This window comes from Pseudoalteromonas mucoides (genome assembly GCF_049257175.1).
Classification (GTDB): domain Bacteria; phylum Pseudomonadota; class Gammaproteobacteria; order Enterobacterales; family Alteromonadaceae; genus Pseudoalteromonas.
The window spans coordinates 346,029-403,699 of sequence record NZ_JBMMUC010000002.1 but is presented as its reverse complement, the minus strand read 5'-3'; the positions used below and the strand labels follow the sequence as shown (position 1 = coordinate 403,699).

The following is a 57,671-nucleotide window of genomic DNA, read 5'->3' as shown; positions in this document are numbered from 1 at the left end:
AAAGTGGCTTTTGATTGGACGTTTATCAGGTAAACTCCCTTTTAAAGAGAGAGTAGTCTGTTTATAAGTTAATTATCGCCGGATACCAGTTGGCTAATACGACCCCAAATAAACCCACTAGAAAAATAATGGATATCAATGCCATTATACTTGCGGTGGCGATTGTAATAATTTTATTCGTTGTACTTTCAGCATACCTTACCAGCTCAGCAATAAATAAAGGGATAACGTAAGAGCAAATACTTACAGCTAACACAGTTGGGCCGGTAAACGTTGTGGTATCGACCCCTAAAGTGCCAAATGTTAAGAACCATGCAAAAATCATCAAGCGGAAAAACAGTACGCCATTTGCTGCGAGGTATAAGCGTATTGCCCATATTTTATGAAGGCTAATATTACGATTTTTGGCGGCTCTTATTGCTAATAGACTTGATAAAATGACCACGCAACCACCAAATATAGTTAGTCCTTGCATTAAGACGTTGCCAACGGTTCCTCTGGCTAGTATCAGGTAGATACCTGCCATTGAAATGGTGCAGGCTAATAGCACAAAAATACGGCCGTTATAACGGTGAAAGCGAGGGTGCTTTGTTCGTATAGCGGGGATTAACTGTAAGCTGCCGCCTATAATCATTACGATGGCTAATAATACATGTAGCGCATACATAAAGTTTCCAGTTGCGTCGTTAGCAACATAGGCGGTGCTATTTAGCCGACTCCAACCAGACACTCCTGTGGTGACGCCCGTAAGCCCGTACCCCAATGAGAGGTAAATCACAAAGCAGATTTGTGCCATCAGCAGGCACGTAAACCATATTTTTTTACTATTATTAAGTAGTGTACTTGGGTTTAATTTAATTTTATGCATTGATGTTTTCTTTTTCTATATTAAACGAATAACGCAAATATAAAGGGCTTGAAGGGCGGTTTCTTATCAAATTTGAAATTTGAGCAATGATATATGGGTAATTTTGGACATTAATTAATTTATACAGACACATTCCCTCACAAAGTCTTTTTGCTAACTGAAAAGTAACTTTGTACTATGGTGGCTAGGCAAGTTTATACATCAGGTAAAAGCGCACTGTTATGCAAAATACGTCTCCTTATTTTATGCTTATTTTTGTTTGTATGAGCTTAATGCTTTTAATTGCACTTAAAAAAGATAAGCAGCTTGTTCATTATTTATTTGCTATATTTTGTGGCTCGTTATGTATGGTGGGTACGCAAAAGCTCAGCGCGCCAAGTTTGGGGGAGTATCAATACTTTATTGGTTTGTTTACTTGCGCAACGTGTAATGTTTCGTGGTTAATTTCACGGGCCTTATTTCGTGAGCATAACCCTATTTCACGCAGGCATATGGCAGTTGCTAGCACCATCGCGCTTTTGATCATGTTTAATCAAACATGGCACTATTTAGTTAGCCTTGACCCGCAACCACTTTCTAGCAGTCATATAATGTGGCGATTAAAACAAGGCATGAATGAAATAACAGGTTTACTTTCATCGTGCATTTTAGTGCTTTCTTTTTGGGAGTCGCTGAGAGGTTTTAATAGCAAAACACACGCTCAAAAAGTGCAATCAGTGATTTTTGCAAGTGCGTACTTTTTAGCGGTTTTTAATGCCAGTATATTACCTGTATTTATATTTAGCCCAGCGGAGATTGAGCTATATAACCCGCTAATTATCACTTCTTCTGCACTGTTAATTGTATTTGCAATGCACACAGTTATGACCCTACAAGCAAGTATCGCCAACAAGCAAACGCTACCTCAGAATGATGAGGTTGGGTTTGATAGTGATGAAGTAAAACATCTTAGCAAAAGCACTCTTCATCAAGAGCAAGTACCACCTGAGTTGATAGCTGGTATTTCTGAACTCATAAATGAACAGCAATTATTCTTACAAACGAACCTTAAAATTTCAGATTTTGCGCAAGCGCTGATGGTGCCTGAATATAAAATTAGCCGAGCGATTCGATATCATTATAAGGTTGCTAACTTTAATCTGTTTATTAATCAATACCGTGTAAATTATGCGAAAGGGTTATTAGCAAGTGAGCAAGCTAAAGAATGGAGTATTTTGAGCATTGCACTTGAGAGTGGCTTTTCGTCTCTCGCAACGTTTAATCGGGTATTTAAAAGCATTGTGGGCGATATTCCTAATGAGTATAGAAAACAAAGCGACAATTATAATAATGCGAATGTAGGGTCTTGTTGATTATCTAAAATGGTTGGCGGTTGTAACTTTATTTTTCGTACACTTATATTTTGTTGTTTTTTAATTTTCTGTGGCTATTAGCCTGTATAAATAACTTAAGGAATACGTTGAATTATTTAGCTCATCTTTATTTGGCAAAACCTACGGCTGATTCGCATTTTGGTAATTTACTCGGGGATTTTGGTGGTCGTAAATATACTGAAAATCTCCCTTTATCAGTTGTAAATGCGCTAAATAACCATTATTTGGTTGATAAGTTTACCGATGCTCACCCTTTAGTTAAAGGCGCTAAGGTGTATTTTTCACCACAACGAAGGCGCTTTTCGGGCGTGGCGATAGATGTGTTATTTGATCATTTTCTAATTAAGCATTGGCAAACCTTTGAACATCAGCGATTAACTGACTTTAAACATATGAGCTTTGGTTTTTTACATCAGCGTATGCCTGTTATGCCTTGTAAAATGCAGCGCGTTATAACGAGTTTGACTGAAGATGATTGGTTTAAAGAATACGAAACTCTCGAAGGAGTAGGAGTTGCACTTGATAATATAGCAAAGCGCATTCGCTTTATTAATGAGTTTACTGGTGCGGTGGAGGATATCAAGCGTAATTACCGTGAGTTAGATGCGCTATTTTTAGCGTTTTTTCCAGAACTTATTGAGCATGTGAGACTGCAGGGGATTGAAGAGCTCTAAGCTTTCAGTAGTTACGAGAGTAGAGTAACCAGCCGCAAATTTTGAAGCTCGTAATCCGTTTCTCGTTACTTAATAAATCAATCATCAGGCCCTTTAAGGGTGAACACTAAATGCTTGCGCATATCTTTTAAGATAACCCCTTTTTTAAGCATTGCACCACTTAAGCGTTTTTGCCACTTTAAAAGTTCTGGTTCTGCTGCCGCTAGTGCTTGTTCATCCTCAAATTGAAAACACATTAGTAGTGAGCCAGGAAATAAGTGATATTCCACATCAAACCAGCATTGCAACATACCTTTTAGTTCATTGCGACCTTGTTCTTCTATTGTGTCGGCAACATTCAGTACAAGTGCTTGTTGCTTGATTTGCACGGCAGAGAGTTTTTTCATTGTGTAATCCAAATTAGATGGCTGAAAATATAGCCTGAAAAAGTGATTATACCTGAGCTTGTTGGCAGCCAGCAATGTGACGGTAAGGTTTTTATAAAATGAGGTTTAGTTTGACGATAAACTATTTTTAATATTGGCGCTAAAGCTCGGTAATTATTGCAAAATAAACATTGATAGTAAGTTTTTTTACCCTATGCTTTAATGATAAAAAAGTAAGGGGGCGTTATGAGTAGGGATAAATCTGTAGTTAATAAATATGTAGCTGTAATGGCCGTATCAGGAGTACTAATTTCACCAGTACCTGTTTTGGCCAAAGAGACGAAGCAATTAGTTGAACAGTTATGCAGTAGTTGCCATAGCCTTAATAATCTCGAGCGCAGTGCGGGTTACAGTCAAGAGCATTGGAAAACGCTTATTAGCTACATGGTTGATACTGGCTCAGATACGCAATTAACTCAAGATATAAGTGCTCATCTAGCAGAGCATTATCCAGTTAACGCTAAGCGTGAATCAAAGGTGGTTGATGGAAAGCTCAAGTTAAACTTTAAATATTGGCAAGTGCCAACACTTGGCCAACGTGCGCGGGATCCAGTACAGGGTAAAGACGGAATTATTTGGTGGGTTGGCCAATGGGGGAATATCCTTGGTCGGTTAGACCCGCAAACAGGAGAGATGAAAGAGTATACTTTGCCAAGTGGAACGTTTGCTCATAGTGTGTCCCTTGATAAAAACCTGACGCCTTGGTTTTTAGGTAATAAAAATGGCACCGTTGGCTATTTAGATTTGGCAACAGAGCAATTTAAAGTTTATAAAATGCCTGATAAAAAAGCTCGCGACCCGCATACGGGTGTGTTTGATGATGCTGGAACGTTTTGGTTTACCCTGCAACACAGTAATATGATTGGTAAACTTGACCCCCAAAATGGCGATATACAACTGGCAACTTTACCAACCAAAGGTTCTCGCCCCTATGGTATAAAGATTGATTCAAGTGGGACGCCTTGGGTGTCGTGTAATGGCAGCAACTGTTTAATTAAAGTTGATAAAAACTCTATGCAGCTGAGTGAAATCAAACTGCCTGGTGCGAAAACTCATACTCGGCGACTTGCCATAACGCCGAATGATATGATTTTTTATGTGAACTCTGGCATGGGGAAGCTTGGTCGTTATAATCCAAAAACCGGTAAAATTACCCAGTGGGATAACCCCAGTGGCGAAGATAGCCACCCATATGCAATAGAATATGCTGATGATGCAATTTGGTTTAACGAGTCAGCTAAACGCCCTGAAACCTTAGTTAGGTTCGACCTTGCAAGCGAAACCATGCAAAGCTGGCAAATACCCAGTAAAGAGGGCGTTTATTCAGGTTTAATAAGGCATATGCGAATAGGTAATAATGGGCTTATTATTCATCAAACAGCGACCAATCAACTAGCCGAAATTACTTGGTCCATGTAATGTTGGTGTTCCATATTTATTGTTAACCCCATTGGTTATGGACGATAGGTTTAAATTGGCAAACTAGCTACGTTTACCTATCTTTTTAAATATGACTAAACCTAATGAAAAATGATGGATTTAGCCCGTGTATCGGTGAGCTTTTGCTATTGGTTAGCTATTATTAAGTTTGATTTAGTGCAATAATCGTTAAGATTTCTAAAAGCGGCAAATAAAATAACAAGCGTCACGCAGTAACCTGAGGGATTTTAGGGTATGTACAGGATGTTCTTCTTTTTAATTTTTTCAACAAACCTTTTTGCTAATGATGTTAGTGACATGATAAACCGAGTTTATTATGGCCACACCACAATCATTGAATCAAAAACTATATTAAATACACTTGAAGCTGGTATGCCCTATGACAACAGTGTGGATAATGCACGCGTTATGGCTTTTAAATGTTGGTTTTTCGAAACTGATACAGCGCATAAGCGGTATACATTCAAATCTTTTTTTACGCAGGCTACACTGGTGGTCAATAGATCTGGCTCTAAATTACTTCAGTATTCACTTGATGTGTGTGAGAGCTCACAGTTTTATAGTCAAGGGTTATATACACAAACAATAGCAAAGTTAACCCCGATTGCTGAACTAGCTCTCACATCTGAAAACCGTAGCTCCGATATGTACTCTGTTATTGGCTTAGCAAATAAAGTATTAAGTCGTGTATATGTTGCGCAAGGGCGATACGAGCTCGCATTTTCTGCAGCGCAAACATCTTATCAGGCTTATGAACTCACAAATAACCCATACGAACGCGCTTTAAGTCTTCGTGAAGTTGCAGATATACATTTAGCGCTTGCTAACTATGGATTAGCGATTGAACAATTACTGCGGGCTAAGTTAGAGTTAGCTGTATTTAATGTACAAGAACAGTATAAAATCACTGACGAAATTGCTTATGCGTATGAACAAAAAGGGGATATTAATAAAGCCATTCCGCTTTACTTATCGATTTTTGACCCTGTTAGAAAGTTTGAAGATGATGATGGTTTTGCATATTTAGTAATCAAAGTTGCAGAGCTGTACACACAATTAAGTGAATTTGATAAGGCCAAGCATTATTTTAATCAAGCAAAACAACTTTCATTTAGTAGTGAGTGGATCAGGCAGTTGTATGCATTAGCGCATGGCGAGTGGCTTTTAGCTACAGGTGACCTTGCTGCTGCAAAACGAGAAAATGAAATGTTAACTCAATTTGATAGGCTGCAAACATGGCCAATGGGATTCACTAAGCGCTACCTTACATTTTTTTCGCAGCTGAGTGCGCAATTAGGTAACTACAAGCAGCAAGTAGGTGCACAAGACCAATTGCTGCGAATAGTAAATGGCCAAGTCAAAAGTGTAGCCAATAGAGTATTATTATCAGAGCGATTAATGTTTAATTTTAATCAGCAAAATAGAGAAATAGCCAGATTAGAAGAAGTAGCCGAAATTAAAGGAGAACTTTTGGATTTAGCGCTGGATAAATCTTTTTGGCAGCGAACGGCTTTAGCTTTTATGTGTGCACTTTTTATATTTTTAACTGTATACACTTACAAACAAGTTCAACATAAAAAGCATTTCAAACTATTAGCATTAAAAGATGAATTAACGGGCATTGCAAACCGACGTGCTATTTTAGATATGAAAAAAATGGTAATTAGTCGGGGTAAAGAAACCGGTAAAGCAAGTTCGCTCATCTCTATTGATATTGACCACTTTAAAGCGGTTAACGATGAATATGGCCATGATATTGGTGATGAGTTGATAAAGTCAATCGTTAAAACCTTGTCTCATTCGATACGCTCGTCGGATAAAGTAGGCCGTGTAGGCGGAGAAGAGTTTTTAATCGTCCTCGAACACCAATCCCTAAACCACGCACTCGAAGTTGCGCAAAGAATTAGGCATTCAATAGAGCAGCAAATTCACACTACAAAGAATATTCAGGCAACAGTTAGCATGGGAGTGGTCGAAGTTAATGCTAGTGAAACCCCTGAAGAAGCAGCTAAACGTGCTGATCTTAATCTTTATGAAGCCAAAAAAAGCGGCCGAAATACCATTGTTGCGTAAAAAGTTTAAATACAAACTAAATTAACGGGCTTTGAAATACTTTGTAAATGATTAAAAGCCCGATTAACCAGTGTTTTTATCTACTCTAATTTTTTGGTTAACTAATCCTACCCTCATAAGATATGTAAACTTGTCTTTTACTTTGTAATTATGCCCTAGTTGCGGCGTAATTTATTACTATGTAAGTACTGTGTAGTTAATGTTCATGCTTATTAATTATATTTCTTCATTTAATATCAGTGTATTACCGTATTTTTTGTTTCTGAGTTAGAAGTTTGTCCAGCTTGGTATAGAGATTGAAGCTTTGTACAGAGCTATCGCTTAAGTTAGCGGTTGTGTTTTATCAAATTTTTACTAAACGAGGAGATTAAAATGAATAGCTTACCGTTTGATTCAATTATGAAAAAAAGTATGGCACGTATTTTAAAACCTGCTTGTGCCGTATTATTTACTAGTGTCTGCTTACAAAATAGCGCCTTGGCGAGTATTGACGTTGAAATGTATCAGGCAACCAAGTCAGGGCAGGGGCAATCATTGGGTATCATCACGCTGTCAGAAAATGAACACGGTGTTACTTTTACTCCAGATTTAAAAGGGTTAACTCCTGGGCAGCACGGTTTTCATGTTCATCAATTAGCAAGCTGCGAGCCAAAGAAGAAAGAGGATAAAGTTGTTCCAGCTGGAGCAGCTGGTGGACATTTGGATCCAACCTCTAACCATCACCATGATAAACCGTGGGCCGATGGACATTTAGGAGACTTACCAGCGTTGTACGTTAATGAAAATGGCCAAGCTAAATCGCCGGTATTAGCACCACGCTTAACGCTTGAAATTGTAGAACAACATGCTTTGATGATTCATGCAGGTAAAGATAACTATGCTGATAAGCCTAAACCATTGGGTGGTGGCGGTACTCGCATTGCATGTGGTGTGATTGGGCAAAGATAAGGAGATAATATAATGCCATATAAAAGTCGAGACGAATTACCTGAATCAGTAAAAGATAACTTACCAAAACATGCCCAAGAGATATACCAAGAGGCATTTAATAGTGCATGGGATACTTATGAGGATCCAAGCGATAGAAAAGGCAATGATGACCGAGAAACAACGGCACATAAAGTAGCTTGGTCTGCAGTTAAAGGTAGTTATAGTAAAAACGACAATGGCAATTGGGTAAAATCTTAGTAAGCAAAAAGCCGCTACAATTGTAGCGGCTTGTTAATAATAGTAATGCAGTGCTTTAATCCTCTTTATTTTTACGCTTTTTATAAAAGGCGAAACTGCCCACCACAGTGACTAAAATGGCTGACATTATGCCCGTAAACACCCAAGGCCCAAAGTTGGCAATGGTAGGCAGTGCAAGAGCTGTGACTATGCCGCCACCGACAATTGGCTCATACAGTGGTTGCTTATAGCTAAAGGGGCGGATATGTTCGTTTGGATTTGAAGTAGCTTGTTTTAGCATTAATAACCCCACAGCCGTGGTGCCCATTGATTGTCCAAGCTCGCCAATTCCTCTCACCTTCCAATCCTTTTGAAAAAACCAAGAGCCAAAGAAAAAATAAATAGCGGAGCTATACAGCACACCTACGGTGCCTAAAATTAATATACTTTGCCAGTATTTAGCAAGTACAGATAAGTTTAGTGCGCCAAGTGCAGCAATAATTAATAAATCGAGAGCGAGGTTAGAGAGCTGGTTGATTTGGTAGTGACTAATTAAATTACCCATACCTGATTTATTAAGAATTATTTGCACAACTAAGCCAACCATCATTGCGATTGGGAATAAAGGCATATATTCTAAAATTTTGACCGATGAATCCGTAAATAGGCTTTTTTCAGCCACTTGCAAGCCGCTTAAAACAAGCCAGGCAAGTATTATTACAGAGCCTAAAATAGCAAAGTGCAAGGCAAAGGGGCTGTCTTTTACTTTAACTCTTTCACCATGGCTTATCTCTAACTCTTGATCGCCGCCATCAGTGCGATTAGACATCAGTGTACCTAAGACAATGGCGCTTATAAGGCCTATAGTTGCAATTCCAAGCCCTAAGTCCATCCCTTTAGCAAAGTCGATACTTTCAAATGTGGATTGTAACCCAGCAACTGTGCCGTGGCCGCCTTGAAACCCTACTGCAATCAAGGCTCCCGCAACAGCATCAGTGTCAAATAACGGCGCGAGTACTAACAAGGCTGTGATCATTCCAACAACATATTGGCCTATAGCAATACTATAGCCAAAGCATAAGTTTGGTAGACTTTGGTTTAATGATTGCTTAATTGTAGGGATTTCCTTACCTAAGAATAAGCCAGCAAACACTACAACTATTAAGTATCCGGGTAATTCTTTCCATATATCGACAACGGCCTCATCTATCCATAAATTAGTATCTTGCAGTGAAAGATCAATGTGCTGCCCAAGTAATTGAGGCCCTAGCACTAAGGCCAAAACGCCCGCAATTAATGAAGGTGGAACAATCAAACCCTTTAAACAGGTGTATTTAATGAGATTCCCGAGGGTTAAAAATAATGCTAGTAATAGTAACGATTTAAAAAACAGTGCAATATCCATAACTGAATTAACCTGTGCGTTTTTGGCCAGTTATAACTCCTTAATAACAAAAAGCCGGATGTATTTAAAATTACAGATAATGATTTTGCAAAATACATTCCAGAGTTTTACGGTTTAACTTACTGGTATTAAAAGAGTAATTTTTTTACTTTTGATTGAGTGTAAAGGCTTTACAAGGTATTTGAATAATTTTCAAAGGTAAGCACTAATAGAAATAAAATAGACAGATAAAAGTAGACGTTATTAAATAGTTTCCTATTGTATTTATATAGCAAGAGCAAATAAATGCTCCATTGCCAGTGCGACTTTATATAAAATTATTCATTGAGCTGGATCTCAAGTGATCGAATATCTGCCTGGCTTACCTTTTTTGATAAAACATAATAGTTGTCGGTAACAGCTTGTAGCTGATCACAAATTTGTTCGCATAGTGTAGCTAACTCGTGTTGAGGTTTTAATCCTTCACTTTTATAACTGTAAAACCCAAGTTGGAATTTGTTGTTTTTAAAGCTGCGATAGTAAATACCGTCTTTGCTAGGGAATACACGCAGCTTTGCCCCAGGTACTGTAATTAATTTTGTTTTGGTACTGATATTTTCAATTGTATCGTTGGAGGCCGCGATTATCTGCTGCTGTTCATTTTTAAATAATTGGCGAGCATTTAGTTGTTCATGCAATGGCTGCTTTTGTGACGTGGTTAGGTTGTATTTGTAAAGCCAATCTCCCTGAGCCGACTTATCAACATACATAAATGTATCTTTGTTTTCTAGCAGTATGAGCGGGATGCCGAGTAGGTTATCTAACCATTTTATATTTACGTTATTACCTAATATGCTAATAACAAAAGGGCGATTGTTAAGTGCACTTATAAGATGTGTGTTACTTAGCCAAACAGGAGGCGCTAGTGCGAGTTCTTGTGTGTGATTGTCAAAAATAATAGATTCATTATTTGAATCAAGCTCTTTTAAAAGCAGCTGTGGAATACCATTTTTACTGGATATATAGGTAACTATTTTTTCATTTGGCGATACAGCAGCGCTGGTATCTACACTATTTGAGTCTGAAATTTCTTTTATATTTGAAACATCAGTTCTATTTGCAAGGTATAAGTCTTCATCAGTGCGCCTTTGTAGAAAGTACAGTTTAGCTGCAACTGATTGGATATACTGCACAAAATGGTAGTTATTGTATGTTATAGATTGCCAGTCACCGCTAACATGGAGCTCAGACAAGTTTTTTCCATTACTGAGTAAGAGTGATTGTTGGTCTTGCTGCCAAGTTAAAAAGTACCAATTATGATCAAGCGCTTTTATTGTCTCGAACTGTTCAGTTTGAATGTCAAAAGTTTTAACCACAGAGATTGAATCTGTATTAAAGCCAATGACTGCAAGTTTATTTTGTTGTGGTGATAAACTAATTTTATACGGTTTAAACGTATCATTTGGAGTGAGAAGTTTGCGCACCTCACCTGAAATAAGATTATGCTGGTAAAGCGTTACATTGCGGCTATGTTCAGAAGCGTTAGTATTACCAAGATAAAATAGTTGTTGTTTTTTATCTATAAAAAATGGGCTATTCCAACTAATGTCACTGCGCCTAATAAGTTGTGTTTGTTGTGTAGGTTGTAAGTCGTCATCTAATAATATTTGCCCAAACTCAATACCGCTATCGTGTGATGCTGAATAGACTAATGAATTGGCGTTGCGCCATGCTAGGTATGTGTAGTTTTGTGCTTCCTTCGTAATTATCCATGTTTTTTTACGCTTTAAATCTTTAATGTAAATATGCTTATTAGTGCCTTGGCGTGACTCACTTCTTATAATTGCTATGTGATCATGGTTTGGGTTAACACGCATATAGCGTTCAATAGCTTTACTTGCGGTAATAGGCTTTAGGTTATTTAAAGTCTGTTGTGATGCTGGAGTGTTTTGCCAAATAGCGACTAAAAAAATAAAGGTACAAAGAGCGGCGACATAGAGAGCTATTTTATGGCTGTTCACTTTAGCTTTGGTGTAAATTTTTCTGTTTACAGGGCTGCTTGGCGATGAAATTATTGCTTGCAAAGTATAACCACGTTTAGGGTGTGTTTTTATTAACTTTTTATCGTCATCACCCAATGCTTTTCGTAGCAGTGCTATATTGCGCCTTACCGAGTTCGGGCTGTAAATAGAGTGGGGCCAAACTTGTTTGAATAGCTCTTCGGCGGAGATAATGCTGTTTGCGTGTTCGCACAATACAATAAGCATTGCCATTACTTTAGGCTCAAGCAGCTGAGTACGACCATGCACAGAGACTTCCCCTGAAGTTGGGTTTACACGTGCCTCGTTAATATAGAATACATTAGAGAATAACGGGGGATTAAAGCTTGCTCCTAATTTATTGTTATTGTTGATTATTCTTTTCCTTAATGTTTTCTTAATTGTTTTTTAAGCACAAATTCATCGCTTATCTGTGAATTTGACGCTATCAAAGTCAGCCAGCTAATTCTGTTTTTATGATAAACAAATAATGAAAAAAGGAATACGTTAATATGCGACTGATGCAAATAATATTACTCTTGGTATTACCATACTCTGTTGCTGCAAAGCAGCCTGATGAATCTCAATTAAATCCCTCCATAGTAGTCGAAGAGTTCTTAACTGTATTTAACAGCAATGATGTTGAGACTATCACTAAATATGTTGATGATCACTTTGCACAGCAAAGCCTTAATCGTTGGCAGGGGACAGGCCGTAAACGTTATATAGGCTATATAACGAATATGGCTAATTTACACAAGCAATTGAATCTAAAGAGTACAACGCAAAGTTTACAAAACCAAACACTGCGGGTGACAATTCATGTTGATTCTAACACGACAGGGCTTAGTTATGATTCAGTCATTTTATTTGATCAACAGCATAAAATAACTAATTGGTACCTCTCACTGAATGATACATTTAAACTAGCTGATGAAAATATAACCGAATTAAAAGTCACTCAAGCGATTCAAAAATTAACAGAAAAGCTTGCTAAAAATGGTTTTTTTTCGGGCACAGTGTTATTTGCTAAAGATGATAAGGTGTTATTCACAAAAGCCTATGGTCTGGCATCTAGGCGCTATGATGTAAAAAATAATCTTACTACTAAGTTTCAAATAGGCTCTATGAATAAGATGTTCACTAGTGTGAGCATTATGCAATTGATTGAAGCAAATAAATTATCACTTGATAATAAGCTTACTCAATACATGGATAGAGATTATTTTGGAGTGGGCGACTTTGATTCTATCACCATAGAGCAATTATTGACGCATACCTCAGGTTTGGGTGACATTGCGGGTTTTGAAGCTAAGCAATCACAAATTCGTTCATTGCAAGATTCACTGCCTTTGTATAAAAATATCCCATTAAATTTTAAGCCTGGTAGTCAGTGGCAATACAGCAGCACCGGTATGCGCATGCTGGGCCATGTTATTGAGTCTGTTGCAAAGCAAGATTACTACGCTTTTATTCAACAGCATATTTATCAAAAAGCCGGTATGACTGATAGTGGGAGTTTTGATTTAGATGTGCCCATTAAAAATACAGCAAGAAATTATTGGTATTCGTTTGAAACCAACGCCATTACAGAGAATTTGATGAAGCAAGCTGTCAAAGGCGGTCCTGCTGGTGGCGGGTACTCAACTGTTGGTGATTTACATAGATTTGCGCTTTCATTAATTAATCATCAGTTGTTAAATACTGAGTTAACTTCTCAAGCTACGTCTGCAAAACCAGAGCTACATTCACCTAATTATGGTTATGGATTTTCGGTCAGAGGTGATGAGGGTAATCAAATTATTGGCCATAATGGCGCTCATTTAGGTATGAGTGCACAGCTTAATATTTATCGTGATAAGGGTTATATACTTGCCGTGTTGGGCAATAGTCCCGATGCGGCTGAGCCAATCGTAATTGCGGCTAATAGTCTTGTGAAGCAGCTGTGATTTTTAGTGTCCACCGCAAAGAAAACGCATATGGGCATTTTAAAGTGGTAACTAATTTTTGCTTTAGGTAGAGACCACTGATAGTAGCTAAAGCCTTTCAAAATAAACTGAATCACCTAGTCAACACTTTAGCTTGATAGCTAAGGCATTACGCCATGTAACCAAATAATAGATTGGAAAAGATTACATTGACTGTGTAATCTTTCTATATTTTATTACTGGTTAAGCACCAGATGATTATTACTACATGATTTTAAATAACTTTTTCAATGGTCTTTATTTTGCTTACTCCTATTTGCTTTTAACAAGAACTGTTTCATATCGCTATTTGAAAAATCTATTTAGGAAGGAAAATCATGGCAGAGTCATTTAAGTATTCAAACAACCAAGGGCATGGCGGTGAGTTGCACCAGACTGCTGATACAAATCACCCGACAATGACCACTGCGCAGGGTTGTCCTGTCAGTGATAATCAAAACTCACTTAAAGTGGGGCAACGTGGGCCTGGGCTAATGGAAGATCATGTATTGCGTGAAAAGTTATTTCATTTTGATCATGAGCGTATTCCGGAGCGTGTTGTTCATGCTAGAGGTTATGGTGCTCATGGTTATTTTGAAACTTACGACGCGCTAGATGATTTAACTTCTGCCGATATTTTTCAACGAAAAGGCGAAAAAACGCCGGTTTTTGCGCGCTTTTCAACAGTTGCTGGCAACAAAGGATCACCTGATTTAGCGCGTGATGTGCGTGGCTTTGCTGTTAAATTTTATACTCAAGAAGGAAACTGGGATTTAGTGGGTAATAATATTCCAGTATTTTTTATTCAAGATGCAATGAAGTTTCCTGATTTAGTTCATAGCGCTAAAGCTGAGCCTGATCGAGGTTTTCCGCAAGCACAAACCGCTCATGATAATTTTTGGGACTTTGTCAGTTTATCGCCAGAGTCTATGCATATGGTAATGTGGGCCATGTCAGACAGAGCGATTCCGCGTTCACTTCGGTTTATGGAAGGGTTTGGGGTTCATACCTTTAAATTTATTAACGCTAAAGGCGAAGAGAAATTTGTTAAGTTTCACTGGAAGCCAAAAGGCGGTATGCAATCGGTTGTTTGGAATGAAGCGCTAAAACTTAACGGAGCCGACCCTGACTTTCACCGCCGCGATATGTGGGAGTCAATTAATCAAGGTGACTACCCAGAGTGGGAGCTAGGTGTGCAAGTGTTTGATCAGCAATTTGCCGATGAATTTGAGTTTGATGTTTTTGACGCCACCAAGTTGATTCCAGAAGAACAAGTGCCAGTAAAAGTGATTGGTAAGATGGTGTTAAACAAAGTGGTTGATAACTTTTTTGCCGAAACAGAGCAGGTGGCTTTTTGTACGCAAAATATTGTGCCTGGTCTTGATTTTACACCAGATCCACTATTACAAGGCCGTAACTTTTCATACTTAGATACCCAAACTAAACGGTTAGGCGGTCCTAACTTTACACAAATTCCTGTCAATGCGCCAAAATGCCCAATGCGTCACTTTTTACAAGACGGGCACATGGCAATGCAAAACCCTAAAGGTCGAGTAAACTATGAGCCAAATTCTTGGAGTGGGGATGACCATAATCCTAGGGAATACCCAGTACATGGCTTTAAAAGCTCAGACGCAGAAGCACAAGGCAGTAAATTACGTTATCGTTCAGAGACATTTAGTGATCACTACAGTCAAGCACGTCAATTCTATTTAAGTCAAACAGACGTTGAACAAACGCATATTCAGAACGCTTATGTGTTTGAGCTTTCAAAAGTCGAACATTTGCCTATTAGAGAGCGGTTGGTCTCCCATTTACTGAACATCGATGACAATCTAGCTGAAAAGGTTGCTAAGGGGCTAGGCTTGCAGCAAATGCCAGAGCCAGCTGAAGCGGCTCGAGAAACTCGCCAAGACTTACCTTTGTCCGATGCACTCAGTATTTTAAAGAATGCACCTAATACGTTTAAGGGAAGAAAACTGGGTATATTAGTGAGTGAAGGGTTTGATGCGAAGATTTTTACTGATTTAACAACAAGTCTTGAAAAAGAAGGGGCAAATTACGAAGTTATAGCTGCTCAAGTGGGTGGGACCAAAAACAGCGATGGGGAACATGTATCTGCAGATCAGGTGATTAATGGTGGTCCATCAGTGCTATATGATGCTGTGATACTGCTAACTACGTCAGCAGGTGCTAAGCAGTTGGCTGAAATTCCAGAGGCAAAAGATTTTGTCAGCGATGCGCATGCGCATATGAAATACATAGGTTTTACTGATCAATCAGCTGATCTCATTGACGCTTCAGGGTTAAAAGGGAAGTGTGATGATGGTTGGTTAAATATTGGCAAAATATCATCGGATGAATTCATAACCACACTTCGTAAGCTCAGGTATTGGAAAAGATAATTTACTTAGGGTCTGTTTATCTTCCTAGGTTGAACAAATTTAATCATGAAAGGTCAGCAGACCTTAATTAAAGGCCAGTTTTACTGGCCTTTTTTGTTAATTGGAACGTATGACTACAATAAATAAGTTTGCTTAAAGGATTAAAAATGAAGTTAATTTATGTTGATGATAATTTACCGGGGATTACTCGAAAAAAGCAGGGAAAAAATTGGGTCTATACTGACCCAGCAGGAAAGAAAATTACAGATGAAAATGAAATAAAGAGACTCAATGCATTAGCTTTTCCTCCCGCCTATAAGGATGTATGGCTATGCCCAGAGCAAAATGGGCATATTTTGGCGACAGGGTACGACACTAAAAATAGGAAACAATACTTATACCATCCAAAGTTTAGAGAACAGCAAGAGCTCAAAAAATTCGAAGTATGTATATTGTTTGGTAGGAAGCTACCTCTTCTAAGGGCAAAGCTTTTAGAATATTTGCAAGGAGATAAGCTTGATTGTGAACGAACTATAGCCGCGGTGGTTCGCTTAATGGATTTAGGGGCATTGCGGATTGGATCTAAAAGAAATGCAAAACAGAACAAAAGTTTTGGCGCTACTACTTTAAGAAATAAGCATGCAAAATTAACTGGTCAAAATATTCGTTTAAAATATAAAGCCAAATCAGGAAAGGTTAGAGAAGTACGAGTAACTGATAAGACTCTTAGTAACATAATAAAAGAACTACAGGATTTACCCGGACAAAGTTTATTCCAATATATAAATGGCACAGAGTGCTGTGATGTCACTTCAAAAGAAGTTAATGAGTTTATTCAGACTGTTATGGGGGAGCAATTTAGTGCAAAGCACTTTAGAACGTGGCGTGCGAGTGTTTTAGCTTTCAAAGAGTTGTATACAGCCAAACGAAAATTAACCTTAAAAGATATGCTCGATACAGTGTCAAAAAAACTTGGTAATACGCCTTCAATTGCACGTAAGTCATATGTTCACCCAGCATTGATAGAGTTATGTAAATCTGGTGAGGCTAAGCGCTTAGCGTTTAAAGAGAGTCTCAAGTTGCCCCGCAAAACAAAATATTTAAGTCGCTATGAGCGTGGCTTGTTAGTTTTTCTAGATGCTCAAGTTTGATTGAAGGTCTTATTAAAGTAGCTATTCGAGTTGATCAGAGCCAATTGTTCGTGCCACAAATACTAGTATCTAATCGACCTGTGTATTCCTTACAATATAATTTGCAATCATTACTGCTTATAAAATCAATGTTTAGTTAAGGTTTTGATTTTTATTGTTTTTATTTTGGAACGGGTTTTGCTTCTATAACTTTGGTAATTAATTAAATATTTAAAAAGGAGTTATTATGAGTTCAGTTATTACTGGGTTATTTGAAAATGCATCACAAGCTACTTTAGCTATTTATAGATTAGAAGCAATGGGTGTAAATGAAGCTGATATTAGTATCGTGGCTAATAACTCATACACAAAGGAAGATTTTGCAGTAGATGAAGGCACTAAGGCTGCTGAAGGTGGCATAGTGGGTGCAACATCAGGTGGCGTTCTTGCTGCAATTATTGGTGGCTTTACTGCTGTTGGTACAGTGGCTTCAGGTGGAGTAGGCTTATTAGTTGCAGGTCCATTAGTTGCTGCATTTGCAGCTGGTGGTGCAGGCGCTGCAGTTGGCGGCACTTTAGGTGCTGCGATTGGCGCATTTATCCCTGAGCATGAAATCAAATACTATGAAGATGCTATTGAAAAAGGCTCAATATTAGTGGGCGTTAAATATAATAGTGACAACAAAAATAGTATTGAAGAGCTTCTTGAAAACGCTGGTGCAACTAACGTATCTAAAGCTTAAGCAATACATTAAAAGGTGGAATCCTATTCCACCTTTTAACATATATACTTGCCTAATTATAAAGCCTCTAAGCTCTTTTCTAACATTGCTTGAATTTGTTTAACAATTTTTTCTTCAGTCTGTGGCTCAAATTGCGCTATGCGTGGGGTGTGAATATGACCAGTTGGAATATCTGAATTCAGCTCATCACGTAGGCGAATACTGCGATAAGAAATCTCGTTTGATAAATAGCCACCGCCACCGCCTTTAACCGCAATTGCACCCTCTAGTTCAGCGAGTGATTTTGGCTCAAATGCTTTCTCTAATGTGATCACTTTATGGTTATCATTTATTTTAAATGACCCTTTGGCCTGCTGCATATATTTTACTGGTAAGCTAAATTCAACGAATTCATTACCTGGTAGGGGGCGGTCATTTAAGCGCGATATTTTAGGGTCTGTGGCCGTCCCACCATAAACAATATTGGCGTTATCTGGCGCTGTAACACTTCGGCGCTTACCCGGAAAACGTTCGAGATCAAACTCTTTGCTACCCATACTTACAGTGACAATCATATCTACATTGTTCAGCGCGTAATAAGGGGCAAGTAGTGCTTCAATAATACCTTGATCAAAATCTTCATAGCGCACTGGCACCATCACAGTATTTATTTCAGCGGTAATACCTTTATAGGTGATCACTTGTCCATCAAGTAAAAGCGCAGCAACACCGGATGGGTTACTTTGATTGATATTTCTGTCGAGTAAAAACGGATCAAAACCGGTAAGTAGGATTTTTTTATTGGTGCTTTTAGTATAGGCCAGATCAGTGTGACCACGGCTACCGTTTTCAAGCATTGTGAGCAGTGCCGATTGTTCTGTGTCGGTAATAGCAAAACCAGGTTTGCTAGAACGAATAACTTTACTTGATAGCAAGCGAGCCCAGTATAGCTGGCGGTCATCAAAGCTATTAGTTTTGATTATGCGTTGTTTAGCATTGTGCCAAAGTTGGTGTGAGTAATCATGTATTAAGTCTGATGCTTGTTTATAGTTCTCTACGCTTTTCCAACTTTTTTCAAATTGTTCTACATCAGCAGAAAAAGCCGTTAACACCTTTGGTATCGCTGTCATTGCTTTTTCAATACGCAACTCTTCAACAGTTAGCGAGTTACCCATTGCAGTAAAGGAGGATAAAAATAAGCTTGAACTTAAAAGTAGTTTAATCATGTGTGTCCTAAAAACTTCGGCTGTTAAATCTGAATGTACTAACTATCCTATGCTTACACAAGGAGTGCAAATTAAAGCGATAGCTTTGTCGGCTATTTTAAAGCCCCTAGAGGCAAATCCAGCAAAATGGTATTCTACACACATTAAATTGTAATAGAGTAAACAGCATGATTAACGACAACGATGTAATTGATACCCTTGAAGAACTTGAAGTATTCTTACTTTTAGTTGAAGGTGGTGGCTTAGGGCTAAAAAATGTCGGGGGTTTAGCATTAGCAACCAATAATAGTAATGGGCGACCGTTTGTGGCAGTGCTTGATGATAACCATAAATTGTTGCTAGGACGCTGGGTTACGCAAGAGGTGTTTGAAAATGGTAAAGAATTGGTTCGCAATGGTATTAAAAAGCATTAATTACTAATTTTGAATTAAATATTAAAAGAGCAATGTGACCTTTAAAAGGGAGCTGCTCTTTTATGATAACGTTGCTACACAGTTTCGTCCTTTGTTTTTTGCGTTATAAAGCGCCTGATCTGCTAATGCGATTGCTTCTGAAATATTATCATCTTCACAAGAAAGTGGATGAACCCCAAGACTTACAGTAAAACGAATCTCTTCATTTTTTTGAGTTTTTAATATCACTTTTTCTGTTTCACTACGAATACGTTGAGCAATATTTTTTGCTGCCTCCAGATTACAGTTAACAAGTAGTAAAAACTCTTCACCGCCGTACCTACAAGCAATATCATTTGGTCTTTGTTGTTTAGTAATAATTTTTGCAAATTCAATTATGACTTGGTCACCAATGTGATGCCCATAGGTATCATTTATGGCTTTGAAATAATCTAAATCAGCAATTATTACAGACAATTCAGCATTGGCAATTTGGCTCTTGGTGATTAACTGTGAGCTGGCTTTTTCAAAGTAACGCCTGTTGTACAGCTTCGTAAGCGGGTCGGTATCGGCGAGCTTTTTTAATTCTACTTGTGCAGATTTTATGCTTTCTAATGCTTTTATTCGGTAAGATAAAATAAACGCCATCATGAGTGCTTCAAGTAAAATGCCTATTCCGACACCATGGCTATTTATTTGATTCGATTCAGTTAAACCTTTGTAATAAAGAACGGCCAGCATATTGAAAAGAATAAACATCGAGTGACCTAAAAAGAAGTATTTTGCCAAAGGATCGCGTTTTCTCCACAAAGATATTAATACTCCTAAAGTGACTGTCATCATTAATGCAGCTAAAGTACTAGCCGGTTTTAGCGCGCTGACTAAGTCAAATAAGCTATAAATAAACTCCGCAGCTAATATCGTTAAGATTATTGATAAAGCGATATGCTCTTTTGGGTGACGTTTTTTTGTTTCGAATATGAGCATCATAAAGATGATTAAAAAGCTGGGCATACTATACAAAGTAGAGTTGAATTGAAGTATTTCAGCACTAAAGATACCAAAAAAGTTTGCAGCTAAGCCATAAGAAAGTGCCACCCAAATTGTGCCTGAAATTAGATAGAGGGCGTAGACGATATTTTCAACTTTTCTAGCTGATAAATATAAGAAAAAGTTATAAATCATCAATGCGAGCATCATCCCCACAAGTAATGCGGTATAGTTACTGCTACTGACTAAGGCTCGCTTAGAATGTTCTTCATCGTATAATTCCAATGAGTACCATTGATGAGAAAAAGTGACACTTTTAGAGTAGATCGTTTTCTTTTCACCAGCCGCGAGCATGAATGAGAAGATAGCACTGCCACCAAATATATCTGCTTTATGGCCTGACTTATCAAGCTCAATATTGGTTTGGTTTAATAGTTTATCTTGTTTTGTTTCATAAAAATCAATTCGTTGCAGGTGGTATGCATCTGAATTGTGTAAAAATAAACGCAATGCTTGTGTAGAGTCATTTGTAATTATGATTTTTGACCAAGTTGTTTTAGCATTTGGTCCTAAAGTGATTTCATTTTTACTAGGAATAAATGGTTGTTTTTGAACTTGCTCAAAAGTCATTTCTTGGCTTGTATCAATGAAATAACTCATTTGAAACTGAGTTAAGTTAACTGGTGGGGCTTTTATATTTACGCTTGGATGATCAGAAGGCTGCGCTTGCAGATTTATCGTTAGTGATAATAAAAAAAATATAAGTACAGATGAAACTCGATTTTTCATGCATAAAATCCCTATTACCATTAATTGTATTTTCAACTTAAATGACTTATTTGTCGAGTAACAATCACTCATCTAATAAATTATTTTACCTTTTAGGCAATTAGACAAAGTAATAACTAACAATTACCATAACTGCATCTTTGTTAACTTAAGCTACAGTATGTCTTTACCTATATGCCCCAAATGCCAATCTGAATTTGTATATCAAGATTTGAATCTTTTAATTTGCCCTGAATGCTCGCATGAATGGGACCCTTCTGCTGATATTGATGAAGGTACTGTTGTAGTGAAAGATGCTAATGGCACTCTTTTGGCTGAAGGCGATAAAGTGACTGTGATTAAAGATTTAAAAATTAAAGGCAGCTCACAAGTAATAAAAATTGGCACCAAAGCGGTAGTTCGCTGGATTAAAGATAGTAAAGATCACCAGCTTGATTGTAAGGTTGATGGTGTAGGTGAAATGATGGTAACAGCCAAGTTTGTAAAAAAAGCCTAACTTTTAAAGCCCTTGGCACAACTTAACGATAGCGCGTAAATTGAAATGGAACTTAAAAGTGAGTAAGCAAAACGTACTTAGTTATTATCGTGATTGTTATAAAGAAGATAGCGCTGATTTAAATCTCTGGGATTTAAGTAAATTAAAAAAACAAGATCGCCTCGTACTTGAAGGAAGGGATGACTTAGGCTCGGGGTTTTTACCCCGACTGCCAATACCACAACAATTTGCAGAGCCAATGATGAAGCGCGTTGAGGTTTATCAACGTGAACGTGTGTTATTATATGTTCGATTTATATTGGTTGGTAAACTAGAGATTAAAGGCGAGATAAAACAAGTTGTATCGCCGATTTTATTTAATGAAGCAGCAATTGAAAAAGAAAATGACGATGACTATTATTTTTCAGTTAACGACTCTCAAGCTGAAATTAATGAATCGCTCACCCAATTGTTAATACCAGAAGCTGAATTACTTGATGACGCTGCTGATATTCAATCTCCTTATTTTTGGACCTCACTACTAAAACAAAGCTCCGTTGAATTAAATGTATTAACGCTTTTAAACTACCCTGAATTAGCCAGTTTCGAGGAAATTAAAACCGCTCTAAAAAGTAGCACTGCAACATTGTTACCTATTTCAATGCTGGTGTTTGTAGAGCGCTCAACCAGTAGTCGAGGGGTTCTTCATGAGCTTGAAGAAATCACTGTCTCAACAAACCTTTCACCACCAATAAATGCTTTAATGGCAAGTGATGCGCCGCTAAAAAGTATCAAAGCGTTAAAATATGATAACTTACCAGGCTTATTGTCTGCACCGCAAAAGAAAGTTATTTCTATTGCTGCTAATGCGCATTTGGGTTGTGTGTCTGGGCCGCCAGGGACAGGTAAAAGCTATACCATTGCTGCGGTTGCTGCTGAGCACATGGCTCGGGGTGAGTCAGTGCTGATTGTGGCAAATAATGACCCTGCACTTGATGTGATTGCAGATAAGTTGAATGAAAACTTTGCGTTAAGTGATGTATCTATTCGGGCCGGGAAAAAAGAGTTCTTAAAAAAATTGAAAGACTACATTGCTGACTTATTGGCAGGGTATTTAGCTGATGAGCAGGAAAAAGCCCCTGCTATTTTAGAGTCAGAACTAACAGCGCAAAATGCGCTACTCAATTATTTAGAGCAACGGTTTGATAAGTTTTGTCGCAAAGCAATAATCCGAGGTCAACGCCTCAAAAAGCTTGAAGATAAAGATATGCTATGGTTAAGCAATTTATATATCAAGTGGGCGCAGCGCAGCATTAAAAAGCTAGCAAAACAGTGGTCAGCTTTAGATAAAATTAACGATCAACAAACAAACAGAGAGCTGTTGGCTAGTCGTTATTTAACCGCGTTAAAAAATAATAATTTGAGGACGTTAGTAAACACTCAGCGTAAATCGCTACAGGCTTTTAATCAGGCTATTCGCAGTCGTACCTCCAAAAGGCAGTTTGAGCTGTTTGATAATATAGAATACTCATCATTGCTAGCGGCGTTTCCTGTGTGGCTAGTGAGTTTGAATTCGCTATATAGAGTATTACCCCTAAAGTCACAAATGTTTGATTTAGTTATTATTGATGAAGCAACACAGTGCAATATTAGTAGTTGTTTACCGGCATTTTATCGCGCCAAACGAGCATTGGTGGTTGGAGATACAAAGCAGCTAAGGCATTACTCTTTTTTGGCTAAAGCGAAAGAGACTCAATTTCGTACTAAAAATCAACTGTCGCTTTTTAGTGAGGGAGTGGTGAGCTATCGCGATAATTCAATTTTAGATTTAACATTAAATACGCTTAACAGTGAGCAGCAATTGGCATTTCTAGATGAACACTTTAGAAGTAAACCTGAGTTAATTCACTTTAGTAATACGCATTTTTATCAAACAAAGTTAAAGGTAATGCAACATCGCCCATGTACAAGCAGTGGTCATTTATTTATCGAGCGTGTTAATGGTGAAAGAGATAAAAATGGCGTCAATCTGCTCGAAGCCAGCGCTGTAATTTCGAGTATAAAGCAGCAAATGATTGCGGATCAAGAAACCGGTGTTTATCACAGTATAGGGGTTGTTTCGCCATTTAGAAGCCAAGCAGACTTTATTGCTAAGCAAATAGACGCTAATTTTAGTGACGCTGAAATCATCAAGCATAAGCTTAGAGCCGCCACCCCTTTTGGTTTTCAGGGGGAGGAACGCGATATAATGTTGATCTCTTTTGCGGTAGATAACAATGCAAAACGTGCCGCAGTATATTTAAATAAAGCAGATGTTTTTAATGTAAGCATTACTCGGGCAAGACAGACGCAGTACTTATTTTTATCCATTGATGAAACACAATTACCAGAAGATTATTTATTAAGACGATATTTAAGTTCGGTAACTGAGTTTACAGCCGTTCATACGGGTTTATCTGAGATTGATGATTTTCAACACGATGTAATGCAAGAGCTGACAAAGCTAAAGATAGAGGCATGGCCTGGTTATTATGTTGCAGGCACCGAGGTTGATATCCTATGTCGCCATCATGGCATGTACTTAGCCCTAGACTTGATTGGTTATCCTGGACCATGGGCTGATTTTTTTGAACTCGATACTTATAAACTATTTAGTCGTGCCAATATTGAAATGTTACCCATAAGCTATGGCTTATGGGTTGTTGATAAAGATACCTGCATACAAGCGATCATTACTAAGCTAGAACAGAGCCGTGACACTTTATAACAACTAACTGATTTTATGATTGTTAGTAAACGTCAAATGGATTAATAAAGCCTAAGAGACAACTATCTTTTAACAATTATTAATGCCTATTAGTCTCATTTTGGTGTATCCCAATACAGTCATCGCGGTAAGATTAGTTTTTGATTTTTATGTCTTATTAGGGAAGAAAATGAAGTTTTTAGCTGTAATTTTATTTGTAGTATTCATTGGTGGTTGTGCAAATTCGCAAACGAGTGCTGAAACTAATGATGGGTTGATTTGCAAGATGGAAAAGCCAACCGGTAGTAATATTGCTAAACGTGTTTGCCGTACGCCAGAGCAAATGGCTGCTATTGAAAAGCAAAGTAAAAAAGCGGTGCATAATATTCAACGAAATAGCACCAACACTAATAACTAATCGTCATAGTTATAATTTAGTCAGGCCTCTCCTGGGCCTGACTTCTAATAACAGTACCTAGCTTAGCGTAGCTGTTTTTAATTGAATTTATTCTATAAACAATACATACTCAAAATCTTAATTTGAACGACTGCTCAAGTTGTGCTTTAATCAATACTCAACTATTGAGGAGCTCAGCATGATCAAATTTTATTTTCATCACACACCTAATCCAATGAAGGTTGCCCTTTTTCTTGAAGAAACGGGTTTAGACTATGAGTTAGTGCCACTTGATACACTAAAAGGTGAGCAACACACCCCTGAATTTAAAGCGATTAATCCAAATGCAAAGGCACCCGCAATTGTTGATGGACAAACCCGTGTATTTGATTCAAATGCAATTTTAATGTACTTATCTGAACAACATAATAAGCTTGCAGGTAAGCCAGAAGATCGCGGTGAAATGCTATCTTGGTTAATGTTTATCGCATCAGGGCTTGGTCCGTATTCAGGGCAGTCGGTGCACTTTAGACATGCAGCTCCTGAAAAACTAGATTACGCAATCAATCGTTATCTACGTGAAGCGCAGCGCCATTATGAAGTGTTAGATACTCATCTTGAAGGGCGTGAGTTTATAGTTGGTGATGAATTTACTATTGCAGATGTGTCTGCTTGGGGTTGGATAGATAAAGCAACAGTCGTTTTAGGTGAAGAGGGCTTAGCACCGTATCCACATTTAGCGCGTTGGTTTGCAAGTATTGATAGTCGCCCAGCCGTTGCACGCGCTCGTAAAGTGGGCACTGATATTGACTTCAAAAAAGAATTTGATGAGCAAGCACGTCGCGCGTTTTTCCCATCAAATTACCCTAAAGCTTAGTTTTAGTAGCTTTAAAAGTCAGGTAGTTTTACCTGACTTCTCTTAAATTTGGCGTTATTTAGTTCAGGCTAAAGTTATTCACCAAGCCAGATCTTAACTAGCATTCTGACGAGCATTTTGCGTCATTTTTACTAATGCCTTTCGCACTGCCATCGGGCTGTCGCAAGCTTCATTAAATGCAATGTAATAATTATTTTTTAAGCTTTGTAGGTAAAAGCCTTGCGGCAATAAACCGCTCATAATTGGTGATGCGTCATCAAGGTTGTAGTGCTGTTTTAAAATCAGGCTCATGGCATCTTGGTGATCAGCATTCATGTGTTCAATCATGCCGAGTTCTTGTTCATCGTCCCACTGCTTAGCTGGCTGCTGCCACTCTTCTTGCTCTAACCAAAATATTTTGCCAAACCCACCAATGTAGCGCACCCGTATTGCATCTAATTGCCAGAGGTTAAAGTCATGGGCATTGCGATAACTTTGTGCTTCTGGAAATAAAGCGACGTACTTATTAATTAAACTATCACTGCGTTCTTGGTTTACTAAGCTGCCATCACCAACAATAGTGACTCGGCCATGTTCGTTTTGATCGCCTTGTTCAGCGGCATCAAACACCGTTAGGCTCATGCGTTTGTCATGGGTTAGGTTTTTAGTATGTTGTGCTATGTCACTAATAAAAAAGTAAATGCGGCCTTGTTCGTCACACATATAAGGGGTAACAGAGCCAAACGGGTAGCCTCTTAAATTATGTGAAAGGGTAGACATCACTGCACTACTTTTTTGAAATACTAACTGTTTGGCCTCATAAAGGGCTTGTTGGCGCATACATACTCCAGTTGTTTAATGGCTTTTTATTGTCACTATTTTGCTGTTAAAACCACTATTTTGCAAATGATTCTTGTTTACGTGTCTAGGTTTGTTTATATTAGCTGGATTATTATCACGCACTCGAGTCCGTTGTTACTTGCTTGCCTTAATCTAAACTCTATCTAATGAAAATGTGTTGCTTAGATCTGTGAGCATTTTACTAGGCGTTTTTATTTGATAGTAAAGGGAGTTATTTTGAATATTTATGCATATTGTTGGTGTGTTGGCTTATTGCTCTTTAGCGCGCTAGGTTACACGGCAGAACCCGTTAATGTAGTAACTAAACAAGTTAAACAGCAGCAATTGTCGCCTACAGTGACACTAACTGGATCGTTAAAAGCGCAGCGCCACGCACAGCTTTCGGTGCTTGCTGATGGGGTGATCACCGAAATATACGCCGAAACTGGGCAGTACCTTGAGCAAGGAAAACCATTACTAGCATTAGATTCAGCGCTCATTAAAGCCCAGTTACAAGCAAATAAAGCGGCTGTTGCTCGCGCGCAAGTGGCAGTTGATGACGCCAATCGGCGATTTACAGAGGCACAATCGCTATCTAAGCAAAAACTGTTTGCACAAACGGAGCTGTCTGACCGACAAGCAGCTGTTAAAGGGGCGCAAGCAAGCTTACTCGAAGCACAAGCAAATCAAACTTACAAACAGCAGCTTTTAATACGTCATAAATTGTTAGCGCCTTTTAGCGGTGTTGTGGCAAAGCGCTTGGTCGATGTTGGTGAATGGGTTACTCGTGGCCAAAGCGCCTTTGAATTGGTCAGTAATGATAAGTTGTGGCTTGATTTGTATATGCCACAAGAGCACTTTTCTGCAGTAGATAGTGAAACGGCGATAAATGTTTATTTAGCGTCACGTCCTAATGAGGCATTTACCGCAACAGTAATCGCCAAAGTTCCTGTGGTTGATACCAGCCATCGTAGCTTTTTACTGCGCTTAGCAATAAATAACTCAGATGACCTACAAGTGGGTTTATCAGCCAGTGCTGAAGTAACATTAAAATCAACGGCTAAAGCGAGTGTCATCATAGAGCGAGATGCATTACTACGTCACCCAGACGGTGGCTTTAGTGTGTTTACTGTGCTTGAAGGCGTTGCCGCAAGGCAAAGTGTAAAAGTAGGCTCTCGGATGAATGGTTACGTTGAGATAGTACAAGGCTTAACTCCAAAGCAGTGGGTAGTTACGCAAGGTAACGAGTTACTGCAAGACGGCCAAGCAGTTATTGCTGTATCGCAAACGGGGGCTCGATAATGCTCCAAGGCGCGGTAAAAAATGCAACGCTGGTGGCTGTTGCGGTGCTTATTTCATGCATCTTAGGACTTGTAGCAGCGTTTAAGATTCCTGTGCAGATGATCCCCGACTTAGATGTGCGAACAATTACGGTTGTAACACAGTGGCCAGGGGCGACCCCGCAAGATGTTGAAAAAGAAATCCTCATAGAGCAAGAGCGTTATTTACGCTCACTCCCGAATTTAAAACGCATGTCGAGCTATGCTAATACTGGTGAGGCAGAGGTCGAGCTTGAGTTTCCATTTGGCGTTGATGTAAATGAAGCGCTGATCAATGTGAGTAACGCACTGGCTCAAGTACCTAATTATCCTGAAAACGTAGATCAACCGGTACTCTACAGTAGCTCGTTTTCATCTAATGCATTTATGTTCTTTTCGTTAAAACCGCTAGCAGAGAACCCGCTCAACATCGATATTGATATGCTACGGGATTTTGCACAAGACAATGTACGTCCTGAAATGGAACGTGTTGCGGGTGTATCCCAAGTAAGTGTTCGTGGTGGGGCTCTGTATCAAATACAAATATTAATTGATCAACAAAAGCTTGCCAGTCGCAATATTAGTTTAGTCGCAGTTAGAGATGCTATTCGAAGTCGTAATCAAGATGCGTCAGCAGGTGATATAGATAGCGGAAAACGCCGCTATTTACTGCGTATGGTAGGGCGCTTTCAGTCGGCAGAGGAACTTAAAGAGCTTGTTATTGCACAAGATCAATCGCGTACAGTACGCCTTAAAGATGTGGCGAAAGTACAGTTAGATCATTATGAACTACGTGATGTGTCATATAACGATGGCGAGCGAAATTTAATGCTGTCGGTACGCCGGGAAAGTGGCTCAAACGTGATGGATATTAAAGATGAAATGACTACTGTAGTAGCGCGTATCAACCGTGATTTATTAGCGCAAAACGGCCTGCAATTAACTTTGCTGAGCGATGACGTACGCTATGTAAAAGGTTCGGTAAAAAATGTTTGGACCAATTTAGGCATTGGCGCGTTGCTGGCAACCTTAGTGATGTTTTGGTTTTTAAAAAGCCCACGCTCTACTTTAATTGGCGTTATGGGTGTACCAATTTGTACCATTGCTGCATTTTTAGGTTTATTGATATTTGACCGCACAATTAATGTGATTTCATTAGCTGGGGTGGCGTTTGCCATCGGTATGACGGTGGATAACACCATAGTGGTCCTTGAAAATATTGAACAAGCCAAACAGCGCGGCTTGTCAAAACTTGCCGCCGCCATTGCTGGTGTACAAGAAGTATGGCCTGCGGTGCTAGCATCCACCATGACCACCGTACTGGTGTTTGCCCCTATTTTGTTTATTGTGCAAGAAGCAGGGCAATTATACTCTGATGTTGCTATTGCTATCTCTGGGGCGATTATTGCCTCTATGTTAGTGGCCTTATTAGTGGTGCCCGCGGCATCTGCTCGATTTGCTTGTTCTTCAAAAAAAGGCGCTATAAAAGCGGACGCTACAAAAGCAAACGCGGCAATGACACAAGCCATGCGCCTGCCTAAGTTTATTCCGTCATTTTTAGCGTCTAAAACTCAGCGCACTGTATGCGTAATAATGGCTGTAGTTGGTTTAATCTGTGGTGCTTGGTTATTTATGCCAGAAGCCGAATACCTACCTGAAGGTGAAGAGCCCAAAGCGTTCTCAATGATGATTGCACCGCCAGGGTATAATTTAAGTCACATGCAAAAAATTAGTGATGAATTATTAATTTATTTTGATCAGCACTTAAATGCGCCAAGCAGTGACTTTACACAGGGAAAAACAGACTTACCCTCGTTAAAATACTATTCATTATCAGTTGGCGTCGGCAGTATTTGGTTTTTGAGTGAACCTAATGATCCTGCACATATCGATGCAATGATGGCCGCTATTACTGCTAAATTTAAAAGTTACCCGGGCATGCGGGCATTTTCATCGCGAGGCTCTATTATCTCCAGTAACGACGGCGGGACGCGCGCAGTTGCCCTAGATATTAGCGGCACCGAGCAAGTGGATTTATACCGCGCTGCCGATGCCGTATATCGACTCGCCAGTGAGGTTTTTGACAATCCACAAGTCGACTCAGAGCCATCGTCATTAACCCTTGATCAACCTTTAATTGAAATTGAACCGCGCTGGCAACGCCTTGCTGAAGTGGGCATGACTGCAGATGAGTTAGGCTATACCGTTGCAGCTTTAAGTGATGGTGCCTATGTGGATGAGTTAATTTTAGATGACGATAAAGTTGATGTATTTATATTCTCAGAGGCCGGTAATAAACAAAGTTTAGAGGGGCTTGAGCAAGCGCCGGTGGTGACCTCACAAGGATTGCTGCCGTTAAATGCACTTGCTAACCTAAATGAAAAAGCCGACAGCGACAGTTTACGCCGCGTCGATGGTCGCCGCACAGTAACTGTGTATATTATTCCGCCGCGTGAGGTCGCACTTGAACGGGCGCAGCAATTAGTACGTGAGCAATTACTACCACAGCTACAGAAACAAGGTGATTTACTCCCCGGGGTGAACATCAGTATAGGTGGTGCGGCAGATCAGCTAGAAAAAACACGCGACGCACTCAGTGGCAATTTTATTGTCGCTTTAGCGTTATGCTATTTATTGTTAGTCGCTATTTTTAAACATTGGGGCCAGCCACTATTTATTATGGCTACCGTGCCGTTAGGGATGGCTGGTGGATTATTAGGGCTAAATGTAATTAACGCACTAGGCTCAGTGTTTGGTGGATTTCATCAGCCATTTGATATGATCACTATGCTGGGCTTTTTGATTTTGTTAGGCACTGTGGTGAATAACCCTATTTTAATTGTTGATCAAAGTCGCCGCAATTTGGCCGCGGGCATTGAGGCTTATCAAGCGGTGATCAGCGCACTAGAAACACGGTTAAAACCGATTGTTATGTCAACCATGACCACATTATGTGGTTTAGCGCCGTTAGTATTTATTCCGGGCGAAGGTTCAGAGTTGTATCGGGGTGTGGGGATTATCGTGCTATGTGGTATTGGCGTATCCACTATCGTGAGTCTTACCGTGCTACCGGCGATGTTATTAATGGTTTATAAGCAAAAGAGTTAACTATATTAAGAAGCTGGATACTTCCTCAGCTTTTTTAAACTCTGTTTGTTAATAGAAAGGTTAGGCTTTACAAACCCTGACCTTTTTTGATCGCTTTAAAGTCAGATAAACAATAAATGTATTGAGCAATGCATTGTCATTGTTGATTAATGATCTGTTACATATACTTAGGCTGTCTTGTTTTTATTGGAGAAGTGTATGCTGAGATTTTTTTCTATCGAACAGGGAGTGATTAATGAATTAGAGCCTTCCCCTGATACTCCTATAGAAACATTAATTAGAAGTGCACATTGGATTGATACTATCAAACCCACAGAGGATGAGCGTAATATTCTAGCAAAAACACTGGATATAACGTTCCCTGAGTCTGGAGATGTTCAAGAGATTGAGGCTTCATCGCGATGCTTTATTGACAATGAAGGTTTGCATGTACATGCATTATTTATGTCGCCAAATGAAGGGCGGTTTAATACCGTCACAGTGGCTTGTTTACTTAAAGATAATTGTTTATTGACTATTCGCGATGATGAGCTCGCTGACTTTCGATTATTACGTTTAAGAGCCCGTAGAGGCCAGGTGATGTGTGATACGGCAAAACAATTACTGGTAACATTATTTGATCAAAAAGTCGAAAACCATGCAGACATGTTGGAAGATATGCATCATCAGTTAGAGAAACTCAGTGCTTATGTTCTTGAAGAAGATGGCTCTGATTTAGAGGAAGCGATCAGTCGTATCGCACGATTAGAGGATGCCAATGGTAAAGTGCGTTTATGCTTAATGGATACTCGACGCAATATTTCATTCTTGATACGTCAGTTAGGTGTACAAAGTCAGGATCGCGAATCATTAAGAGAGATTGTACTTGATATAGATACTCTAATGTCACACTGTACCTTTTTATTTGATAAGGTTAATTTTCTTATGGATTCCACTCAAGGCTTTATTAATATTGAGCAAAACCAAATAATTAAAACTTTCTCGATTGCCTCCGTGGTGTTTTTACCGCCAACTGTGGTGGCCAGTGTTTACGGTATGAATTTTAATCGCATGCCTGAACTTGAGTGGGCCTGGGGGTATCCGTTTGCGATTGGGGTGATGTTGCTCTCTGGTTTTGCACCTTATTTATTTTTTAAACACAAGGGGTGGTTGTAGTATTTAGCTTATGTGACTTTTGTTTGTGATTACTCCCTCACTTAAAATGGTACTAAAAGCCCAAACGACTAAGTTATTTGGGCTTTTACTGATGTGGTTACGATTTATTAACTTTGTAATTCACCAGTTGATGACTCAATGTGAGCACGTACAAACCACTGGAATTGTTCTAGGTCAGCAAGTTGCGCGATGATCATATCTTCTGAGACAGGGTCAAGCTCTGATAGTTTTTCAAGGGCTTTACGGTGATCGCCATTTACACCATTGTATACTTTATCAAGAGCAACAAGGTGATCTTTCACTAACCCTTTACCAATCGAATAATCTTCCCAAGAGCGGCGATCAACAATCGACTTAGGTGTTCCTAATGGAACTCCACCTAGAGTAGCAATACGTTCAGCGATAGTGTCTGTCATTTCTTGTACTGCGGCCACTTGCGGGTCGAGCATTTCGTGTACGCCGATAAAGTTAGGGCCTACCACATTCCAATGAATGTGCTTTAAAGTAAGTTGTAAATCAATTAACGCTACCATGCGGTTATCGAGTTGGGCAATTGCTTGCTCAGCAGATTCACTATTCATGCCTGGGGCGGTAAATTCAGCGACTTTACTATTACTCATAATTCCTCCTAAATTAAAAACTAAACGCTTAGCTTTAGTAAATTCTAAGCGGGCATACCTTATTCGAAGCAATGGGTATGCCGAATTTAAAATTTAATAATTACCAACTTTTTCAGGTGGTTACGTTTTTTGTTGCGAAGTGGCTATGATTTAAAAAGGTAATTGATATGAAAAACCTGCATAGCTTTGTAAATAATTCATGGCTTGAGAATATGACAATTTCGTGAATTTATTGGTTGGCCCGATTTTTGTTAACGCTTTTAATTTATGATGTTGGTAAGTTTCTTAAGTAATAATAAATCGAGCAAATATGATTAACAGAAGGCAGTTTTTATTTAGTGCGGGAACACTGGCATTTGTGGGTCTATCGCGTAGCGCGTTTGGTAAAGTACCATTAAGTGACTTAGGTAGTAACTTGCATGCGTACGGGCCTTTAATTGCAGATAATAACAAGTTGTTAGATTTGCCTGCAGGCTTTAGTTACAAGGTTATTTCTCAGCTCGGTGATAAAATGTCTGATGGCTTTACGGTACCAGATAAAGCCGATGGCATGGGGTGTATTACGCTTGATGACGAACGTGTGGCACTGGTTCGCAATCATGAACTTAAGCCAACCGATTTAGCAAAAGCTGAATCAAGCCTACAAACTCATAAAACCTCGCTAGCGTATGACGTTGATAGTCAAGGCGTTGCTCTACCTGGTGGCACCAGTCATATTGTTTATAACCTTAAAACGGGCACCAAAGAACAAGAATATTTGTCGCTCGTTGGCACTATTCGTAACTGCTCTGGTGGTATCACGCCGTGGGGTACTTGGCTTACATGCGAAGAAACAACGTTAACGAAAGCTGATGGTTTTGGCCAAGATCATGGCTATATTTTTGAAATTCCAGCTGACGATAAAGGCTTAGTGAAGCCCCAACCGTTAAAAGCGATGGGCCGTTTTAACCATGAAGCTGCCGCGGTAGACCCTAAAACAGGCATTGTTTACCTTACTGAAGATAAAGGCGATAGCTTGTTTTATCGCTTTATTCCTAACGAGGCAGGTAAATTAAATAAAGGCGGTAAACTGCAAGCAATGGTGATTAAAACCACGCCACAGTTTGATACCCGAAATTGGGCTGACGCTAATATGGCATTGCATCAGAATATGGAAGTTGAATGGGTCGATTTAGATAACCCCGAGAGCCCCAAAGATGACTTACGCTTACGTGGCTATGCCAATGGCGCTGCATTGTTTGCCCGAGGAGAGGGCATTCATTGGGGTGATAACGAGCTTTATTTTTGTTGTACCAATGGCGGTAAAAAACAGCTGGGCCAAGTTATGAAGTATGTACCGTCGCAGTTTGAAGGCACGAGTAAAGAACAGACAGCCCCAGGGAAAATACAATTGTTTGTTGAAAGTATTGATGGCTCTCTTTATAACTTTGGTGACAATTTAACCGTTGCACCTAACGGGCATTTAATGGTTTGCGAGGACCAATACACTGATGTGGTCGATAATCATTTACGTGGCGTTACCCCTAAAGGTGAGGTGTATAACTTTGCCCGATTAAATACACAAACAGAACTTGCTGGAGCGTGTTTTTCGCCTGATGGTAAAACGTTGTTTGTAAATGTATATAAGCCAACTAAAACTTTGGCAATTACAGGGCCATGGGATAGTTTTAAGCGCTAAGAGTGAAAAAGGTGAAAGTACTCACCTTCACCTTTTTACATCAATATATACACCGCGGGTAGGGCGATACCGCTGAGTATCCACAGGGATCTCATACCCCAAGGGCTGTATTTACCTTTAATCATAAACAGGCCACTTAAAGCCAAAAAAATCAGTAATGCAGCAAAAGCATCGGAAAAGATAACCCAAGACGCTTTAGTCTCGTTTAAATGTAGGCGGTTAAATGCCTGAAATACATGGCGAGGGGTTATTTTTTCATACACTATTCGCTGATCTTTTATGTTTAATAATAGGTTATTGCCATTTTTAAAAAATAGCTTAAATTGCGTGGGTGATGCCCAATATGTGGCCTTAACCTTTTCATTAACATTACTTATTGCAAGTACCTGATTAGTAAGCTTAGTATCGTTATCAAGTGACCATTCCTGAGTTGATACAGGTATTACAGCTTGCTCAACACGGTAATTCGGGTTCCAGTCATCTTTGTGGTTAACCGCTATGCCTGATACTGCAAAAATGATCACTAAACCAATGCAAAAGTAACCGATATCACGATGCAAACTACGGTTTAGTTTATACCAGTTTATTTTTCTTTTCGTTTTACTCAAAAATCTCTACACCTATAGGCACAAGTTGATAAATCGCCATTGGCTCTGTCACCGTGTTTTCGTCAAATTCGTTTCCTGCTTGCTGCGCTCTGTGTGCTAACAAAGCTTTGGTGCGGCTTAAGTTAAGCTGGATTTTATTGAGTTTTCCAGTTGCAATCGCTTTACTGCCTTTGGCAGTCATCGGGAACACCATATCGCCATCATTAACCTTGATTTGCAAGTTTTCAAAACGCTTATCAGAGGCAATCGTCATCCAGCAACCTCGTTTAGCGCATACGCCTACGACTGTACCGGCAATAGTAATGGGTTGCTCTAAATAGTTATCTGGCGCGGCCATAATTGTTGAAATTTTTAGCAAGTTAGCATTATTAACAGGCTTACCAAATTGTTCTGCGTTGGCTACTGAGAAGCCAATTATTGCAATACATGAAACTATCAATTTGCAGAAATTCATCATATTCCCCTTGGTTTTTAGCGAAGTTAGTTAAGTTAGTTTGATGTTATAGATAAATAATCTTTTTATATAACCATAAGTAATTAGTTATTGCAATTTTGAAATTTAGCCCCTAAAATCGCCACAAAACTAAATGGTAATGATTTTTATTAAGGAGTGATAATATGCAATTTACGTCTGTTTTTCTATGTGTTGGTGCAGCACTTTCTAACTTTTCTACGCTTGCTACAACAACAGATACTCATGATGATGAACACGCAATAGAGAAAGTAGAGGTGCTAGGTCATAAGATAACAGCTTTAAATCAAGATGTTGCAAGCTCTGTATCGGTACTTTCTACTGAGCAAATAGATAGGCAGCAAGCAGCAGATTTAAACCAAATACTTAAAACCCTTCCAGGCGTTGAGCTATCGGGCAGTGTTACGCCTTTATCAGGGCAGCCAGCTATTCGCGGCTTATATGGCGAACGTATTTATATCTCAGTTGATGATGTAAAACGAAAAATTGATTCCGATGGTAGCCAAAATATAGCGCAAATTAACTCATTAGGTATAAACCCTGATCAATTAAAACAAATCCAAGTTTTGCGTGGCGCTGACTCACTCACAGTTGGCTCAGGTGCTATTGGTGGCAGCATTCGTTTAGTGACCAAAGATGCTAGTGATTATTTAGGAGATGAACAAGGCTTTGGCTCTCGATTTTCAGTGACACATCAAACCGTTTCAGACTCGAACGATTTTAATGCTGATTTGTTCTATTTAAATGATGTGAGCGATACTGTTTTTTCACTTGGACAAGTTGAATATGATGATATTGATGTTGTCGCTAAGGAAGGCGCGACTGAAGATGAAAAAATTCAGCAAGTTAGCAAAATACAAAATAAATCAAAACGACAAAATGCGACCCTAAAAAATACCTGGTATTTTAACCCGCATCATAGTCTTAAAACTAAGCTAGATTACAGTAAAACGGAATCGGTTGATCAACCCTATGGTCAGCGACTTGATTTAGCCATTGCATACCCCACACTTGCTGAAGATTACAAAAATGATTATCTCGAAGGTATGCTTAAATATACTTATCAAGGAGAAAGTGACTACGTTGATTTAGATGTACAAGCTTTCTATTCTAAAAAAACGTACGATGAGATCAGCAAAGGCTATATTGAGCGAGGAACTAACAAAATAAATTACGATAGTAATAGTGAAGGAGAAAGTTCGCGCAAGGGTGTTCGGTTTGCAAATTTATCGACCTTTGACGGTATTATCAAACATAAGCTTGCTGTAGAGCTGCAATATGATGTTGAAAGCTTCAACCAAGTAAAATGGGAAGATCAGCAACAATCAACATACTACGGCAATAGCGATGCACAAAACTGGTCATTATCTTTGATTGATCAAAGTGATTTTTTTGATGAGCGATTGCTAATTACCGCGGGTTTAAGGTTTGATGCGTATGAACGTGAAAGTGACCATTTTAAACAGTTTGATAGCAATGATGATAGTGAGCTATCGAGCGAACTTGGCCTTACATTTAAAGTAACTGACTACCTTAATTTATATTTAAAAAGTGCTGAAGCGTTTCGCGCCCCCTCGCTGCAAGAACTTTATAAGCAAGATGAGTGGCGCTGTCATATTGGCGGCAAGATTTGCTACAGCGAACCACAGCCAGATCTTAAAGCAGAAGACTCTGATAACCTTGAAATGGGCTTTGGTTTAAGTTGGCAAAACCTGCCTTATGCAGATAGCTTAAGCTTTAAAGCGATTTACTTTGATAATGAAATCAGCAATTACATCGATAACGTGCCATTTATGTATTACCTCGATGCAGAGGGCGAAAAACAACTCGGCTCGCCAGGGCCACAACCTACTAATGGTATACCTGTTGCCACTCACCGAGATTATAGCGCTAAGAATATTGGTAAGTTATTAAGCCATGGTATTGAAGTAGAAGCACAATATACCTTCCAAGCAATCGATATGTATTTAGGTTATTCAACGATTAATATGGATGTCGAAGGCATGCCTAACTTCTTTTTAGGAACCATTGATTACACGCAGCAACCTTATGCTGAAGCCCCAGCAGATAAAATCACTTGGAATACTAACTACCAGTTTACAGAGCAGTTTAATGTAGGTTTACAAATGCTGCATTATCGTGAGCAAAAACGTTTAAGCGATACCTACTTAGAATACGGCTACGGTACAGATACATACACAGTTTATAACCTGAATGCTAAGTATCAAGCCACCGGCAGTTTGGACGGTCTTATCGTGAGGTTAGGGGTAGATAACTTAACGGATAAACGTTACTTAAGAGCGCCAGCAACTGAAGCGAACGACCCTGCAGAGCTTGGCCGCAATTATAAAGTATCATTAAGTTATCAGTTTTAATTTTTATTATGATTGAATAAATATAGCAGGCCCAAAGCATGGGCCTGTTTTACTTTAGATATATTAAAAATATAAAAGACTATTCATATCCACGTAATTTTTTGGTTTTGATTACTGCAATATAACCGTGCCAACTGGCGTAACTAAGTAGCGGCATAATGACAATAAAGCCTGTTGCGCCCGTGATAAAACCAATGGCAACTAATATAAAAATACAGCCAGACCACACAACCATTGCGCTAAAATTAGTTTTTACTGCATTCATAGAGGACATAACTGCGGTCATTATATCGACACGTCTTTCCATCATTATTTGCGGCGTAAACGCTGAAATCGCAAATACAGTTACCAATAATATTCCGCCAATGATGGTGCCTAAGGTTAAAAATGCAGAGAGTTCTTCAAACGTAGGATTTGCATGGCTTGGGTATAATGCGTGCACTAAGGCTGCTAAGCGCATCCAAATAATCATGATCACCATAAGCAATACCGCAAACCCCCATTCACCAACAGGGTTTCTGAACATTGATTTTAATGAGTGCAATAAAGTAGGGGAATGACCTTTTTCAAGCTCCCAAGCAATATCATATAAACCTACAGCAAATGCAGGCCCTATTAAGGCAAACGCAACAGTTGCTGGAAGTATTACAAGGTAAGTGCCGGCATAAACGCCGCTATAAACAATGGCCAGCGGAATTATTGTAAAAATTAACCCATAAATTAAGCTCAGTATAGGCGCTCGCATCATGTCTTGAAAAGCAAGAGCTAACCAATGAAAAGCGGCAAAAGTGCTTACTTTATTGCACTCTAAACAACGCGCAAACTCAGAGTGTTTATTAAGTGTGTTCGATGACGGCATAAGAGTCTTCCAATATTAGGCTACTCTTTAGGTTTAGAACACATCGCCATTATTTACAAATTTTCAACTACCACTATCGTTCTTTATTGATAATCGCTTTGTTGAATAAGTAAAAGCAACTCAGCGGTGGCGCTAGCATCAGCTAAAGCGCGGTGATGATTGGTCAGGGATAGCTCAAAATGCGCTGATAAGTTACCAAGCGAATACGACTTGAGACCTGGGAAAGCTTTGCGCGATTCAACTACAGTACATAGCTTTGGCATTTTAAAATTAATGCCAGCCATTTCACACTCTTTACGGATAAAACCGTAATCAAAATTGACATTGTGGGCGACAAAAATACTACCTTGTAATTTATTAACTAATGTATCGGCAATTTGGTTAAAGTTAGGCGCAGGCGCTACCATGGCATCGGTAATACCCGTTAGCGATACAATAAATTTAGGAATGCGCATTTGTGGATTAACCAGTGTTGACCATTTATCGATCACTTTGCCGTGCTGCATTTTAACAAGGCCAATTTCAGTTATCCTGTTGCCGCCTTTTAAACTACCTGTTGTTTCAATGTCGACTACGCTGTAAATACGGTTAGGATCATTAACCCAATTAACGGCTGCAATGAGAACATCGAACCCTGAGTTTTTAAGGTTGTCGATGGTGGTTAGCTGGTTACGCCTAAGTTTATCACCGGGTGCTTTTACTTCTTCAAAATAGACGGCGTCGTTCTTTAAAATCATTAAATCAGGGTAGCCGTCTTTAAGTTCTAAAAAGCGTAGGGTCATGTTTTTTAGGTGGCTTTTTAGTGCTGTAATAGGGCTATTTAAAATAAGTACTTCTAATGGTTTTAACAGCTCACTGTGCCAACGAAATAAGCCATTTGGTTGCTCAAAATAGCGCGCCGCGTTTTTGCACACATGCTTTAGTAAATCATCAGATGTTTGCCACTGTTTGAGTAATGTATCAATCTGCTGATGTTGTGTGTGATAAAAACTGTTAGTGCGTAATACGTGTGGAAATAAATCAAATTCGTTACACGGTGGGTGAGGAGTTTCTACGTAAAGTGCATGCCAAAATACCAGGCCAAATAGACTTTGCCAAAGCGTGTTTTCGGTGTTAAATGCTCTCAATCCTTGGTTTTCGTAATACTGTGCCACCCCTTGCTCTACATCGCCGCGATAAATCTCATCTATTTCAATTACACACTTTGTATCCGCAAGCATAGTACTTAAGCGAGAGCGGGTTTGTTTATTAAATTTGCGCATTAAGAAGTCATCGGCAAAATAGAGTAGATCGTCAGTCAGTGGATCTTCAATAATGGCTTCAAGCTCGGCTTTAACCCAATCTTTATTGCCTTGGCGATATTGCTCGCGTATTTGTATTTCTGTTGCTTCAGGGCTGTTTTCACAGGCACTTAAAATACTAAAACTCAGCGTTGAATCCACTTTTTTAAGTTGCTGATAAAGCTTCAGTAACAGCTTGTTTTTAAGGTTTATTGCCAGTGTGCCTTGTGCGTGTTGTGCAATAACCTCGTGAGCTAAACTTTGGTATTGCTCGTAAGTTGTTATATTTTTAAATGCCAAGCGAGAGCGGTTTAACGCATAGTTCGACTTTGCCTCATCTAAAGTATCAAATCGCGCTAAGCTTTGATTATGACTTTGTCTTGTTGCTCTTACGCCTAAATCACGCAGCACAAAACTATTTTGATGATTGATATCGCCACCACTTAACCGGCCAATGTATAAAAACTCAAAGTATTCATAAATATCAGCGCGGTTATTAATAATAAACTGGCTATATAAAGGGGCTAGATACTCAAGTTTGCTAGCAAAAAAGTCGCAAGCTTGGTTTACTAATATTGCTTTGGCAGCACTTTTTTTAATATTCACTGTCGCCGTAAACGGTGCTAATAACTCCAGCAATGCCGGCTTTGTTAAATGAGCGAGCACATGCTGGTAGTCGTTATGGTTAGGCTGTGTGATCAGGCCTGCTTGCTTTAACTGCGCAATTGCCTGTGTCGGGTTGGGTATTTCATCATAATTGAGCGTATGTATTGCCACTAACAAAGGCCTTCGTGAATAAATACGCGAGAGCATGCATTGGGCTTGCTCACTTAAGTTATTAACCTTTGCAATAAAATCAATATGATTTTTCTCTAACAAGTGGCTACATTGGGTGTTTATAAACGTGAGTAACTCATTAAAATGAGCTAGATAATATTTTGCTGGAAGCTCTTTTCGCACCATGTTTACCACTTATCAATAACTGTATAAAAAAACAGTATCCAGTATTTTTAAGTGAGTTTCAACACCGTTATTCATTATCAATATTAGCTATAAACTGATTCATTTATATTCACTATTATCAATTTAGTGTTAGGTAATTACACTGTTGCCTTATATTTTATGCGGATCAATGTAGGGCGTTATGGTTCAAAATTCACAACAATCGCAATTTCAAAGTTTGAATGCAGGCTATAACAATGTGTTTAAATTGAACTCTTTGAGTATCGGTTTAGTTGTGCCAATTGAAAGCTACCCATCGCAAAACAGCCCAACAATGGTGGATCATTTAGCACGAGTTCAACTTGCTGAAAAACTAGGTTTTGCTGCTGTATGGCTAAGAGATGTGCCTTTTAATGTACCGTCATTTGGTGACGCAGGGCAGTTATTCGATCCATTTACTTATTTAGGCTTTTTAGCTGCCCAAACAAGCACCATTGCGTTAGGGGTTGCGAGTATTGTGTTGCCGCTGCGCCATCCTGCACATGTTGCCAAGTCTGCGGCGAGCGTTGATGTGCTTTCCAAAGGACGTTTACTTATGGGGGTTGCATCTGGCGATCGACCACAAGAATACCCAGCAATGCAGTTAGGTTATGAAAATCGCGGCCATCGTTTTGCGCAGAGTGTTGAATATATTCGCCAAATGCAATCGTCAAACCCGGTGTTTAAAAATGACTATGGTCAGTTTAATGGGGAAATCGATATGTTACCAAAAGCGAAATCGGGTAAATTACCTTTACTCATTACAGGGCAGAGCCAACAAAGTGATGCTTGGATAGCTGAGCATGCAGATGGCCGTATGTTCTACCCACACAAAGTTGAATTACAGCAACAGCTAATTAATAACTGGCAACAACAGTTGGCAGTGATAGGGCGAGGGCCGCAGCCTGTCATGCAACCACTGTATTTTGATTTGGCAAACAATGGCGAAGCGCCTTCATCGCTGCATTTAGGGTTTAGAGCATCAATTGAATACCTTGTTAATTATTTAATGCAACTACAGCACGCCGGCGTTAATCACGTGGCGCTTAATTTACGCTTTAACCAAGGTGATATAACCCATACCCTGTACCAATTGGCAGAGCATGTTTTACCTCATTTTAATAGGAATAATCATTATGAATAAGACAATATTAATCACCGGAGCGACAGATGGAATTGGTTTTGCGAGTGCAAAAACACTCGTTTTACAAGGCCACACTGTTCTTTTACATGGTCGTAGCGAAGCTAAATTAGCCGCCGCTAAATCGCAGTTGTTGGCTCTTAAACCGACTGCGATCATAGATACATTTTTAGCTGATTTATCACTACTGAAAAATGTGGCAACCTTAGCTGAAAACATCATGGAAAAATATGAATCGTTAGATGTTTTAATCAATAATGCTGGCGTTTATGTTGTACCACAAACAGTCTCCGATGAAGCATTAGATATACGCTTTGTAGTCAATACTATTGCACCGTATTTGCTTACTAAACGCTTGCTACCTATTTTAACGACGAATAGTCGGGTCGTTAATTTATCTTCAGCGGCGCAAAGCTCATTGTTAGCACACGAGCTGACTCAGCCAAGTTCGCTATCTGATGGTGTTGTTTACGCTAAAAGTAAGTTAGCGTTAACTATGTGGTCACGAGACATGGAGCTTAGCTTAGAAGGTAAAGGGCCAATGATTGTTGCTGTAAATCCAAAGTCATTTTTGGGTAGTAAAATGGTAACTCAGGCTTATGGTGTAACAGGTTCTGATGTGCAAATTGGTGCTGATATATTAGTAAAAGCGGCTACTTCAGATGAGTTTTCCAGCGCGACAGGCTTATACTATGACAACGATATTGGTCAGTTTTCTCAGCCACACAGCGATGCATTAAAGCCTGAATTAACCGCTAAAATAATCGCCACATTAGATGACTTATTAACGACAAAAGGGCTTAGCTAATATTAGCTATTGGTTGAGGCTTCCCAGTACGGAGTTTGGCCATAATACTCGCTAAAGTAGTCGATAAATGCTCTTACTTTAGGTGCTAATAACCGTGCGCTTGGGTAAATGGCCCAAATAGCTGTGTTAGATATAAGCGGGTAATCTGCCAGTATCTGTACCAGCTCGCCGGTTTTTAGTTTTTCGTAAGCGCACCACGTTGACATTAAAGTAATACCAATCCCTTGTGCGCATGCATCTCTTACTGCTTCACCGTTATCGGCAAATAAAACCGTATTTGTTTTTATACTTTGTGGTTTTTTGTCAACGCTAAACAGCCAAGTATCTAAGCCATGTAAATTAACACATTTATGCTCGTTTAAATCGGCAGGGGTTTTAGGTTCAGAGTATTTACTTAAATAAACTGGTGAGGCGCAAATAATGCGCTTATCACTGGCTAACTTTTTCGCAATAAGGCTTGAGTCTGCCAGTGAGGCATCCCTGATAGCAATATCAAACCCTCCTTCAACCATATCAACAATACTGTCATTGAGCCGTAAATCGAGGGTTAATTCTGGGTAGTGCGTTAAAAAGTCATTTAAAGCGGGAATAATATGCATACGGCCAAACGAAGCCGGTGCCGTTACTCTTAGTTTGCCTTGTGGCGATAAGCTACCTGCACCAACAGAAGCACGCGCTAAAGCAATATTCGCTAAAACCTCTTCGGCATGGGGTAAGAATGCTTGGCCTTCTTCACTTAAAGACACTTTTCGGGTGGTGCGATGTACGAGTTTTACACCTAATGAGTCTTCTAATTTATTGATATAAGTACTGGATACGGCAGCAGATAAGCCAAGCTCTTTGCCCGCCATACTAATATTGTGAGTTTTTGCTAAGCGAACAAATAATGCGAGGTGATCTAGGTTCATTATCAATAAAATCTAAAAACTGATTGTTATAAAAACTATATTATCAAAGTTATCATAAGTAAATATACTTTTAGGCACTGACAATAAAGAGGTGTTCAAGATGAAAGCAATGATAATTAATGAATTTGGTAACAGTGATGTTTTTAGCGCAGCAGAAATTGCAAAACCCCAAGTAAAAGCGGGCCACGTTGTTATTAAAGTCGCCGCAACTAGTGTAAATACGGTTGATATGATGATCCGTGAAATGGGGGAAGCACTGGCACCTTTATCACCTGCGTTACCGGGTGTATTGGGGATGGATTTTGCGGGCACCATTACCGAAGTGGGTGAAGGCGTCAATGAGTTTGCCGTTGGCGATGAAGTGTATGGGTGTGCTGGTGGCTTAGCTGACTTACAGGGTGCGCTTGCGCAATACATGCTTGCTGATGAAAGATTAATTGCTCATAAACCTAAAACCCTCTCTATGCATCAAGCGGCAGCTATTCCATTAGTCGGTATTACGGCTTATGAAGGTCTTGTTCGTGCTGGTGTAAGTAAAGGCCAAAACGTTCTTGTTCATGGTGGTGCTGGCGGCGTTGGGCATATTGCTTTACAACTAGCTAAACACTTTGGGGCTGACGTATTTACGACGGTCGGCGATGATTCGCAATTCAAATTAATGGAAGAACTAGGCGCAACAGCTATTAATTATCGTACTGAACAAGTTGCAGATTATGTTGCCAAGTACACTCAAGGCAATGGTTTTGATGTGGTATTTGATTCTGTGGGAGGCGCTAATATTAGTAACTCATTTGAAGCAGCTGCTTTGAATGGTCAAATTGCTACCACAGTTGCCATGCTTGATTTAGATTTAACACCTGCTCACTTTAAAGGCCTGTCGTTACATGTTGTATTTATGTTGATCCCAATGCTGCATAACTTTAAGCGTCAGCAGCATGGTGAGATATTAGCTGAACTTGCAAAAATTGTTGATGCTGGTGAATTAATCCCGATAGTTGACCCTAATGAGTTCAGCCTTGAATTAGTAGGTAAAGCGCACGATCACCTCGGAAGTGGTAAAGCACTAGGTAAAGTTGTTATTGATGTGTAATGATTTATAGCTACACGTTTTAGGGGATAGACTGGTTCCTTAAGATAGCCCTTAATAGCGATGGTTTTATGTAAATTTAAAACCATCGTTTCTTTGATTATTTTGTTTTTTCACGCCAATTTGGCGATTAATTTAATATTTTTACAACTTTTTTCTATCCCCGTTTATAAAAGCTAATACAACCACTTAGCCTATATTTTGCAAGTCTGCGTTCAGCTATTCACAGTTTGTCAACCTTGAATGATCAGTTCTATTACTCTAACCTTTATTTTTATTGAACGTTCAATTAATAAAAATTATGCCTAAAGTTGGAATGGAACCTGTCCGTCGTCAGCAGCTAATTGACGCCACTATTGAGTCGGTTGCTGAGTTTGGTCTGCAGGGCACAACTATTAATAGCATTAGTAAAAAAGCAGGGTTGTCTTCGGGCATTATTAGCCACTATTTTGGTGGTAAACAAGGCTTGATAGAAGCCACTGTGCGCTATTTATTATCTAACTTAAAACGTGAGTTAATTAAACGTGTAACTACGACGACAACGCCTGAGCAAAGGTTGATGTTCATCGTTGAGGCAAACTTTGCGCGCTTACAATTGCAAAGCGATACGACAAAAACATGGTTAAGCTTTTGGGCGCAATCAATGCATGATGCGCAATTACACCGCTTACAAAATGTTAATAGTCGTCGCCTTTTTAGCAATTTAACAAGTTCATTTAAACAGTTAATGAGCGCACCTGATGCCAAACTTGCAGCGGAGCTATGCGCTGCCATGATTGATGGACTATGGTTAAGGGCAGTATTAAGTAAGTCTGACGAAGATCAATTTGAACATTGCGAGCAATTAGCCAAGGGCTATGTAAATTCACTTATCAAACAGTACGGAGCTTAATGTGACAACGCCTGTTTATCAAAATTTTATCAACGGTCATTTTTTAAAGAATCAAAGCGGCGAGACTTTCGCTGTTAAAAACCCTGCCACCGATGAAGTAATTTACCATGTAGAAGTCGCCGATGCGTTTGTACAAAATGCAGCCATTGAAAGTGCAAAACAAGGTTTTGCAACGTGGTCAGCAATGACGCCTATCGAGCGTAGCCGTATTTTATTAAAAGCCGTTGAATTACTACGCGCACGCAACGATGAATTAGCAAAAATTGAAGTGCTCGATACGGGCAAACCTTGGCAAGAAGCCGAGTGTGTTGATGTTCAAACGGGTGCTGATGTTATTGAGTACTTTGCAGGCCTTGCTCCTGCGCAAGTTGGCCAACAGCAAATGGTCGGTGAAGATTTTTACTACACGCGCAAAGAGCCTTTAGGAATTTGTGCAGGTATTGGCGCGTGGAACTACCCGTTGCAAATAGCGTGTTGGAAATCAGGCCCTGCACTTGCTGCAGGTAATGCACTTATTTTTAAACCCTCTGAAGAAACCCCCCTTGGCGCAATTAAACTGGCTGAAATCTTTTTTGAGGCGGGCGTACCTGCAGGCGTGTTTAACGTTGTACAAGGTGCGGCTGAGGTTGGCCAATGGTTAACACAAAGCGATGATATCGAGAAAGTATCGTTCACCGGTGAGGTAGGCACAGGTAAAAAAGTGGTCGCTAGTGCCGCAGGTTCGCTTAAAGATGTGACCATGGAGCTTGGTGGAAAATCGCCATTATTAGTATTTGATGATGCTGATATTTCCCAAGCGGTAAGCGCAGCTATGTTAGGCAACTTTTATACTCAGGGCGAAATTTGCACTAATTGCACACGTATTTATGTACACAAAAATGTGTACAAGCAATTTATTGATGAACTTAAAACGCGCACTGAGCAAAACATTATTGCCGGTGACCCAATGAACCCTGAGGTAAACTTAGGTGCGCTTATTTCAAAAAATCATCATGAATTAGTGATGGGTTACATTGATAAGGGCATTAGTGAGGGCGCAACGTTACTTACTGGTGGTGAAGCACTGAAACCTGACTCTGCACCAAATGGTTATTTTGTCGCGCCTACGGTCTTTACTGATTGCACCGACGACATGACGATTGTTAAAGAAGAGATTTTTGGCCCAGTGATGAGCGTGTTGGTGTTTGATGATGAAGATGACGCAATTCGCCGCGCTAACGATACCCATTTAGGCTTAGCAGCAGGTGTATTTACTAAAGATATTAAACGGGCACACCGTGTTATTCATCAGTTACAAGCCGGTATTTGTTGGATCAACAGTTATGGCAACTCGCCTGCAGAAATGCCTGTAGGGGGTTATAAGCAATCGGGGATTGGCCGTGAAAACGGTATTGAAACACTTGATCACTATACCCAAACTAAATCAATTTATGTTGGTATGACTGATATAGAGAGTCCATTTTAATGAGTGCACAAACTTATGATTACATCATAGTCGGTGCGGGCTCTGCAGGGTGCGTACTGGCGAATCGATTATCTGAAGATAGCAACAATCGCGTATTGCTATTAGAAACTGGCGGCAGTGATAAAAGCATTTTTATTAAGATGCCAACAGCGCTGTCTATCCCCATGAATACTGATAAGTACGCATGGCAGTTTCATACTCAAGCTGAACCATTTTTAGATAACCGTAAAATGCATTGTCCACGAGGGAAAGTATTAGGCGGGTCGTCGTCAATTAATGGCATGGTTTATGTGCGTGGTCATGCAAAAGATTTTGACGAATGGGAACAACATGGTGCCGAAAATTGGGATTACCAATCATGTTTACCGTATTTTCAAAAAGCCGAAACGTTTTATTTAGGTAAAAATGAATACCGTGGCGATAACGGCCCGCTTGGCGTTAATAACGGTAATGAAATGGCCAACCCATTGTATAAAGCCTTTATTAATGCCGGTCAGCAGGCCGGTTATGCCGCTACTGATGATTACAATGCAGGGCAGCAGGAAGGTTTTGGGCCAATGCACATGACTGTTAAAGACGGTGTAAGAAGCTCGGCAAGTCGTGAATATTTAGACCCTATAAAGTCACGTAGCAACTTAACCGTTGTAACTGGCGCTTTAGCTGAAAAAGTATTGCTTGAAGGTAAAAAAGCCACGGGTGTTGAGTACAGTATCCATAGTCAAACTAAGCAAGTATTTGCCGCCAAAGAAGTGGTATTAAGTGCCGGGCCTATCGGCTCACCGCATTTGCTGCAGCTTTCAGGAATTGGTGATAGCGAAACACTTGCAGCTGCAGGCGTTGAAGTAAAACACCACTTACCTGGTGTCGGTCAAAACCTGCAAGATCACTTGGAATTTTATTTTCAATACAAGTGTAAGCAACCAATTACCTTAAATGGAAAGTTAGGGCTTATTTCTAAAGGCCTTATAGGTGCCCGCTGGTTGTTAAACCGCAGTGGCCTTGGCGCTACAAATCACTTTGAATCTTGTGCGTTTATTCGCTCAAAACCGGGTGTTGAATGGCCTGATATTCAATATCACTTTTTGCCAGCGGCAATTCGTTATGACGGTAAAAGTGCGTTTGATGGTCATGGTTTCCAAGTGCATGTTGGTCACAACAAACCAAAAAGCCGTGGCGCGGTCACGATTCAATCGGCTGATCCTAAAGTTGCACCAAAAATTCAGTTTAATTATTTACAGCATCAAGATGATATTGAAGGGTTTAGGGCATGCGTGCGTTTAACCCGTGAAATTATTGAGCAAAGTGCGTTTGATGACTATCGCGATGATGAAATTCAGCCGGGCAAAGAGATTCAAACCGATGAGCAAATAGATGCATTTGTGCGCCAAGCAGTAGAAAGTGCTTATCACCCTTCATGTTCTTGCAAGATGGGTGAAGATGAGCTCGCAGTAGTTAACTCTAATACGCAAGTACATGGTATTGAAGGGCTACGCGTAGTGGATTCATCTATTTTCCCTACAGTGCCAAACGGTAATTTAAATGCGCCAACCATTATGGTGGCAGAAAAAGCGGCTGACTTAATTTTAGGTAAGCCACCACTTAGTAAATCGCATGCAGCGGTTGTCATGGAACCAAAATGGCAAACAAAGCAGCGTAGCTCGGAGATCTAATAATGTCACCTGAGACACGTGTTGTGTCTCGGGGCTTGCAGTGGCGCGCACCATAAGTTGTTTGTGGTGCGTTAATGCGAGGCTAAAACACACGGAGAAAAAATGACGTATTATCATTTATTTTGGGGAGGAAATTATGACCTTATGGCTTAGTGCTGGCATTATTTTTACCCTAATAGCAATTATCGCAATATTAGTAAAATGGGGAAATGTACAGTGTGTAGGCGTTACACCTGTTAGAACATTTACCTTTATCGCAATCTTATTTACATCAGGCTTAGACGTTGGCTTGATTATGTTTCCACTGACTGAGTTTGCAGGTTATGCAGACATAAAAGCAAGCCCAGAGTATGCGTTTGCCAATCCATTAGCTATCGAGTTTGGTTATTGGGGCTTTCTGATCTGGGGATTTTATTTCCTTACGTGCTTTTATTTCTGTGTAATAGAACCCAAAGTGAAGTTTTTCGAAATTCCATGGGTTAAATTAATCAATAATGTAGTAATTATTGGTACTTGTGCATTTACTGCTTTTTTATTGCTGTCTAACTTACCTTGGTATTTACCGGGTTTAGGTGACGGTGAATCTATTATTCCTTCGTTTTATCTGATTGTTTTTGCCGCGATTTGTTTTGCCGTGTATTCAAGTACTGATATTAAATACGTGCGCTTTTTAAGTATTTCAACTACTTGGCTGTTTATTGCTCTAATTGCTTTTATGTGGTTTGGCGCATTCATGGGGGAAAACGGACAGGTTTCTGACTTTACAAATAATATTGCCTTAATTGGAAATTATTTTGGCAACATCAATGAATTTGTACTGCCGCTTAATGATTATCATGAGTTTTACTTATTTTGGTGGTTTGCTTGGAGCATTATGATTGGCCAGTTTACCTCGCGTTTTGTGGGTGGATTAAAGACCTATCAAGTGCTTGGTGCGATGTTAATTTTCCCTTCAATCCCAATAGCGATTTGGTTTAGTGTGCTTTATCAATATCACGAAGCGGGTATATCGACTGCTGGAATTAAAAATATTGCCATGGTGTTTGTCGGAGTTGTATTTGTCATTAACTCACTAGATTCTCTTATTCGCCTATATACCGATAACTTGAATATGACCGTAAAGCGTTTAGGTAAATTTAATTATATTGCATTTAATGTTGTGGCTCTTTCGTTATTAACCCTGTTATTTAAATTAAACTTTTTACAAATACAATGGGTTGGGGCTCTGGTGATTGGCTTGTTTTTTGGTTGCGCCGCATTTATTGCCTATAGCAAGTTTAAAACAGTAAGCAATATTGACAGTTCACCTAAAGATAACAAGATTGACTACACCAAAATTGAATCAGTAAGCTAAGGAATTAACATGACAACACATAAATCACTACTTGCAGTTGCACTGCCATTTGCACTTTTTTCAGCTTCTGCATTAGCAGACTGGTCAACGACCATCACGGGCGTATCTGATTATACTTTTAATGGTGTGAGTCAAACTAACAATGACCCTGCAATTCAGGGCAGTTTAGATTACTCTTTTGGTGATTCAGGCATGTACGCAGGTACGTGGGCGTCAAACGTGGACTTTGGTGAAGACACCAACATTGAATGGGATGCTTATTTTGGCCGTTATGCGCAGCTAAATGATGCACTGAGCGTTGATTATGGTTTAGCGTATTACAGCTACCATGGTCAAAGCAACTCAAGCGGTTATAACTATTTTGAAGCTTACACTAAGTTTGGTTATGCCAGCGATTTAGGTCAAACCGAGCTTAACTTTTGGTACACCTGGGATTACTTTGGCACCGGTGCAGGGCATGTGATTTCTATGGTTGCACACACAGTGGAACTTGCACCTAACCATGCACTACGTGCGAGCTTTGATATCTCAAACTCACTCGATGGTGACAAATACCCATGGGATGGTAATGATAAATCTTACAATCACTATCGTTTAGCTTATCAAACAAACCTTGCTGGTTTTGATATTGAAGTAGCCGGTGAGAATACCAGTATAGATTCGGATACAGCGGATGAGCGAATTGTGTTATCTATTGGACGTACTTTTTCACTTTAAGCGTTTTAAATTATTTTGTTTAAGCAGCAAAGCGGCCATTTATTAATGGCCGTTTTTTTGTGCTAACTGCTAACTTTATTAATGAGAATAGTGACTATTACCTAGTATTACTTAAGGGTAGATAATCTCCTTGTTCTAACCCTTTAAAATAGGCTTGATAGCGTCCATCTTGCCTAAACTGGGCTAAGTTTGAGTTAAATATCTCCAAGAGCTTTTCACTTTGCGCTACATTTTTGGGAAAGAGCAAAAAGCTGGTGTTAATGAGTAAAGGTTTGGAATGATGAATAATACTTTTGATGAGTTCTGGGGCTTGGCTATTAAGAGTGTGGTAGCCCACGCTTATTTCCTCAGCGAATACATCGATGCGGCCAATCGCTAAGCGACGAAAATTTTGCTCAGTTGTCGCAACACGTGATAAGTCAAACACACCGTCTTCAATAGCTTGATCAAAAGCAGGGCCATAACTATAGCTGAGCCCACCACCGATAATGAGCCCTTGAAGGTCAGCTATGCTCTGCCAATCGAAATGGTTCTTTTGCTGATAAAAAAAGACAAATTTTTCGTTTAATACAGCATCACTGTAATGGTAAACGTTTTCTCTTTCTTTACTATGCATCCATATCGCAGTTGCAACATACTTGCCGTTATTTGTGTCGTGATATGCTCGCCCCCAAGGTAAAAAAGTAAAGTTAACTTGCATGCCTGCTTCGGCGAATATGTCGCGGATTAGGTGAGCAACAACACCCTGATGGGGTAATGATTCACTTAGAAATGGTGGCCACTCACCAGCACTTATATTGATGGTTTTTAAGTTTGAGTTCGCCGCTATTGGCACCGCAACTAATTTATTTGCAAAACAAAGTAATACGCAAAAGATGAATACTTTTTTTATTGTAAGCATACACAACCTCTTTGCTAAAACTTAAAAATACTTCATGGTGATTATTTGAACTAATTTGATAGTACCTTAGCAAATAATTAAAAGCGAGTTTAAGATGAGAACTTATAACGTTAATTAATACTTAGTACTTACAGTAAGCTGTTGTGATATCACATGGGTACTAAAGTCCACCCATGCGCTGGTTGCTTTTATCTAACCTCATTCGTTTATATATACCTGACTGTAGCTCTATTTAGTCCCGCCATGAATAAAGCATAAGCAGCTATTGAAACGAGTTTAACTACGCTGTCACCATGGTCAAACATATAGTTTGCTAAGCCCATGTTTAGTCCAAAAGATAAACATAAAAATAGGCTAAGTAGGTTTATATTTTTGCATACATTACTGATTGAAAAACTAAATAATATTCCACTAGCACAGGCTAAAGCATAGCCCAAGGTGTTGAATATCAATAACTCTTCATAAGGTACAGTTAGCGCCAATACAGTGATAAAAAATAAGCCAATGATCATAATTGATAACTTAAACACGCTGTGGCTAAGAGCTACTTTTGCACTATAACTGGAGCTATAAAGAGGCAGGGTAAATAATAGCTCCCACGAGTTTTGCTTTTGAATTTTACTCCATAAACTCAATGTCACTATGGTAAATAAGAGTAAAGTCAGTATAAATACAGCATGCTCAATAATATTAATAAATAAGTTTGCAGTGACAGCCACTGCGCAAAAAAGGGCGATGAGTATCAGGTACTGCGATAAGCTTGCACCAACAAAGTAGCTAAGCGGGAAGAGTTGTTTGTTTATTTCGTTACCGTAATTGGATAAAAAACCACTGGGTATTGGTGACCAGCCTGATTGAAGACCTTGGCGGTAATTAGTCAAAGATCTTAAGTGCCAACGATATGCATTGGCAAACGTTTTATGCGCCAAAACAATACCGATAAAGCAAAGAGTACTAATGGGTGCTAACCACAGTGGTAGTTGGTCGATCAATACACATATAAGTATGCTAATTAGAAAAGCAATGTAACAAATTGCAGTAAATCGATGACTATTAGAGCGATTTAAAAACCAAATAATGAGACCAAGTACGTTTGCTACACAAAATGTTGTTAGCAGGGCAACATTGCCTGCAATAGCGATACTTAATAAAGCAACCATGTTATTAAAGGCAAGAAAAGCTTTTCCTTGAAACATAACGTGTTTGCAATAATCAGGCACTAATGCCTGCCATTCAGTGGCTTGCATTTTAATACTTTGCCATGCAACTGCGCTGTACATACAGATAGTGGAGAACATGATCATTAATTCGTGAAGATCTTCTATCCCGATTGCTACTAAGCACAATAAAGTAGATATAAGCGCTGCAATAAAATAACTGGCGCAGCCAGCTTCTTTTAACCATAGGCTGGTTAAACCTTGATGCCAAGATCGGTTACTAGCAGTTATCATCCATGCAGCTCCACAAATAGCTGTTCAAGGGATAGCGTATTTATCGCGATGCTCCCAGTTATGTCTTGGCCCGTGTAGCCGTATATAATGGCGCTATTTGGTTGCTGGTTGAGTACTTGATAGGTGCTTAAATCAATCCCTGAGTCAGTAAAACTAACTTTTCTAACCGTATCACGAATTAAATCGAGTTCATCTATGAGCAATAATTCGCCATCTTTTATCAATGCAATATGACTGGCTACGCGCTCGATATCAGAGGTGATATGCGATGAGAATAAAATACCAGAGCCCGAATCTAGCGCTAAATCAAATAGGTCGCTCATAAAGTCGCGCCGAGCAATTGGATCTAAGCTTGCTACCGGCTCATCTAAAATGAGTAATTTGGGTCTATAAGCCATCGCCATAATAAGCGCGAGAGCTTGGCGTTGACCTATTGAAAGATCATTTACCGCATTGTCACTATTTAGTTCAAAACGAGCGAGCCACTTTGCTTCTAATTGCATATCCCAATTAGGGTAAAAACTACGATGCAATGCTAATGCATCTGCAATTTTAAAGCCTTCATAGCCAAATGTTTGTTGTGCGACATAGCCAATTTTTTCTTTGTTGGAGGCGCTTAATTGATGACTTAATTCACCGAGTATTTTTACTTCACCTTGGTCTGGCTCTATTAGACCCAGCGCGCTACGTAATAAGGTTGTTTTACCTGCGCCATTTTTACCTAGTAAACCAATCACCATGCCGGGTTCAAGGCTGAGGTTTATGTTGTTTAATACAAGGCGTTGGTTGTAATGTTTAGAGACATTTTTATAGCTAAGAAGTGGTTGTGTCATTGTTATAATTCCCACCGTTTTTTTATTAGTTCGGTTAAAGCTGGTTGCGGTACATCGAGCTGTTTTGCTTGTTGAATAAGTTGATCAATAGCTTTAAAAAGTAACGTTTCTTGCTGATCAGTTTGTTGGGCTGTTTTTTGGGCCACTCTAGTTGCTTGGCCACGGCGTCGCTCAAGCCAACCTTGATCGACTAATTGACCTATCGCTCTTGAGACCGTCATTGGGTTTACAGCAAAGTGATCGGCTATTTTTCGCACCGAAGGAAGTTCATCTCCTGCAGACAATTGCCCACCCACAATCAAGCGCACAACTTGCTCGTGCAATTGTTTGTAAATTGGATCGCCACTATTAGGGTTGACATTAATAAATTCTAGCATTACTCTTTCTCTACTGTATTAATACATTAATACACCGATACACTAAGTAATAAGTTATCACATTAAGTGTAAAATGCAAATAAGGGAAAGAGTGATGAAAAGTACATTTAAATATTGTAATAGGCTGATAAAATTAGCTATTTTACCTTTTTTAATCGTGAACTCAGCAATTTCACAGGGACAAGAAAACGACAATAATCCTGTAGAATTAACACCATGTTACATGGAAGGCCTATCAGATAGACTAATGTGCGGCAGTATCGCTCAGCCTTTATCAGATAATCCAGCCGATGGTGAAATTGATATTCACTTTGCTGTTATACCAGCAATAAAGCCAAGTAACCCCGGAGAGGCTGTGTTGGGTTTTGCTGGTGGACCTGGTCAAGGAGCGGTTGATTTAGCGCAAGTGTTTAATCGTAATTTACGTTTTGCCCGTGAAACACGTGACATTGTACTTGTGGATCAGCGTGGTACTGGCTATTCAAAGCAGCTGCAATGTGACAGCGATGATTTAAAAACACAGTTCGCATTTAATGATGCCATCACTGATTTACAAACCATGAGTAAGCAAGACACCGAGCAATGTAAAGCGAAGCTCAACGTTGATTTAAGCCACTTTACTACCTCCGCTGCGGCAAAAGACTTTGAAGCTGTACGTGTTGCTCTAGGCTATAAAGGCTTTCATTTATACGGCGTGTCATACGGTACGCGTATAGCGCAAGAATACACGCGTCAATTTCCTGCTTCTGTTATAACAAGCACCTTAGATGGTGTAGTGCCAATGCAACAAAGTTTTGCTGCAATCGGCGAGGCAATAGACGCCTCATTATTTGCTTTGTTCGAACGCTGCAAAAATGATGTTGCCTGTAATGAGCAGTTTCCACGCTTGGAAATACGTTTTAATGAGTTTTTGGCTAGACTTGAGCAACAACCTATTGAAGCGCAAGTCAGGCACCCTCGCAGCTATGAGCTGATCCCTTTTACTGTCACTAAAATGAAGTTTTACAGTGCGATTCGTTTAGCGCTTTATAGTCACACAACCCGTTCTATTGTGCCTTTAGTGATTACTAAAGCGGCTCAAGGTGATTTTTCGCCATTGGCAGGTTTAATGGCAAACGCAGATTTAACCCAATCGCTCGCAATGGGCATGCATAACGCCATTGTATGCTCAGAAGACTGGCCTCAATTAACCGAGCAAACTCGTGCTCGTTACAATGATACATACATGGGTAAAACCATGATCGAAGGTCTTGATATTGTGTGTCCAATTTTAGAGGTTAAGCCTGCAGATAAAGCATTTTATAAGCCATTACAAAGTGATAAACCAACTTTATTGTTATCCGGTGCGCGTGACCCTGCAACGCCACCAAGCTGGGCAGAACTTGCAATGGTTGATATGGCCGATGCGACACACCTTGTTGCCCCAACCGCCACACATGTGGTTGGTTCGCAAACATGTGCACCAAAGATTATCGCCCAGTTTATAGAGCAAAAATCGATGCAAGATATAGATACCAATTGCATAAGTGAAGAAAATGATAAGCAGTTTTTTATGAACATTAATGGGGTTGCAAACACGCATTCAACACCTGCAGCGAACAAGGAGTAAGTTATGATAAACGTATCGAATTTGACCAAAAAAATTGGCGATGTTAATGCATTAAACGGATTAAGTTTTAGCGCCGAAAATGGCAAAATCACTGGCTTGCTTGGGCCTAATGGTGCCGGTAAAACCACCTGTTTACGCACCGTTTTTGGCTTGTTAAAAGCAGACAGCGGATTTGCCGAAATTGACGGTATTGATGTTGCAAAGCAGCCTATGCAGGCAAAACAAAACTTAGGACTATTTCCTGACCCATGTGGTTTGTATGAGCGGCTTACACCGCGAGAATATATTAGCTTTTTTGCTCAACTGAGCGGCCTTAGTACTGCGCAAGCAAAGGAAGCTACTACGCAAGTAATTGATAAGTTGAGCATGAATGATATTGCAGATCGCCGTTGCCAAGGTTTTTCGCAAGGCCAACGAATGAAAACGGCATTAGCACAAGCCGTTGTTCATAACCCAACGAACGTTATTTTGGATGAGCCAACCCGTGGCCTCGATGTAATGAGTACACGTATTCTAAGAGAGCTGTTATTGCTACTTAAAGCGCAAGGACATTGTGTTTTGTTTTCATCCCATGTGATGCAAGAAGTAGCGGCTTTGTGTGACCACGTTGTCATTATGGCAAATGGGCAGGTAATTGCTCAGGGGTCTATTGAACAGCTGTGTGAACAAGCAGGTAAAGATACATTAGAAGAAGCATTTATTGCGTTAATCGGTAGCGATGAGGGGATTGCAGCATGATCAATTTATTAAAAGTACTCTTTAAAAAAGAAGTCATGGATGCAAGTCGTGATAAACGCTCCGTCATGGCAGGACTTTATTATGCGATTGGTGCGCCAATAGGTATGTGCTTGCTAATGGGTATTTTATTACAGCAATTAGCGTCTCCTGAAGCGCTTAAAATTACCATTGAAAATGCCAGTAATGCACCGGGTTTAGTCGCTCACTTAGCCAGTAGTGATATTAAAATGGCGGATGATAAAAACGATCCTCTACTTAAACCGATTACACTGTCTATTAGTGATGACTATAAGCAGAATCTTAGTGAGGGCCGTCCAGCGACAGTGACGCTTATCGCTGATAAGTCAGATGATAAACTGGGTAAACATATTAATCGCGTTGAAAAAGCGATGGCCGTTTATGGCTCAGAGATTGCCAGTTTACGCTTGGTATCTCGCGGTATTGACCCTAACTTAATGCGTGCACTTGCCATTGAAGTTAATGATCAAGCAACCCCTGATTCTAAAGGTGGGATGATCTTAGGGTTCGTAGTTCTCACTATTATTCTAACGTTATTTTATGCGGCAATGAGCTTAGCTATTGATACCAGTGCGGGCGAACGAGAGCGTAATTCTTTAAGTTTATTGTTAAGCCACCCGTTAAGTAGCTTGCATATAGTACTAGCCAAAGTGGGCGCAATAGCGGCGTTTTCAATGTTAGGTTTGATTGTTATTTTGGTTGTGTCTAAAGTGGTTTACCCTATGGTTGCATGGGAACAATTAGGGTTTAGCATAACGATTACACCAGAGTTTATGCTGTTTTGTATTGCGATATGTTTGCCGATTGCTTTGATGTCGTCCAGCTTGCAAGTGTTTGTCTCTTTTATGGCAAAATCCTTTAAAGAAGCACAATCATACGTCACCATGGTGT

General features: G+C 39.5%; 48 protein-coding genes (1 of these 48 only partly in view). 31 read left to right on the top strand and 17 right to left on the bottom strand.

The features are described 5' to 3' along the window. Positions 1–61: 61 nt before the first annotated feature. Positions 62–868: a DUF2306 domain-containing protein gene (locus AAEU30_RS03285; protein WP_421959295.1), complete on the bottom strand. Its 807-nt coding sequence runs from the start codon at positions 866–868 to the stop codon at positions 62–64. A 221-nt stretch (positions 869–1,089) separates the two neighbouring features. Between AAEU30_RS03285 and AAEU30_RS03280 the strand changes: the two genes are divergently transcribed. Beyond that, on the top strand, positions 1,090–2,220 hold the full coding sequence (locus tag AAEU30_RS03280) for a helix-turn-helix domain-containing protein (protein WP_421959294.1): 1,131 nt from the start codon (positions 1,090–1,092) through the stop codon (positions 2,218–2,220). Between the two features lie 107 nt (positions 2,221–2,327). Beyond that, positions 2,328–2,915 carry an acyl carrier protein phosphodiesterase gene (locus AAEU30_RS03275; protein WP_421959293.1) on the top strand — a complete coding sequence of 196 codons (588 nt, stop codon included), beginning with the start codon at positions 2,328–2,330 and terminating at the stop codon, positions 2,913–2,915. Positions 2,916–2,992: 77 nt separating this feature from the next. Here the strand turns inward: AAEU30_RS03275 and AAEU30_RS03270 are convergent, their stop codons facing one another. Further along, complete coding sequence (locus tag AAEU30_RS03270; protein WP_087532364.1) at positions 2,993–3,301, bottom strand: hypothetical protein; 309 nt, start codon at positions 3,299–3,301, stop codon at positions 2,993–2,995. Between the two features lie 225 nt (positions 3,302–3,526). On the opposite strand from AAEU30_RS03270, the gene AAEU30_RS03265 reads away from it, so the two are divergent. The 4 genes from AAEU30_RS03265 (at position 3,527) to AAEU30_RS03250 (ending at position 8,041) form a co-directional block, all read left to right on the top strand. Next, positions 3,527–4,759, top strand: a complete 1,233-nt coding sequence (locus AAEU30_RS03265) for a Vgb family protein (protein WP_421959292.1) — start codon at positions 3,527–3,529, stop codon at positions 4,757–4,759. A 264-nt stretch (positions 4,760–5,023) separates the two neighbouring features. Then, the gene (locus AAEU30_RS03260; RefSeq protein ID WP_421959291.1) at positions 5,024–6,853 is read left to right on the top strand and encodes a diguanylate cyclase; all 1,830 of its coding nucleotides are present in this window, start codon (positions 5,024–5,026) and stop codon (positions 6,851–6,853) included. Positions 6,854–7,225: 372 nt separating this feature from the next. Then, entirely contained in the window at positions 7,226–7,801 is a 576-nt protein-coding gene (gene sodC / locus AAEU30_RS03255) for a superoxide dismutase [Cu-Zn] SodC (protein ID WP_421959290.1), read from the top strand. Between the two features lie 12 nt (positions 7,802–7,813). Then, entirely contained in the window at positions 7,814–8,041 is a 228-nt protein-coding gene (locus AAEU30_RS03250; protein ID WP_421959289.1) for a ChaB family protein, read from the top strand. 55 nt (positions 8,042–8,096) lie between these two features. On the opposite strand, the gene AAEU30_RS03245 is transcribed toward AAEU30_RS03250, so the two are convergent. Further along, on the bottom strand, positions 8,097–9,425 hold the full coding sequence (locus AAEU30_RS03245; RefSeq protein ID WP_421959287.1) for a sodium/glutamate symporter: 1,329 nt from the start codon (positions 9,423–9,425) through the stop codon (positions 8,097–8,099). A gap of 317 nt (positions 9,426–9,742) precedes the next feature. Next, the gene (locus AAEU30_RS03240; protein WP_421959286.1) at positions 9,743–11,713 is read right to left on the bottom strand and encodes a winged helix-turn-helix domain-containing protein; all 1,971 of its coding nucleotides are present in this window, start codon (positions 11,711–11,713) and stop codon (positions 9,743–9,745) included. Between the two features lie 242 nt (positions 11,714–11,955). Between AAEU30_RS03240 and AAEU30_RS03235 the strand changes: the two genes are divergently transcribed. The 4 genes from AAEU30_RS03235 (at position 11,956) to AAEU30_RS03220 (ending at position 17,666) form a co-directional block, all read left to right on the top strand. Further along, positions 11,956–13,392: a serine hydrolase domain-containing protein gene (locus AAEU30_RS03235; protein ID WP_421959285.1), complete on the top strand. Its 1,437-nt coding sequence runs from the start codon at positions 11,956–11,958 to the stop codon at positions 13,390–13,392. 356 nt (positions 13,393–13,748) lie between these two features. Further along, the gene (locus AAEU30_RS03230; RefSeq protein ID WP_421959284.1) at positions 13,749–15,815 is read left to right on the top strand and encodes a catalase; all 2,067 of its coding nucleotides are present in this window, start codon (positions 13,749–13,751) and stop codon (positions 15,813–15,815) included. A gap of 146 nt (positions 15,816–15,961) precedes the next feature. Further along, positions 15,962–16,945: a DNA topoisomerase IB gene (locus AAEU30_RS03225; protein ID WP_421959283.1), complete on the top strand. Its 984-nt coding sequence runs from the start codon at positions 15,962–15,964 to the stop codon at positions 16,943–16,945. A 226-nt stretch (positions 16,946–17,171) separates the two neighbouring features. Continuing rightward, positions 17,172–17,666, top strand: a complete 495-nt coding sequence (locus tag AAEU30_RS03220) for a general stress protein (protein ID WP_421959282.1) — start codon at positions 17,172–17,174, stop codon at positions 17,664–17,666. A gap of 56 nt (positions 17,667–17,722) precedes the next feature. Here AAEU30_RS03220 and AAEU30_RS03215 read toward each other — a convergent pair whose 3' ends face one another. Next, positions 17,723–18,871 carry a PA0049 C-terminal domain-containing protein gene (locus tag AAEU30_RS03215; protein ID WP_421959281.1) on the bottom strand — a complete coding sequence of 383 codons (1,149 nt, stop codon included), beginning with the start codon at positions 18,869–18,871 and terminating at the stop codon, positions 17,723–17,725. A gap of 167 nt (positions 18,872–19,038) precedes the next feature. Here AAEU30_RS03215 and AAEU30_RS03210 point away from each other — a divergent pair, with 167 nt between their 5' ends. Beyond that, positions 19,039–19,284 (top strand): hypothetical protein, encoded by a 246-nt coding sequence (locus tag AAEU30_RS03210; protein WP_421959280.1) that lies wholly within the window; start codon positions 19,039–19,041, stop codon positions 19,282–19,284. Positions 19,285–19,344: 60 nt separating this feature from the next. On the opposite strand, the gene AAEU30_RS03205 is transcribed toward AAEU30_RS03210, so the two are convergent. Continuing rightward, on the bottom strand, positions 19,345–21,042 hold the full coding sequence (locus AAEU30_RS03205; protein ID WP_421959279.1) for a sensor domain-containing diguanylate cyclase: 1,698 nt from the start codon (positions 21,040–21,042) through the stop codon (positions 19,345–19,347). Positions 21,043–21,202: 160 nt separating this feature from the next. Here AAEU30_RS03205 and AAEU30_RS03200 point away from each other — a divergent pair, with 160 nt between their 5' ends. The 4 genes from AAEU30_RS03200 to AAEU30_RS03185 all read left to right on the top strand — a co-directional run bounded on the left by AAEU30_RS03200 (position 21,203) and on the right by AAEU30_RS03185 (position 25,537). Beyond that, positions 21,203–21,538, top strand: coding sequence for a zinc ribbon domain-containing protein YjdM (locus AAEU30_RS03200; protein WP_421959278.1), 336 nt, complete (start codon positions 21,203–21,205; stop codon positions 21,536–21,538). A gap of 58 nt (positions 21,539–21,596) precedes the next feature. Beyond that, positions 21,597–24,284 carry a DEAD/DEAH box helicase gene (locus AAEU30_RS03195; RefSeq protein WP_421959277.1) on the top strand — a complete coding sequence of 896 codons (2,688 nt, stop codon included), beginning with the start codon at positions 21,597–21,599 and terminating at the stop codon, positions 24,282–24,284. Between the two features lie 169 nt (positions 24,285–24,453). Further along, on the top strand, positions 24,454–24,681 hold the full coding sequence (locus AAEU30_RS03190) for a hypothetical protein (protein ID WP_290210132.1): 228 nt from the start codon (positions 24,454–24,456) through the stop codon (positions 24,679–24,681). Positions 24,682–24,859: 178 nt separating this feature from the next. Next, positions 24,860–25,537 (top strand): glutathione S-transferase family protein, encoded by a 678-nt coding sequence (locus tag AAEU30_RS03185; protein ID WP_290210131.1) that lies wholly within the window; start codon positions 24,860–24,862, stop codon positions 25,535–25,537. 93 nt (positions 25,538–25,630) lie between these two features. Here AAEU30_RS03185 and AAEU30_RS03180 read toward each other — a convergent pair whose 3' ends face one another. Then, the gene (locus AAEU30_RS03180) at positions 25,631–26,356 is read right to left on the bottom strand and encodes a HugZ family pyridoxamine 5'-phosphate oxidase (RefSeq protein ID WP_421959276.1); all 726 of its coding nucleotides are present in this window, start codon (positions 26,354–26,356) and stop codon (positions 25,631–25,633) included. A 237-nt stretch (positions 26,357–26,593) separates the two neighbouring features. On the opposite strand from AAEU30_RS03180, the gene AAEU30_RS03175 reads away from it, so the two are divergent. The 3 genes from AAEU30_RS03175 to corA all read left to right on the top strand — a co-directional run bounded on the left by AAEU30_RS03175 (position 26,594) and on the right by corA (position 31,938). Continuing rightward, positions 26,594–27,658, top strand: a complete 1,065-nt coding sequence (locus tag AAEU30_RS03175) for an efflux RND transporter periplasmic adaptor subunit (protein ID WP_421959275.1) — start codon at positions 26,594–26,596, stop codon at positions 27,656–27,658. Further along, on the top strand, positions 27,658–30,783 hold the full coding sequence (locus AAEU30_RS03170) for an efflux RND transporter permease subunit (RefSeq protein ID WP_421959274.1): 3,126 nt from the start codon (positions 27,658–27,660) through the stop codon (positions 30,781–30,783). Before AAEU30_RS03175 ends, AAEU30_RS03170 begins: the two co-directional genes overlap by 1 nt. A gap of 198 nt (positions 30,784–30,981) precedes the next feature. Next, positions 30,982–31,938, top strand: coding sequence for a magnesium/cobalt transporter CorA (corA, locus tag AAEU30_RS03165; RefSeq protein WP_421959273.1), 957 nt, complete (start codon positions 30,982–30,984; stop codon positions 31,936–31,938). Positions 31,939–32,045: 107 nt separating this feature from the next. Here corA and dps read toward each other — a convergent pair whose 3' ends face one another. Next, positions 32,046–32,558 carry a DNA starvation/stationary phase protection protein Dps gene (gene dps / locus AAEU30_RS03160; protein ID WP_421959272.1) on the bottom strand — a complete coding sequence of 171 codons (513 nt, stop codon included), beginning with the start codon at positions 32,556–32,558 and terminating at the stop codon, positions 32,046–32,048. Positions 32,559–32,868: 310 nt separating this feature from the next. Here dps and AAEU30_RS03155 point away from each other — a divergent pair, with 310 nt between their 5' ends. Continuing rightward, on the top strand, positions 32,869–34,236 hold the full coding sequence (locus tag AAEU30_RS03155; protein ID WP_421959271.1) for an alkaline phosphatase PhoX: 1,368 nt from the start codon (positions 32,869–32,871) through the stop codon (positions 34,234–34,236). Between the two features lie 35 nt (positions 34,237–34,271). Here AAEU30_RS03155 and AAEU30_RS03150 read toward each other — a convergent pair whose 3' ends face one another. Next, entirely contained in the window at positions 34,272–34,844 is a 573-nt protein-coding gene (locus tag AAEU30_RS03150) for a PepSY-associated TM helix domain-containing protein (protein ID WP_421959270.1), read from the bottom strand. After that, positions 34,837–35,301 carry a DUF4920 domain-containing protein gene (locus AAEU30_RS03145; RefSeq protein ID WP_421959269.1) on the bottom strand — a complete coding sequence of 155 codons (465 nt, stop codon included), beginning with the start codon at positions 35,299–35,301 and terminating at the stop codon, positions 34,837–34,839. Before AAEU30_RS03145 ends, AAEU30_RS03150 begins: the two co-directional genes overlap by 8 nt. 161 nt (positions 35,302–35,462) lie before the next feature. Here AAEU30_RS03145 and AAEU30_RS03140 point away from each other — a divergent pair, with 161 nt between their 5' ends. Further along, a complete protein-coding gene (locus AAEU30_RS03140) occupies positions 35,463–37,691 on the top strand; it encodes a TonB-dependent receptor domain-containing protein (protein WP_421959268.1) in 2,229 nt (742 codons plus the stop codon). Positions 37,692–37,770: 79 nt separating this feature from the next. Here the strand turns inward: AAEU30_RS03140 and AAEU30_RS03135 are convergent, their stop codons facing one another. Next, positions 37,771–38,550: a DUF2189 domain-containing protein gene (locus tag AAEU30_RS03135; RefSeq protein ID WP_421959267.1), complete on the bottom strand. Its 780-nt coding sequence runs from the start codon at positions 38,548–38,550 to the stop codon at positions 37,771–37,773. An 83-nt stretch (positions 38,551–38,633) separates the two neighbouring features. Continuing rightward, a complete protein-coding gene (locus AAEU30_RS03130) occupies positions 38,634–40,793 on the bottom strand; it encodes an exonuclease domain-containing protein (protein ID WP_421959266.1) in 2,160 nt (719 codons plus the stop codon). A gap of 181 nt (positions 40,794–40,974) precedes the next feature. On the opposite strand from AAEU30_RS03130, the gene AAEU30_RS03125 reads away from it, so the two are divergent. Both AAEU30_RS03125 and AAEU30_RS03120 read left to right on the top strand, forming a co-directional pair. Continuing rightward, positions 40,975–41,955 carry an LLM class oxidoreductase gene (locus tag AAEU30_RS03125; RefSeq protein WP_421959265.1) on the top strand — a complete coding sequence of 327 codons (981 nt, stop codon included), beginning with the start codon at positions 40,975–40,977 and terminating at the stop codon, positions 41,953–41,955. Then, entirely contained in the window at positions 41,948–42,760 is an 813-nt protein-coding gene (locus AAEU30_RS03120) for an SDR family NAD(P)-dependent oxidoreductase (RefSeq protein WP_421959264.1), read from the top strand. Before AAEU30_RS03125 ends, AAEU30_RS03120 begins: the two co-directional genes overlap by 8 nt. A 2-nt stretch (positions 42,761–42,762) precedes the next feature. On the opposite strand, the gene AAEU30_RS03115 is transcribed toward AAEU30_RS03120, so the two are convergent. Then, the gene (locus AAEU30_RS03115; protein WP_421959263.1) at positions 42,763–43,668 is read right to left on the bottom strand and encodes a LysR family transcriptional regulator; all 906 of its coding nucleotides are present in this window, start codon (positions 43,666–43,668) and stop codon (positions 42,763–42,765) included. Between the two features lie 100 nt (positions 43,669–43,768). Between AAEU30_RS03115 and AAEU30_RS03110 the strand changes: the two genes are divergently transcribed. The 6 genes from AAEU30_RS03110 to AAEU30_RS03085 all read left to right on the top strand — a co-directional run bounded on the left by AAEU30_RS03110 (position 43,769) and on the right by AAEU30_RS03085 (position 50,853). Then, positions 43,769–44,758 (top strand): zinc-dependent alcohol dehydrogenase family protein, encoded by a 990-nt coding sequence (locus AAEU30_RS03110; protein ID WP_421959262.1) that lies wholly within the window; start codon positions 43,769–43,771, stop codon positions 44,756–44,758. A gap of 298 nt (positions 44,759–45,056) precedes the next feature. Then, positions 45,057–45,647, top strand: coding sequence for a transcriptional regulator BetI (gene betI, locus AAEU30_RS03105; protein ID WP_421959261.1), 591 nt, complete (start codon positions 45,057–45,059; stop codon positions 45,645–45,647). 1 nt (position 45,648) lies between these two features. Beyond that, on the top strand, positions 45,649–47,112 hold the full coding sequence (betB, locus tag AAEU30_RS03100) for a betaine-aldehyde dehydrogenase (protein ID WP_421959260.1): 1,464 nt from the start codon (positions 45,649–45,651) through the stop codon (positions 47,110–47,112). Continuing rightward, the gene (gene betA / locus AAEU30_RS03095) at positions 47,112–48,782 is read left to right on the top strand and encodes a choline dehydrogenase (RefSeq protein ID WP_421959259.1); all 1,671 of its coding nucleotides are present in this window, start codon (positions 47,112–47,114) and stop codon (positions 48,780–48,782) included. Before betB ends, betA begins: the two co-directional genes overlap by 1 nt. Positions 48,783–48,918: 136 nt before the next feature. Next, on the top strand, positions 48,919–50,136 hold the full coding sequence (locus AAEU30_RS03090; RefSeq protein ID WP_421959258.1) for a BCCT family transporter: 1,218 nt from the start codon (positions 48,919–48,921) through the stop codon (positions 50,134–50,136). A 9-nt stretch (positions 50,137–50,145) separates the two neighbouring features. After that, positions 50,146–50,853, top strand: coding sequence for a TorF family putative porin (locus tag AAEU30_RS03085; RefSeq protein ID WP_421959257.1), 708 nt, complete (start codon positions 50,146–50,148; stop codon positions 50,851–50,853). A 97-nt stretch (positions 50,854–50,950) separates the two neighbouring features. Here the strand turns inward: AAEU30_RS03085 and AAEU30_RS03080 are convergent, their stop codons facing one another. The 4 genes from AAEU30_RS03080 to AAEU30_RS03065 all read right to left on the bottom strand — a co-directional run bounded on the left by AAEU30_RS03080 (position 50,951) and on the right by AAEU30_RS03065 (position 54,415). Continuing rightward, entirely contained in the window at positions 50,951–51,754 is an 804-nt protein-coding gene (locus tag AAEU30_RS03080; RefSeq protein ID WP_421959256.1) for a substrate-binding periplasmic protein, read from the bottom strand. A gap of 206 nt (positions 51,755–51,960) precedes the next feature. Further along, the gene (locus AAEU30_RS03075) at positions 51,961–53,205 is read right to left on the bottom strand and encodes a hypothetical protein (protein ID WP_421959255.1); all 1,245 of its coding nucleotides are present in this window, start codon (positions 53,203–53,205) and stop codon (positions 51,961–51,963) included. Further along, the gene (locus AAEU30_RS03070; protein WP_421959254.1) at positions 53,202–54,038 is read right to left on the bottom strand and encodes an ABC transporter ATP-binding protein; all 837 of its coding nucleotides are present in this window, start codon (positions 54,036–54,038) and stop codon (positions 53,202–53,204) included. The genes AAEU30_RS03075 and AAEU30_RS03070 overlap by 4 nt, the downstream gene beginning before the upstream one ends. 2 nt (positions 54,039–54,040) lie before the next feature. Next, positions 54,041–54,415, bottom strand: a complete 375-nt coding sequence (locus tag AAEU30_RS03065; RefSeq protein ID WP_421959253.1) for a GntR family transcriptional regulator — start codon at positions 54,413–54,415, stop codon at positions 54,041–54,043. A 94-nt stretch (positions 54,416–54,509) separates the two neighbouring features. On the opposite strand from AAEU30_RS03065, the gene AAEU30_RS03060 reads away from it, so the two are divergent. The 3 genes in view from AAEU30_RS03060 to AAEU30_RS03050 are tightly spaced (at most 3 nt apart) and all read left to right on the top strand, a layout consistent with a single transcriptional unit that may run on beyond the window. Next, on the top strand, positions 54,510–56,024 hold the full coding sequence (locus AAEU30_RS03060; RefSeq protein ID WP_421959252.1) for an alpha/beta fold hydrolase: 1,515 nt from the start codon (positions 54,510–54,512) through the stop codon (positions 56,022–56,024). 3 nt (positions 56,025–56,027) lie between these two features. Then, the gene (locus AAEU30_RS03055) at positions 56,028–56,762 is read left to right on the top strand and encodes an ABC transporter ATP-binding protein (protein ID WP_421959251.1); all 735 of its coding nucleotides are present in this window, start codon (positions 56,028–56,030) and stop codon (positions 56,760–56,762) included. Next, a protein-coding gene (locus AAEU30_RS03050) for an ABC transporter permease (protein WP_421959250.1) crosses the window boundary here: on the top strand, positions 56,759–57,671 show its 5' portion. The gene runs 233 nt beyond the window's last position; only the first 913 of its 1,146 coding nucleotides appear in the window; the start codon lies at positions 56,759–56,761; its stop codon lies off the right edge, out of view. The genes AAEU30_RS03055 and AAEU30_RS03050 overlap by 4 nt, the downstream gene beginning before the upstream one ends.

Bases quoted from the DNA above. Each gene is read 5' to 3' on its own strand.
- AAEU30_RS03285 (WP_421959295.1), bottom strand. From the start codon at position 868: ATGCATAAAATTAAATTAAACCCAAGTACACTACTTAATAATAGTAAA.
- AAEU30_RS03280 (WP_421959294.1), top strand. From the start codon at position 1,090: ATGCAAAATACGTCTCCTTATTTTATGCTTATTTTTGTTTGTATGAGC.
- AAEU30_RS03270 (WP_087532364.1), bottom strand. From the start codon at position 3,301: ATGAAAAAACTCTCTGCCGTGCAAATCAAGCAACAAGCACTTGTACTG.
- AAEU30_RS03265 (WP_421959292.1), top strand. From the start codon at position 3,527: ATGAGTAGGGATAAATCTGTAGTTAATAAATATGTAGCTGTAATGGCC.
- AAEU30_RS03260 (WP_421959291.1), top strand. From the start codon at position 5,024: ATGTTCTTCTTTTTAATTTTTTCAACAAACCTTTTTGCTAATGATGTT.
- sodC (WP_421959290.1), top strand. From the start codon at position 7,226: ATGAATAGCTTACCGTTTGATTCAATTATGAAAAAAAGTATGGCACGT.
- AAEU30_RS03250 (WP_421959289.1), top strand. From the start codon at position 7,814: ATGCCATATAAAAGTCGAGACGAATTACCTGAATCAGTAAAAGATAAC.
- AAEU30_RS03245 (WP_421959287.1), bottom strand. From the start codon at position 9,425: ATGGATATTGCACTGTTTTTTAAATCGTTACTATTACTAGCATTATTT.
- AAEU30_RS03235 (WP_421959285.1), top strand. From the start codon at position 11,956: ATGCGACTGATGCAAATAATATTACTCTTGGTATTACCATACTCTGTT.
- AAEU30_RS03230 (WP_421959284.1), top strand. From the start codon at position 13,749: ATGGCAGAGTCATTTAAGTATTCAAACAACCAAGGGCATGGCGGTGAG.
- AAEU30_RS03225 (WP_421959283.1), top strand. From the start codon at position 15,962: ATGAAGTTAATTTATGTTGATGATAATTTACCGGGGATTACTCGAAAA.
- AAEU30_RS03220 (WP_421959282.1), top strand. From the start codon at position 17,172: ATGAGTTCAGTTATTACTGGGTTATTTGAAAATGCATCACAAGCTACT.
- AAEU30_RS03215 (WP_421959281.1), bottom strand. From the start codon at position 18,871: ATGATTAAACTACTTTTAAGTTCAAGCTTATTTTTATCCTCCTTTACT.
- AAEU30_RS03210 (WP_421959280.1), top strand. From the start codon at position 19,039: ATGATTAACGACAACGATGTAATTGATACCCTTGAAGAACTTGAAGTA.
- AAEU30_RS03205 (WP_421959279.1), bottom strand. From the start codon at position 21,042: ATGAAAAATCGAGTTTCATCTGTACTTATATTTTTTTTATTATCACTA.
- AAEU30_RS03200 (WP_421959278.1), top strand. From the start codon at position 21,203: ATGTCTTTACCTATATGCCCCAAATGCCAATCTGAATTTGTATATCAA.
- AAEU30_RS03190 (WP_290210132.1), top strand. From the start codon at position 24,454: ATGAAGTTTTTAGCTGTAATTTTATTTGTAGTATTCATTGGTGGTTGT.
- AAEU30_RS03185 (WP_290210131.1), top strand. From the start codon at position 24,860: ATGATCAAATTTTATTTTCATCACACACCTAATCCAATGAAGGTTGCC.
- AAEU30_RS03180 (WP_421959276.1), bottom strand. From the start codon at position 26,356: ATGCGCCAACAAGCCCTTTATGAGGCCAAACAGTTAGTATTTCAAAAA.
- AAEU30_RS03170 (WP_421959274.1), top strand. From the start codon at position 27,658: ATGCTCCAAGGCGCGGTAAAAAATGCAACGCTGGTGGCTGTTGCGGTG.
- corA (WP_421959273.1), top strand. From the start codon at position 30,982: ATGCTGAGATTTTTTTCTATCGAACAGGGAGTGATTAATGAATTAGAG.
- dps (WP_421959272.1), bottom strand. From the start codon at position 32,558: ATGAGTAATAGTAAAGTCGCTGAATTTACCGCCCCAGGCATGAATAGT.
- AAEU30_RS03155 (WP_421959271.1), top strand. From the start codon at position 32,869: ATGATTAACAGAAGGCAGTTTTTATTTAGTGCGGGAACACTGGCATTT.
- AAEU30_RS03145 (WP_421959269.1), bottom strand. From the start codon at position 35,301: ATGATGAATTTCTGCAAATTGATAGTTTCATGTATTGCAATAATTGGC.
- AAEU30_RS03140 (WP_421959268.1), top strand. From the start codon at position 35,463: ATGCAATTTACGTCTGTTTTTCTATGTGTTGGTGCAGCACTTTCTAAC.
- AAEU30_RS03135 (WP_421959267.1), bottom strand. From the start codon at position 38,550: ATGCCGTCATCGAACACACTTAATAAACACTCTGAGTTTGCGCGTTGT.
- AAEU30_RS03130 (WP_421959266.1), bottom strand. From the start codon at position 40,793: ATGGTGCGAAAAGAGCTTCCAGCAAAATATTATCTAGCTCATTTTAAT.
- AAEU30_RS03125 (WP_421959265.1), top strand. From the start codon at position 40,975: ATGGTTCAAAATTCACAACAATCGCAATTTCAAAGTTTGAATGCAGGC.
- AAEU30_RS03120 (WP_421959264.1), top strand. From the start codon at position 41,948: ATGAATAAGACAATATTAATCACCGGAGCGACAGATGGAATTGGTTTT.
- AAEU30_RS03115 (WP_421959263.1), bottom strand. From the start codon at position 43,668: ATGAACCTAGATCACCTCGCATTATTTGTTCGCTTAGCAAAAACTCAC.
- AAEU30_RS03110 (WP_421959262.1), top strand. From the start codon at position 43,769: ATGAAAGCAATGATAATTAATGAATTTGGTAACAGTGATGTTTTTAGC.
- betI (WP_421959261.1), top strand. From the start codon at position 45,057: ATGCCTAAAGTTGGAATGGAACCTGTCCGTCGTCAGCAGCTAATTGAC.
- betA (WP_421959259.1), top strand. From the start codon at position 47,112: ATGAGTGCACAAACTTATGATTACATCATAGTCGGTGCGGGCTCTGCA.
- AAEU30_RS03090 (WP_421959258.1), top strand. From the start codon at position 48,919: ATGACCTTATGGCTTAGTGCTGGCATTATTTTTACCCTAATAGCAATT.
- AAEU30_RS03085 (WP_421959257.1), top strand. From the start codon at position 50,146: ATGACAACACATAAATCACTACTTGCAGTTGCACTGCCATTTGCACTT.
- AAEU30_RS03080 (WP_421959256.1), bottom strand. From the start codon at position 51,754: ATGCTTACAATAAAAAAAGTATTCATCTTTTGCGTATTACTTTGTTTT.
- AAEU30_RS03075 (WP_421959255.1), bottom strand. From the start codon at position 53,205: ATGATAACTGCTAGTAACCGATCTTGGCATCAAGGTTTAACCAGCCTA.
- AAEU30_RS03070 (WP_421959254.1), bottom strand. From the start codon at position 54,038: ATGACACAACCACTTCTTAGCTATAAAAATGTCTCTAAACATTACAAC.
- AAEU30_RS03065 (WP_421959253.1), bottom strand. From the start codon at position 54,415: ATGCTAGAATTTATTAATGTCAACCCTAATAGTGGCGATCCAATTTAC.
- AAEU30_RS03060 (WP_421959252.1), top strand. From the start codon at position 54,510: ATGAAAAGTACATTTAAATATTGTAATAGGCTGATAAAATTAGCTATT.
- AAEU30_RS03055 (WP_421959251.1), top strand. From the start codon at position 56,028: ATGATAAACGTATCGAATTTGACCAAAAAAATTGGCGATGTTAATGCA.